We start from the raw sequence: 56,525 nt of genomic DNA, 5'->3' as shown, positions 1-56,525 counted from the left end.
ACACGCTCAGCCACTGTGCTCACTTCATGCCTGAGGCCGGCGGCGAGGGGCCGTCGACGGGCTGTCGGGGGAGCGCGGCAGTGAGGCCACAGGCCAGAACTCGCCGGATTCTCCCCAGGGCTGATTGCCGGTCTCGGCAGCGTGTGCAGCGATTCAGCCGGATCCTTGGATCGTGAAGCTCGGCAGCCGGTTAGCCTGGGAAAATGCTCACAGAAGTGATCGCGACCCGCTATGTGACGCCCCTGCGTGAGGGTGACTCGCTCCCGGGCATCGTCGAGGCCGACGATCTCGGTATATACGTCATGAAGTTGTCGACCACGTCGCGCTGAACTGGAGCGATGCACCTTCAGTCGCCTCTGACCAGTGCAGATGAAGCGGTTTCCGCAGCGCCCCACCGGATATCTGGCTCGGAGAAGATAACGGAGCCGTAGCCGATGACGCTCTTCTCGGGACCGGGCGGCGGGCTCTCTGTCGTAGCGGCGGAACCGAGCATGGCACCCTCACCGCGCTCAGGCCTCTCGGCATGTTGCACAAACTCCGACGTCGCTGCTTGCCGCGATTGCGCAGAGACGGGTCTCGAACCGTGCTTCAGGATGTGCGATCAGACAAGGCGTGAGCCGGATGAGACATCCAGTTCACCGTGACGACATCGGGAGTCCGCTGTGCTCTGGAGAAAACTGCTCGTCCCCCTGACCTCGCTCCTGCTCCTGCTGACGGCTTCTGCCGGCGCGGGAGCGGCAGCGGCGGCCACCGGTTCCCCTGCCGGTGCCAGTGCCGAGGCGGCCGCGGCCGACTACGGCGCTCCCGGCCCCTACGCCACCGCGGTGGAGGTCGGGGTGGTGACCACCCTGTACTACCCGCGTGACATCGCGACCAGCGACCGCCGCCATCCCGTGATCGTGTGGGGAAACGGCACCTTCGCCTTCCCGGTCGTCTACCGCGACCTGTTGCTCCACTGGGCCAGTCAGGGCTTCATCGTCGCTGCCGCCAACACCCCGCAGTCCAACCTCGGCATCTCCATGCGCGCCGGGATCGACCTGCTCACCCGTCGCAACGCCGACCAAGGCAGCCCCTTCCACGACCGTGTCGACCTGGAGCACATCGGCGCGTCCGGTCACTCGCAGGGCGGCGCCGCCGCCATCGTCGTCGGCGCGGACCCGCGCATCGACACCATCCTGCCCATCCAGCCCGGGCCGCTCGCCGACATCGACGACGTACACGTACCCGCGCTCCTCCTGGCCGGGCAGAAGGACAGCATCGTCTTCCCCTTCCTGGTCAAGAACTTCTACAACGACGCCGACCACATACCGGCCATCTACGGGGAACTGCGCGGCGCCGATCACTTCACGGTCGTGGGCGACCCCGGCCCGTTCGCCGCGCCCACCACCGCCTGGTTCAAGGCACACCTGATGGGGGACCAGACGGCGAGAGCACAGTTCTTCGGGGCCGACTGCGGGATCTGCACCGACAGCGACACCTGGTCCGACGTCCGCCGCAACGGCCTCGCAAACCGGTGACCCGCTCCCGGAGATCCCTTCCGCCGTGACCGGCGGCCGTCCCGATCCACGCCGCCCGCCCCTGACGCTCCCGCGACCAGGGGCGGCCGGCCCCCGTTCGGCGGAGATCCGGCGAACGTCACCGTGTGCGGGGAGTCCGCCGGCGCGATCAGCGTCGCGGCCCTCATGACCAGCCCCCACGCGGCCGGGCTGTTCCACCGGGCGATCCTGCAGAGCGGCCCGCCGCACACGATGTCGCGCCGCGAGGGCGCGAAGACCGTACGGTCCATGGCGAAGAGACTGCGGATCCCGGCCACCGCCGAGGCGTTCGCGGCGGTGGACCGAGACCTGCTGCTGGACGCGCAGGCCGCCGTCGTCGACCGGTCCGACCCCATCGGCGGCGGTCCCGGCTTCCACATCGTGGTCGACGGCGACGTGGTACCCGCCGCCCCGCCCCTTCCCGAGGTCGACCTGCTGGGCTGCAACCGGGAGGAGTACCGGCTGTGGTTCGTACCCGGCGGAACCGTGGACCGGATCACCCGGATCACCCTGCGGCTGGCACTGCTGAAGATCCGTGTCCCGCAACGCGTGGCACGCCTGTACCGAGCCACCCGGCCGCACGCCAAACCCGGTGAGATCCTGGGAGAGATGGCCACCGACCTGCTGCCGCGGGGGCCGCTCAACCGCCTCGCCGACTCCCGGCCCGCCCGCACCTTCGTCTACGAATTCTGCTGGCGCTCGCCCGTGATTGGGACTCGGCGCGTGCCATGCGCTGGAACTCGGCTTCGTCTTCGACAACCTGCGCGCGGCCGAGGACCTGACCAGGCCCGGCGCGCCCCAGCCACTGGCCGACGCCATGCACCGGGCCTGGGTCGCCTTCGCCACTACCGGACAGCCGGGCTGGTCCGGCTGGAACGCGGACCGGCCCGTCATGGTCTTCGACCACCCCGGCGCCGGCCCGGTCCTCGCACCCCGGCACGAGGAACTCGGCGCCTGGCTCTGGCAGATGACAGGCCGAGCGCTCGCCGACGCCGGCCGTGGTTCATCCGCCTTCCGCTGCTCCTGCGGACCCCTGCCATCCGGTGACCCCGCGGTGATCCGCGGGCCCGGCCAGGTCCCTGGCGATGAGCGCCGCCTGGATCAGCCGCGCCTGCGCGGGAACCGCGAGGTCGAGGCCCGTCAGCGCGCTCACTCGCTGCAACCGGTAGTCCAGGGTGTTGCGGTGGACGCACAGCTCCAACGCCGTCTGGCGGCGGTTGAGCCCCCGCTCCACGAACACGCGCAGCGTCTCAAGCAGGTACGGATGCTCCTCCAAGGGGTCGAGTTTGGCCGCCAGCCGCACCAGGCCGTCCCCGGGGCGTGCAAGCTGGTGCTCCAGCAGCACGTCGTCGAGGCGGTAGCACCCGGGCGGGCGTCCCAGGCGCCGGACGAGATCCAGCACGCAGCCGGCCTCCTGCGCCGCCGAGGAGATGGCCCCTGGTACGGAGGAGCGGGCGGCGGCGGCGCGCACGGGCTGCCCCACGTCCTTCTCCAGCCGGGCCACCAGGCCCGGCACGTCGGACCTGCCCGGCAACAAGGCGATCCGAGCGACGTGGTCCATCAGCACAGGGATCCCGGTGAAGGCGTCGAGCGAGGACTGCACCAATCTGCTCGGCGGGTCGGACTCGAACGCGAAGGCAACCACCTCGTATTCACCCACCACGGCCACCCGCGCCACGCCCGCCAGCTCCTCGTACGGCCGTCCTGCCAGCAGGGCGCCGAGCAGGGCCCGCCGTACGCGCTTGTCCTCGCTGTGGAGGTCCTCCTGGGCGTTCTGGTGGGCGAGGACGACCGCGGGCAGCGCGGCGTGCAGGCAGGCGAGCAGCTTGCCGCCCGCCCCGGCCAGCTCACCGGGCTCCGCGACCTCGGTCAGCGTCTGCCACCACACGTCGGCGCCGATCAGGTACGCGGCGATCACCGCCTCCAGGGGGACGCGCTCCTCGGCCCGGCGCGCCGACCACTCGATGAGCCGGGTCAGATCGCCCGGCCCCATCGGACCCCCGCCGCCGTCGCGCAGTGCCCTGAGCAACAGTGCGTGCACCGCCGCGATGGACCGCGCCACCTCGCCCTGGAGGGTGGCGCGGGGCAGCGCCCCGTAGAACGGCGCCTCCGCCGCGCAGCGCGCGACCACGACGGCCGTGAGGTCATCGACCCGGGCGGCCATCCGGGCGTGCAGGTCCGACATCGGCGCATCGTCACACCGCCCCGGCCGTGCCGTCAATCGGAGCCCCGGGGCCGGCGGCGCGGGCAGTGCGTCGGGCGTGTCCCCGAACCGCTCCCGGCCGCCAACTCATCCCGCACCTGGGCCAGCTCCCGCTCAGGAACATCGCCGCAACGGATCCGCGGGCGTTCATAACCAAGTTGGAGTCAACAGTCTTGTCGGTCGACTGCCAACGCGGCGTCCTTTCTGAGCTTTCGCCCATTCCGGAAGCGGCCGTCGACGACAAGCGCCTCGAGCGCAACCCTGTGCACGCGAAATCTGTGCGCTGGCCCAAATCGTCACGGGAGCCGCGCGACGCACGGCCAATGGGAACGGCGCTTCGCGTCCGCGACGCCATCAACCCGGAGGGGGAGAGGGAGAAGGTCTGCCTGCTGCTCACCACGCGCTTCGGCAACGCCATCGCGGTGAACACCTGGAACACCTACACCTGGAAGCCGGCGTTGGCTGCGGCCGACGTCATCCCGCCACGTGCCGAGGGAGCGAAACCCTGGCAGTGGGCGGCGGTCCATAAGGACGGATTCCATGTACTCCGGCACACCTATGCCTCGCTCCTGCTGGCGCCAGGAGAGTCCATGGTGACCCTGGCGTGGTGGCTCGGACACTCCTCGCCCGCGATCACCCTCGGTTACTATGCTCACCTCATGCCGGAGGCGGGCAGCAAGGGACGCGGCGCCATCGACGGGGCCCTTGGGGAGCGGGGAGGCCGGCAGGCCGATCGAAACTCCCCAGATTCTCCCCAGCATCGTTGACCACGACTTCTTGCCCTGCGCCCCCGAAGCAGTGATCCACGGATTGCAAGTCTGAAGAGATAGGTGGCCTGGGAAAGTGTTGGATGAGGTTGTAGCGACCCGCTATGTCACGCCCCTGCGTGAGGGTGGCTCGCTCCCCGGGATCGTCGAGGCCGATGATCTCGGCACCTACGTCATGAAATTCACCGGCGCCGGACAGGGCCGCAAGACACTGGTCGCGGAGGTCATCTGCGGGCAGCTCGGCCGCAGTCTCGGACTGCGGGTCCCCGACCTCGTACAGATCCAGCTCGACCCGGTCATCGGGCTCGCCGAGCCGGACCAGGAGGTGCAGGAGCTCCTCAAGGCCAGCGGCGGACTCAACCTCGGGATGGACTTCCTGCCAGGCTCGATCGGCTTCGACTCGCTCGCCTACCAGGTGGACCCGGTGGAAGCCGGACGGGTCGTCTGGTTCGATGCGCTGATCAACAACGTCGACCGGTCCTGGCGCAATCCGAACATGCTGATCTGGCACGGCGACCTGTGGCTCATCGACCACGGCGCCACCATGATCTGGCACCACAACTGGCCTGGCGCCCAGGCGTCCGCCGCCAAGCCGTACAACGCCTCCGACCACGCGCTCGCCCCGTTCGCGCCCGACATCGCGGCGGCCGCCGCCGAACTCGCCCCGCTGGTCACCGAGGAGCTGCTCACCGAGGTCGCGGCGGACGTCCCCGACGAATGGCTGGTGGACGAGCCGGGCTTCGACAGCACCGACGAGCTGCGCCGCGCCTACGTCGAGGCACTGCTGCCGCGCGCCGCGACCATCCATGAGCGGATCACGATGGAGGGCCCCACCGAGCCCAAGCCGTCCCAGGCCCCCGGCTGGCTCACCGAACACCTCACCCCCTGGCCGCACCCCACCAAGAAGCACGACAAGGACGGTCGGCCGTGAGCGAGCGCGATGTCTTCGAGTACGCGCTGCTGCGCGTGGTCCCGCGGGTGCAGCGCGGCGAGTTCTTCAACGCGGGTGTGGTGGTGTACTGCCGTGCACGCGGTTTCGTGGCCGCCCGCACTCACCTGGACGAGACCAAGCTGAAGGTTCTGGACCCGACCGCCGACGTGGTCGGTGTGCGGGCCGCGCTGCATGCCGTCGAGGGCGTGTGCCGCGGCGGTACGGACGCGGGTCAGGCGGCCGGGGACGACGCCGGCCGCCGTTTCCGCTGGCTGATCGCGCCGCGCTCCACCGTCATCCAGCCGAGCCCCGTGCACAGCGGCCTGACGGCCGACCCGGAGGCCGAGGTCGAGCGGCTGCTGGATCTGCTGGTGCGCTGATCCGCCGCCCGGCGGCTCCGCCGGCGAGCGCAGTGCGGGCGGAGCCGCCGGGTGTGACATGCGCCCCGGCGGCCGTGGGCCGTTGACACCGGGTGCCAGGGCTTCTAGCGTCTCGTCTGCTGAAGGTACTAAGCGGTTGCTCAGCTATCGGGAAGGTTTCGGGCACACCAGGTTCCGTGCCGGAGCTGCCCCGACGTCCGCTGAGCGGCGATCCAAGGGCGAGGAGAACCAAGCATGTCCACCACCGAGCAGCGCGTCGCCGTCGTGACCGGAGCGGCGCGGGGCATTGGCGCAGCCACCGCGGTACGCCTGGCGGCCGAGGGCCGCGCCGTCGCCGTACTCGACCTCGACGAGGCCGCCTGCAAGGACACCGTCGAGAAGATCACCGCTGCCGGGGGCACCGCGCTCGCGGTCGGCTGCGATGTGTCGGACAGCGCCCAGGTGGAAGCCGCGGTCGCGCGGATCGCCGCCGAGCTCGGCGCCCCGACGATCCTCGTCAACAACGCGGGCGTGCTCCGCGACAACCTGCTCTTCAAGATGAGCGAGTCCGACTGGGACACCGTGATGAACGTGCACCTCAAGGGCGCGTTCCTGATGGCCAAGGCCGTCCAGAAGCACATGGTGGACGCCGAGTTCGGCCGGATCGTCTCGCTCTCGTCCTCCTCGGCGCTCGGCAACCGCGGCCAGGCCAACTACTCCGCGGTCAAGGCCGGTCTCCAGGGCTTCACCAAGACCCTCGCCAAGGAGCTCGGCAAGTTCGGTATCACCGCCAACGCCGTCGCCCCCGGCTTCATCGTCACCGAGATGACCGCGCAGACCGCGGCCCGGGTCGGCATGGGCTTCGAGGAGTTCCAGGCCGCGGCGGCCACCCAGATCCCGGTACAGCGCGTGGGCCGCCCCGAGGACGTCGCCAACGCCATCGCCTTCTTCACGGGTGACGAGGCCGGCTTCGTCTCCGGTCAGGTCATGTACGTCGCAGGCGGACCGCTCAACTGACCGGAAGGGCCGGGGAGATCATGACTGTGCAGGACAGCGGGAAGGTCGCGCTCGTCACGGGTGCGAGCCGGGGCATCGGCTACGGAATCGCCGAGGCGCTGGTGGCCCGCGGCGACCGGGTGTGCATCACCGGGCGCGGCGAGGACGCGCTCGCCGAGGCCGTGGAGCGGCTGGGTGCCGACCGGGTGATCGGCGTGGCGGGCAGGGCCCACGACGAGGCGCACCGGGTCGTGGCCGTGGAGCGCACCATGGAGGCGTTCGGCCGGGTCGACTTCCTGGTCAACAACGCCGGTACGAATCCGGTCTTCGGGCCCATCGCGGAACTCGACCTCGGTGTCGCACGCAAGGTCTTCGAGACCAATGTGCTCTCGGCGCTGGGTTTTGCGCAGCTGACCTGGAAGGCCTGGCAGAAGGAGAACGGCGGGGCGATCGTCAACATCGCCTCGGTCGCCGCCGTCTCCGCCTCGCCCTTCATCGGTGCGTACGGCATGAGCAAGGCCGCGATGGTCAACCTGACCCTTCAGCTGGCGCACGAGTTCGCGCCGGTCGTCCGGGTCAACGCGATCGCTCCGGCGGTCGTGAAGACGAAGTTCGCCCAGGCGTTGTACGAGGGCCGTGAGGCGGAGGCCGCCGCGGCATATCCGCTCGGCAGGCTGGGAGTTCCCGAGGACATCGGCGGCGCCGCCGCGTTCCTCACTTCGAGCCAGGCGGACTGGATCACCGGGCAGACCCTGGTGGTCGACGGCGGAATCTTCCTGAACGCGGGTGTGGGCTGAGACAGCCTGTGCGGATTTGGTCCTGATTGACTCAAGTGCCCTGTCGGGCCTGCGGATTGACCCGACGGGGCCCTGCGGTATGGTCTGCCGACCCATGGCTGATCGAGGAGCGTTCACGTGTTCTACCGGGCCAGTCTGCAGGCCGCTGCAGCCCTAGCTTCCCTTTTTCTGCTGGCAGGCTGCGGACTTCTTTCCGACAGCGGATCGGAAGTCGAGCAGAAGATAGTCGTCGGTACGACCAGCGAACCCTCCACCCTCGATCCGGCGGCGGCGTGGGACAACTCCTGGGAGCTGATGCGGAACGTCTTCCAGACCCTGGTGAGCTTCCCCACCGGAAGTACGAGCCCCGAGCCCGATGCCGCGGAATGGTGCAAGTTCACCGACACCACCAGCACCTCCTACCGGTGCAAGCTCCGCGAGGGCCTGAAGTTCTCCAACGGCGACAAGCTCGACGCCGATGCGGTGAAGTACTCCATCGACCGGATCTCGGAGATCAAGTTCAAGGGCGGCCCGGTCGGCATGCTCGGTTCGCTCGACCGCGTCGAGACCAAGGGGGACGACATGGTCGTCTTCCACCTCACGAAGCCGGACGCCACGTTCCCCTTCATTCTCGCCACACCCGCGATGTCGCTGGTGGCGCCCAGCGCCTATTCCCGGCACAAGATACGCAGCGACGGGAAGATCACCGGATCCGGTCCGTATCTTCTTGACTCGTACAAGCCGGGAAACCGTGCCGAACTGGTGAAGAACCCGGACTACAAGGGATTCGCCGACCGTAAGAACGACGCCGTGACCATCCGGTACTTCAAGGAGTCCGCCCCCGTGGTGGCGGCGCTGCGGAAGAACCGGATCGACGCGATCTACCGCGGCCTCACCGCCGAGGACGTCGTCAGCCTGGAGGGGAACCAGAACAAGGACAGCAAACTCCAGATCGTCGAGACGGTCGGCGCGGACATCCGCTTCCTGGTCTTCAACCCCGAGGACCCGGCGGCGGGGAAGGTGGCCGTGCGACGGGCCATCGCCCAGCTCGTCGACCGTGACGCCCTCGTGGCCAAGGTCTACCAGGGCACGGCCGAACCGCTGTACTCCATGGTCCCCAAGGGCATCGCCGGGCACACCACCAGCTTCTTCGACGCGTACGGCGATCCGGACCAGGACAAGGCCAAGCGGATCCTGGCCAAGGCGGGCATCACCAAGCCGGTCGAGCTGACGTTCTGGTTCGCCACCGACCGGTACGGATCCTCCACCGCCCCCGAGTTCGACGAGCTGAAGCGGCAGCTGGAGAGTTCCGGGCTGTTCAGGATCACGCTGAAGAGCAAGCCCTGGAAGATCTTCCAGGAGGGCTTCACCAAGGGCCAGTTCCCCGTCTTCGGCCGCGGCTGGTTCCCGGACTTCCCGGACGCGGACAACTTCATCGCCCCGTTCGTCGGCAAGGAGAGCATCACGGGGATGCCGTACATGAAGGACGAGATCACCAGGGAGGTGCTGCCGCAGACCCGCAAGGAGAGCGACCGGGGCGCGGTCAGCAAGCAGTTCGAACGGGCCCAGAAGGTCATGGTCGACGACGTGCGGGTGCTGCCGCTGTGGCAGGGCAAGCTGTACGTGGCCTCGGGTGAGGACATCGGCGGCGGCGAGCGCGCCCTGGACCCGCAGACGGTCATGCAGCTGTGGGAGCTGTACCGCAAGGCCAGCTGGTAGGCCGGGACGGGCTGACAGGGCGCGTTGTCAGTGGCTCCCGGTAGGTTCTCGGGTGAAAAGCTGATTGCTTACCGGAGGTTGTTGAAGTGACCGACACCGACCTGCTGCCCGAGTCCTGGCGCGGCGTCCTCGGCGAAGAGCTGCAGAAGCCGTACTTCAAGGAGCTCACCGAGTTCGTCGAGGAGGAGCGGGCCAAGGGGCCGGTCTACCCCCCGCGCGACCAGGTGTTCGCAGCCCTGGACGCCACGCCCTACGACAAGGTGAAGGTCCTCGTTCTCGGCCAGGACCCGTACCACGGGGAGGGGCAGGGGCACGGGCTGTGCTTCTCCGTGCGGCCGGGCGTGAAGACGCCGCCGTCCCTGCGGAACATCTACAAGGAGATGAAGGAGGAGCTCGGCCTGCCGGTCCCGGACAACGGATATCTGATGCCGTGGGCCGAGCAGGGGGTGCTCCTGCTCAACGCCGTGCTGACGGTGCGCGCGGGCGAGGCCAATTCGCACAAGGGCAAGGGATGGGAGAAGTTCACCGACGCCGTGATCCGCGCCGTCGCCTCGCGGCCCGACCCGGCGGTCTTCGTACTCTGGGGCAACTACGCCCAGAAGAAGCTTCCGCTGATCGACGAGGCGCGCCACGTGGTGGTGAAGGGGGCACACCCGTCGCCGTTGTCGGCCAAGAAGTTCTTCGGCTCCAGTCCTTTCAGGCAGATCAACGCGGCGGTGGCCGCGCAGGGGCATGAGGCCATCGACTGGCGCATCCCCGACCTGGGCTGACCGGCGGTTTTGCCCCGGTCGGCGGCGGGTCCGACGTCCGGCCGGGGACGCCCGCCCGAGCCTCAGCGGGATTGACCGCCGCTGCCGCTAGCGTCGAACGCGAAACGGGGGACGAGCGCGCAGGGAGGTCGCAGTGACGGAGCAGCGGGAGGCGTCCGCGGACGCGGTCATGACCAGGATCGGCCAGGCGGTCATGCTGCTGCACGGCGGTGACCGGGAAGAGGCCCGCAATCGTTTCGGCGAGCTCTGGTCGGAGATCGGCGAGGACGGAGCAGCCCTGCACCGGTGCACCCTCGCCCACTACATGGCCGACACCCAGGACGACGCCGGTGATGAACTGGCCTGGGACCTGCGGGCGTTGACCGCCGCCGACGGACTGACCGACGAGCGGGCGACGCAGCATCCCGACGCGCCGGCGGTGCTGGCGTTCTACCCCTTGCTGCATCTCAATCTCGCGGCGGACTACATGAAGCTCCGGCATCCCGAGGCGGCGCGGTTCCATCTGGGCCGGGCCCGCGCCACCTCCGGCGTGCTTGCGGACGACGGGGCGGACGACGGATACGGGGGAGGGGTGCGCGCGGCGATCGCGCGGCTGGAGCTCCGGCTGCACGAGCTGTGAGAGTGGCCCGTCCGCGGTGGACGGGCCACTGCTCCTTCTGCCCGCCGCGGACTCAGTGACCGTAGGTGTCGTCGCAGATCCGGGATTGAGGGCTGCCTGCGGGCCAGTGCCCGTAGCCCCGTCCCAGCGCGCAGACGTCCGTGCCGGCGACCGGGGCCGGCGGGCCCGGGGCGGGTGCGGTCACGGCGGGCGGGGCACGGTGCGGCCGGGGCCGCGCGACACCCGGGCGCCACTGCTGCCGCGGGGCGCGCGGCGCGGCGCGGCGGGTGTCGGGCGGCGGTGCGCCGTGCGCGGGGCGGGACGCGGAGGCGGACGGCTCGGGGTCCGGCACGGCGTCCAGGGAGTCGTGGACGGGAGGCAGTACGACCTGCGGTGTCAGGTCCTGGACGGGCCCACTGGCCCGGGGCCGCGACGGAACGTCCGCTCGCGGCTCCACGGACACACAACCGGACAGCGTCGTTACGGCCATGCCGACCAGGAGGCTCACGGTGATTCTGGTTCGTTGCACCTGATCACTCTGCGGTGCGAACCGGGCTCCGGTGCGCCGGGCGGCCGTGATTGGCCCGCACGGGTGACGCCGGTCAGCGCGGCACCGCCCACTCGGGCCCCAGCATCCCGCGCAGCAGTTCGGCGAAGCCGGTGCGCAATTCCTCCTCGCTCGGGACGGAGCGGCTGTACGACCCCGCGGCGCACGAGAACATCAGCCCTTCGCACCAGGCCACCAGGGACAGGGTGTGCCGTTCCGGCTCGGTCGATCCGGCAGCCGTCATCAGCGCCGTGAGCGGCTCGCGGAACTGCCGCCCCGTCGCGTCGAAGAACTCCCGCAGCTCCGGACGCCGAGTGGCCTCCAGCGCGAGCTCGTAGCGGCAGACGAGCAGCTCGCGGTGGCGGGTGAGATAGCGATGCAGCGCCAGCGCGAGACCGGCGACCAGTGCCTTCGCCCCGTCGGCGGGACCGCTGTCCGGAGCGGCGCCCGGGGCCGGGAGTTCACCAGGGGCGAGCGCCCGGGTCTCGCGTTCGGCCAGCCTTCGTACCGCCGCTTCCAGCAGGGACTGCCGGGTGCGTGCGTAGTTGGACGTCGAGCCCTGCGGGAGTCCGGCGCGCTCGTCCACCGCGCGGTGGGTGAGCCCGCGCATCCCGCGTTCGGCGAGGAGCGCGAGGGCGGTGTCGGCGATGAGATCGGCCCGGGAGGTACCAGTGGTACGTGTTGCCATGGGGCCAACCTACCTTTGGAACTACATCCGTAGTACGGTGAATCCGTCACTACGGATGTAGTTCCGGTGGGCTCATGCGTGTCTGCGTGGATGCGTGTCTGCGCGGATGTGTGGACGTGTGCATGCGAGAAGGAGTCGAGGAGTCATGGACAAACCCCACGCCGTCGTGATCGGCAGCGGAATCGGCGGCCTCACCGCGGCGGTGGCCCTGCACGGCTGCGGCTGGCGGGTCACCGTTCTGGAGCGCGCGGCCTCACTGGAACCTGTCGGAGCCGGCATCGCCCTCGCCCCCAACTCCCAGCGCGCCCTGGATGTCATCGGCATGGGCGACGAGATCAGGGCCCTCGCCGCCTGGCAGGGCGAGGGCGGGATGCGGGCCCCCGGCGGCCGCTGGCTCTCCCGTACGGACAGCGCTGCCGCGGCCGAGCGGTTCGGTGGCCCGATGGTCCTGCTGCACCGCGCCACCTTCGTCGACCGGCTCGTGGCCCGGCTGCCCGAGGGCGCCGTCCGGACCGGCACCCCCGCGGAGCTGCTGGACCCGGGGACGGCGGGCGGTGCGCCCGCCGTGGTCGGGACGGCGGCCGGGAGCATCGAGGCCGACCTCGTCGTCGGTGCCGACGGCGTGAACTCCGCGGTACGAAGCGCACTCTTCCCGGACCACCCCGGCCCCTCGTACGCCGGATTCACCACGTGGCGCATCGTCGTCCCCGCGCCCGAGCGGCCCTTCGCCCCGCACGAGACGTGGGGGCGCGGCGCCCTCTGGGGCACCCAACCGCTCAAGGACGGCCGGAGCTACGCCTACGGGGCCGCATTCACGCCTGCTGGGACACGCGCCGCCGACAACGAGAAGGCGGAACTGATGCGCCGGTTCGGCGACTGGCACGAACCGATCCCATCGGTCATCGCCGCCGCCGATCCCGGCCAGGTGCTCCGCAACGACGTCTACCACCTGATCGATCCGCTGCCGTCCTTCCACCGGGGACGCACCGTCCTCGTCGGTGACTCCGCGCACGCGATGGCGCCGTCCCTCGGCCAGGGAGGCAATCAAGCCATCGAGGACGCGATCGTGCTCGCCCACCATCTGGCGCCCGGCGGTGACCTCGGCGCCGGGGTGGCGGCGTACACCGCCGACCGGTTGCCCCGCACATCGGCCATCGTCCGCAAGGCCGCCCGCGCTTCGCGTCTGGTGCGTCTGACCAGCGCTCCCGCCGTGGCGTTGCGCGACGCGCTGGTGTTCGCGGTCTCGCGTTTCGGGCCCGGCCTCGTCCTGCGCACCTTCGACGGGACAGCCGACTGGACGCCACCGCGACACACGTATGCTGCCCCTCGCCAGGCGAACACCGCGCCGACGGGCGCCGAGTGAGAGGGAGACCCCTGTGAAGGTCGGCTGCATCGGACTCGGCGACATCGCGCAGAAGGCGTATCTGCCGGTTCTGACCTCCCTGCCCGGGCTCGAACTGCATCTGCAGACCCGCACCCCCGCCACCCTGGCCGCGGTCGCCGCGGCCCATCGGATCCCGGCCGCGCAGTGCCACACCGACCTCGAATCGCTGATCGCCCAGGGGCTGGACGCCGCGTTCGTCCACGCCCCGACGGCGGTGCATCCGGAGATCGTGGCCCGGCTGCTGGAGGCGGGCGTCGCTACCTTCGTCGACAAGCCGCTGGCCTACGAACTCGCCGACTCCCAGCGGCTGGTGACCCTCGCCGAGGAACGCGGAACGAGCCTCGCCGTCGGCTTCAACCGCCGGGTCGCGCCCGGCTACGCCCAGTGCGCCGAGCACCCGCGCGAGCTGATCCTCATGCAGAAGAACCGGGTCGGCATGCCGGAGGATCCACGCACCCTGGTGCTCGACGACTTCATCCATGTCGTCGACACTCTCCGCTTCCTGGTGCCGGGGCCGGTCGAGCACACCGCCGTACAGGCCAGGATCCGCGACGGCCTGATGCACCACGTGGTGCTGCAGCTGTCCGGCGACGGATTCACCGCCATCGGCACGATGAACCGGCTCAGCGGCTCGACCGAGGAACGGCTGGAGGTCTCCGGCCAGGACTCCAAGCGCGAGGTCGTCAACCTCGCCGAGGTGATCGACCACAAGGGGCAGCCGACCACGCGGCGGCGCGGCGACTGGGTGCCGGTGGCCCGTCAGCGCGGCATCGAGCAGGGCGTGCTGTCGTTCCTGGACGACGTACGCGCCGGAAAACTGCTGAACGCCGAAGACGCCCTGCGGACCCACGAACTCTGCGAACGCATCCTGCGCGACCTGGACTGTGTTTAGGGCCGTGTCCCGCAGTTGATCTCTTGTGGGGCGAAACGCCGTTGGGCAGGGCCAGGCCGAGGGCTTCCTCGTCCCAGTAGGCAGGCGCCGACGTCCTGGACACGCTTCGTGGCCGCCGGACCTGCGGCCGACGAGCCTCCGGATGCGTCGGACCGGGCTCCGATGCAGGCTGAGGTGATGGACCACCGGCCCGTGGAGGTGACCTCGTGAGACCTCACGACGAGCCAAGGGGCTGGGGAGCGCTCCAGCCGCCGCCGGGCTACTACTCCGCCGACGGGCGGCCGCCCGACGAGATGCAGCGCGGCCTGATCCTCGACTGGGCGGTCAACCAGCGGATCGCGAGCGGCTGGCGTGTGGAATCGCGTTCCGAGACCCAGGTCGTCATGGTCCGGGGGAACCCGTTGAACCATGTGCTGCACGCCCTCCTGACGGTGTTCACCTGCTTCCTCTGGGGCGCCGTGTGGCTGGTGCTGGCCGTGACCAACAAGGTCGAGCGAGTCTCGCTCACCGTCGACGCACAGGGGCGCATCGTCTCGGTGAACGGCCCCCCGTAGGCCTGTCCTGCGTCATCCGGCAGGGCCGGGCACAAGGGACAGGGTGGGCCGTTCCCGGCTCATGGCGCGGAGCGGGCGGGCGGCTCGGCGACCGCGGTGGCACCGGCGGGCCCGTTCCGGCCACGCCGCCTCAGCGGCCGGACCGCTTCGAAGGCGCAGAACAGGGCCAGCACCGCCGCCGCCCCCTGGAGCGGCCAGTCGCCCAGCCGCACATAGAGCGTGGTGCCCGTCGCCAGCGGTACGTCGAACACCGCGGCCCCGCTCCTGTCCGTACCGAGTGGGGCACCGACCCGCTCGCCCCCGGGGCCGTACGCCGTGCTGACGCCGGTGAGCGTGGCATGCACCATCGGGCGACCGTTCTCGGCGGCCCGCAGCGCCCCGAGCGAGGCATGCTGCAAGGGTGCCCAGCTGTGCTGGAACGTGGAGGTGGACGACTGGGCGACCAGCAGCTGCGCACCGTCCCGGGTGAGCCGACGGCTCATGTCGGGGAACGCGGACTCGAAGCAGATCAGCGGCCCGATGCGCAATCCTTTCCCGTCCTCGGCCCCCCGCAGCGACATCGTCACCTGCCGGGTGCCCCGCAACCGGTCCTCGCCGGCCGCCCGGCCCACGGACGTGGCCCAGCCGAGCACCGACCGGGCCGGGATGTACTCGCCGAAAGGCACCAGCCGCATCTTGTCGTAGCGGTCCCCGGTCAGCCCGTCCGGACCCACCAGCACCGTCGACTTGAAGATCCCCGTCCGGCCCGACCGGCCGGTCTGCCTGGCGTCCATATTGACCAGCACATCCGCGCCCACCCGGCGAGACAGGGCGGCGATGCGTGCGGTGACGTCCGGGTGCCGCGTCAGATCCATCCCCACACTGCTCTCGCCCCACACCACCAGGTCGAGATCGCGCCCGGCCAGCGCGCCGGTCAGCTGCTCACTCCGGGCGAGTCGGCGTTCGACGCTGTGGACCCCCGTGAACACACCCGGCTGCACGACGGCGATCCTGGCCACCCCCGACTGCTCGGGCCGCGGCGCCCACTCGGCCATCGCACCCACGGCCAGAGCGCACACCACGATGCCCACCGCGGCCACCGTGCGGGTGGCCGCACTCACGAAGAGGAGAGCGACGGCGGTGTTCACCGCCACCACCACGAAGCTCACCAGCCACACCCCGCCCACGGACGCCACGCGGAGCGCGGGAGCCACCTGCCACTGGCTCGCGCCGAGCAGTCCCCAGGGACCGCCGAGCGCCTGCCAGGAACGGGCCAGTTCGATCATCAGCCAGCCGCAGGGCACCACGACGACCGCAGCGGCGACCGCCCCGGCGGACACGGACCTGCCCAGCATCCGGAACACCAGCAGCCCCCACGGAGCCCACAGCAGACCGAGCAGGGCCGCCAGGATCACGATGAAGACATGGAGGCTCGGCATCAGCCAGTTGTGCACCGCGAGCATGTATCCGGTGCCGCCGAGCCAGCCCTCCAGCGCTGCCCGGCGCCCCGTGCCGGCGGACCGGATGAGCAGCAGCCACGGAACCAGGCCGACACCGGCGAGCCACCACAGGGACGGAGCCGGAAACGCGAGTGCGGGCAGCGCCCCCGCAACCAGTGCGAGACAGCCGCGCCACCGGCCGGACCGCAGCATCCGCTCCCACCGCTCGCTCCGACCGGCCGGAATCCGCATGCCGCGCCTCCTCGTCCTGCCTGATGAGCAGTCTCTCCCCTGCTGCCACGTTCTGCAGTTCTTCCTCCGGTGCGGGGGAGCGGAAGCACCGGAGGACCGGATCCGCCCGCAGTCACTTTGCGGACCGGTCCAGGGGCGAGAGGTTTCCTGTGCTGCGCCACTTCTCGTGGACGTTCACCGTACGGATCCGCCAGCCGGTGTCCGTACGCGACAGTGTGAACACGTACCGTCCCCCGGCGATGAAGTTCGGAGCGGTGCCCCGTGCCTCCGCACCCGCCGCGGTGCTCTCCAGCCGCATCGGGTTGAGATAGTCGGCCCGCACCTCGGCGTGGTCGCCCGGGTAGCCGTCCAGCTCCTGGAAGTCGATGCGGCGGTTGACGATCAGATGCTGGCGTACGGGGAAGTGCCGCATCGTCTCCGTCAACCACTGGGCGACTTCGTGCGCCGGCCCCTCCACACCACCGGCGCCGCGGTAGTCGGCACGGCCGTCCGTGGTGAACAGGGCACGGTAGTCCGCCCATTCGCCGTCGTCCACCGCCGTCGCATAGCCGGTGATCACTGCATCGATGGACAGCCGGTCCATCACGGTCGCGAGATCCACGCGCTGCGTCATCGGGTCAGTGTCCGCCCGTCGGCGTGCAAGGCCAAGAGGCGTGCACGCACGGCGGGGCGACCCTGCAGTCAGCAGGGCACCACGGCAACCGGACCGAGCGCGTGCGTGAGTGTGGTCTGTGCGACGGGGGAGAGCCCGAGCCCGAGGGACTCGCCGCCCCGGCGACGCCCGACCACGGTCAGCGCCGCGGTCCCCGACGCCGTGACCAGGGTGCGTGAGGCGGAGCCGCTGACCGGTTCCCTGACGACCTCGATCTGCGGATACTTCTCCCGCCAACCGGCGGTGAGCTCAGCGAGGGTCCGTTCGGCCGAGTGCGCCGCGGCGTCCCGGTCGAAGACGGGGCCGCCGGAGAGGATCGAGGAGAACATCGTCCAGCCGTGCACGATCCGCAGCCGCGCACCGGGCCGGGACGCGGTGGTCTCGAAGGCGAACTCGAGAACCCCTTCACTGCTCTCGTCGGCGGCCACGCCCGCGACGATGTCGGTGTGCGTTTCCGCCGTCCCCGCCGATTCCGCTGTTTTCGGCGCCTCCGTCGCGTCCTCGCCCGACGGCTCACCGCGGACCACGACCACCGGGCAGTCGGCCATCGACGCGGTCGCCAGGCTGTTGGAGCCGAGCAGCAAGGACCGGAAACCGCCCAGACCGCGCGAACCGAGGACCACGAGGGAGGCGTCACGGCTGAGCGAGGTGAGCGCCGCGGATGGGAAGTCCAACGGCGCCAGCTTCGAGGTCTGCAACTCCGGAGCGATCTCGGACACCCTGCGGACGGACTGGTTGAGCAACTCCTCCGCCTCGCGCTGCTGCGTGTCCTGTCCGACGCGGCGGTCGGGTGTCCGGGCGTGCACGATCGCCAGCCTGAGGCCCCGTCGTACGGCTTCGTGGGCGGCCCAGTCGAGTGCCTCGCGGCTGTGTGACGAGCCGTCGACTGCGGCGATCACGGGACGGTCGGTGCTGGTCATGAATTCCCTCCAGGTTCCGGCGGTGCATGTTCCAGGCTGGTACGCGCGGTTGTCGCGCGGCAGGGACTTTCGACCCTATCTGCCCAGAAGATCCGGGACGTTCCGCCACTTGCTTCGGGGCCGCCACTCGATTCGGCCCGTGCGGCGCATCGGCCCGTGCGACGCACGGCGGCAGTGCCCGCTCCGTCCTGACCGTCGCCAGTGACATCGCCGCCCACCCCGGCAGCGCCGTGGGGGAGATCGCCGAGCGCACGGGGCTGCCGCAGAGCCAGGTTCCGATGGTCGCCGACCGGCTTTCCGGCCCTCGACCTTCCCCGGGGGGGCAGGCCCCGGCATGGGTGTCCGGATCAGAGGAGCGGATCACCGACGACGTCGAGGCCGACATCACCGCCGCGGAGGCGGTCGTCATGCGACGGCTCCTGCGCACGGACAACGCGAAGAAGGTCGCGGGCATCGAGGCGCACCTGGCGCTCCGGTGCGGCCCGTGAGGCGTACTGCCCTCTGCGATTGTCAGTGCCGGGTGCGATCCTGCCCCCATGGACGAGCTGATGCGGCAGCGGCGCGTGTACGGCGCCGACCATGACGATCCCGACCCGGGCCCCCGGCCGGGACACACCTACCGGGAGTTGGTTGGTGGCCCGCTCGACGGCCTGCTTCTCGACGTGACCGGCTGGACGGACCGCGCGCTGCGCGAGGGAGCGGCCCTGAACACCGAGATCGGGCGGTTCGGACCGGGCGGCAGAGCGGAGTACGGGCCGCGGGACGGCGACCCCGACCGCTGGGAATGGCGCGGCGACACCCCCTGATCCGCCGGACAGGCCCGATCCGGTGAACCGCTCGATACTGGATGCATGGCACGGAATACGTCCGGACCGCATGCCCCGTCGACCCTGACCGTCAAGGGCCGGAACGTACGCATCCGCACCCTCGGAGTCGTGGCGCTGGCGGGGCTCGCGATCTGGTTCATCGCCGCGAACACCGGGTCGGTCGCGATCCGGCTGTGGATCCCCACCGTCACGCTGCCGCTCTGGGCGGTGCTGGCGGTGACCCTGGTCGCCGGAATGGTCCTGGGCGGATACCTGTTCCGCCGCCGCGCCAGGCGCTGACCCGAAGCCCGCGCCTGCCGAACCGGGCGGCGAAGCCAGGGGCCCGTCCGGCGGATGGGCGCCTTTCGGCCGGCCTGGGCGTTGTACGGACACGCTTCCCAGACCGGCCGGACTGTTTCTGCCCTTCCCGCCCAGCTCAGACGCTCTCTCGCCTGGGACCAGGGCTCTGAGATGCACCTCGACAAGGACTTCAGCATCGCCACGGATGGGGCGCGGACGGCTTTGGGACTCCCGTGAGTCGCTGCCGTCGTACCGGGCGGTGCGGTGTGGTCACCACCAGTCGTGGTCGTGTTTGTGGTGGTGGTTGTGGTGGTGGCTGGGAGCCGGGGGGTCGATGACGGTCGGGTCGGTGGCGGTGTGGGTGGTGGTGTCGCCGCCCCCGGTGACGGTGGCGGTGTTGGTGACCGTGCCGGTGGCGTTGCGGGCGACGCGGACCCTCAGGGTGATGGGCGGATAGCTGCTCCCGGCGGCCAGCACGGTGCTACGGGTGCAGGTGAGGGTGGACTGGGTGCAGCGCCATCCGGAGCCGTTGAGGCCGACCGCAGTGAGTTCCGGGGGGAGGGTGTCGTGCACGGTGACCGTGGTGCCGTCGGTCGGAGCGGTCCCGTTGTTGCCGACGGTGATGGTGTAGGTGCTCACCCCCCTGCCTGGGGTGAAGCTGCCGGTGTGGCTCTTGGCGATGGTCAAGGAAGGCTTGGGAGTCGCGGTGGCCGGGACGGATGCGACACCGAGCGGGTTGGTGCCGACGGTGACGGTGTCGGTGACGGTGTTGGTGGCGGTCTCGATCACCGACACGCTGTTCGAGAAGAAGTTGCTGACGTAGGCGTGCGTGCCGTCCGGGGTGATCGCCACACCGGCCGGGTTGGTGCCGACGCTGACGGTGTCGGTGACCGTGTTGGTGGCGGTCTCGATCACCGACACAGTGCCCGCGCTCGTGTTGTTGGCGACGTAGGCGTGCGTGCCGTCCGGGGTGATCGCTACAGCGTACGGGTTGGTGCCGACGTTGACGTTGGCGATGACTGTATTGGTGGCGGCGTCGATCACCGACACGTTGTTCGAGCCATCGTTGGCGACGTAGACGTGCGTGCTGTCCGGGGTGACCGCCACACCGATCGGGTTGAAGCCGACGTTGATGGTGTCGGTGACGGTGTTGGTGGCGGTCTCGATCACCGACACAGTGTTCGAGAGATCGTTGGTGACGTAGACGTGCAGGCCGTCCGGGGCCATCGCGATAGCGGACGGGTCGGCTTGGACGTTGATGGTGTCGGTGACCGTGTTGGTGGCGGTCTCGATCACCGATACAGTGCCCGCGCCCGCGTTGGTGACGTAGACGTGCAGGCCGTCCGGAGTGATCGCCACACCCCTCGGAGTGGTGCCGACGTCGATGGTGTCGGTGACCGTGTTGGTGGCGGTATCGATCACCGACACGTTGTGCGAGTTTTCATTGGCGACGTAGACGCGCGTGCCGTCCGGAGTGACCGCGGCCCCCCACGGGGCGGCGCCGACGTTGACGGTGGCGGTGACCGTGTTGGTGGTGGCGTCGATCACCGACACAGTGTTCGAACTGAGGTTGGCGACGTAGATGTTCGGGGGTGGGGCGGCCCAGGCCGGGGACGAGGTGACGGCCGGCGAGGCCAGTCCCGCCACCAGGAGCAGCGCCGCCAAGCAGGCCCGCGCCCACGCCCATGGTCGTGATCGATGTCCGCTCTCCTCGGGCCCCGAACTGCGATACGGCCCACTCTGTCTTCTCTCGCGCCTGATCACCGGCACCTCCGACTCGCGCATAGGCGGCCTTCGCCGGCCACACCGGTGGCGCCGACAACAAGCCGCGGATCACCCACTGTGACCCCGCGTCACTTTAGGTAATGATGGGTCATTTCAAGCGATATGACACGATTCATCCATGGCTTGCGCTGAGTCCCGCCCACGGCTCAGGGGTGTGATTCACGGGCATGTGGTCCTGCAGGGTCGGCGGAGCGACTTTGGCCAGGAGGTGCTTTGGGGCAAGTGATCATGGCTCCGTAGCAACACTCCTGACCGTTTGTTCGGCGAGTTCGCGGACCCGGACGCCGAGTGGTCCCCTGTGTGGCACTCGGCATCGGAATCGCGGACGCCGGATGGGGGAGGACGAAGCGGCCCGGGGCGCTTGAAGAGTCTGTGCGGGCGGCGGTGAGCCGGTCACCGGGCACGTGCGCGCGGATCGTCGCCATGGACCTGGTTGCCGCAGGCTGGGAGGCGGGCTCCGCGACCTCCTCGGCGACCGTTGCTGATGTTCTGGGTGTCGCACCCGGGAGGCCCGCACAGTTTCGGCCGTGCGGGTCCTCCTTATTGCTCCATGACTTTGCGACAGCGCACGGCCGAGCTGCCTGTCTCTCCGCCTCCCGGGTGGGAGAAAAGTGGGAGAAGACTGGGAGGCGGGTGGGAGACGATCACCGTGCGCGGATGCGTGGGGGTGTTGGAAAGCGCTGGATCGGAATGGAAGTGGAGAGTGGATCACCCGGCGGATTCGCCGGCATGGGGACTCAGGACTCCCATGCCGACCAGGGCAAAGAGCAAAATGCCCAGAATGATCCGGTAGATGACGAACGGCATGAAGCTCTTGGTCGTGATGAACTTCATGAACCAGGCGATGACCGCGTACCCCACGCCGAACGCGATGACGGTCGCGAAGATCGTCGGCCCCCACGACACATGGCCCTCACCGGCGTCCTTCAGCTCGAAGACACCCGAGGCGAGCACCGCCGGGATCGCGAGCAGGAAGGAGTACCGGGCCGCAGCCTCGCGGGTGTATCCCATCAGCAGACCGCCGCTGATCGTGGCTCCGGAGCGGGAGACCCCCGGGATCAGGGCCATCGCCTGGCAGAAACCGAAGATCAGGCCGTCCTTCACCCCGAGTTCCCTGAGCGTCTTGCGCTGCTTTCCGGCCCGGTGCTTCCCGCCCGCCTCGTCGCGGGCGGCGAGCCGGTCGGCGATCCCGAGGACGACACCCATCACGATCAGCGTGGTGGCGATCAGCCGCAGATCGCGGAACGGGCCCTCGATCTGGTCCTTGAGCGTTACGCCGAGCACGCCGATGGGGATGGAGCCCACGATGACCAGCCAGCCCATCTGGGCGTCGTGGTCGCCGCGCATCGACCGGTCGGTCAGCGAACGGAACCAGGCCGAGACGATCCGGACGATGTCCTTGCGGAAATAGATGAGGACTGCCGCCTCCGTGCCGATCTGGGTGATGGCGGTGAACGCCGCACCCGGGTCGTGCCAGCCGGCGAACGCGGCGGTGAGCCGCAGATGCGCGCTGGAAGAAATCGGCAGGAACTCGGTCAGACCCTGAACGAGGCCCAGGACGAACGATTCGAACCAGCTCATGGGGCTTTGGCCATCCCGGAGGTGATCGTGCATCGGCCGACGGCAGCGAGAACCGTCGGCAGCGTGCGCATTTCGGTCAATTGAGGACAGGCCCGTCACGGGCCCGGAGATCTTCGGTCGGTCGCGGGCAGGGTACCGCCCTCAGATGAACAGCGTTACGCGCGCCCCCGGGCCGCCCCCCGCTCCGGTGCCGGGCGCCGTGGGCACCGGCTCACCCGGCGGTCAGACGGTGACGCTTGCGCCAGGCGACGACGGCCGCGCCGAGCCCCGTCAGCACGATGAAGCCCATCGCTACGAGGAACGCCGGAGACGTCGGTGCCGAGGCCTTGCTGCCCGCGACGACATAGGCGGCGGTGTTCGGGATCGAGCCGATCCCGGTGGCCGCAAGGAACGGCGGATACCCCATCCGCGACACCGCCGCGCAGTAGTTGGCCGCCGCGAACGGCACACCCGGGAACAGCCGCAGCGCCAGCATCGAGCGGAACCCGTGCCTGCTCAACTGGCCGTCCGCGGCCTTCAGCCACCGCCCGCGCAGCAGCGTACGGAGCGCGTCCTGCCCCAGCACCCGGCCCAGCCCGAACGAGATGCCCGCGCCGAGCACCGTCCCGGCCAGTGCGGCGGTCAGTCCCGCCTGCGTACCGAAGAGCGCGCCGGCCGCGAGGTTGAGCAGCGGCCGCGGGACGAACGCCACCGTGCACACGCCGTACGCGACACCGAACAGGATCACCGCGAGGGCGCCTCCGCTGAGCCGGGCGGGCCAGCCGGTGGCGAGCAGCTGCTGGGGATCGAGGAGGAGCATCGTGGCCGCGGCGCCCAGCAGCACGGCAACGAGCAGCGAGAACCGGGACCAGGGCGAGAGCAGCGCCCTCGTGCAGCGCACGGCGAGGCCGGTGGCGGGCCGGGCGGCGGGGGCGGGGTCGAGCATGCGGGGAGAGTAACCGACGACGGTGGGGGATCGCTGTAACGTGCGCGTCGGCCGCCGGGCGGCCGATGCCGCACCCCGTGCCCGCTTCGTCGGCCGGGCGCGGGCCGAACTCCCTTGCCGGGACCGGGGCGTCCGCCCGAAAACCATTCGACGCGGCCAGGCCCGTCCGACATGATCGGACCCATGTTCCGGTACGCCTTCCCCGCAGCGCCGTCCGCAGTCGCGGACGCGCCGAAGGCTGCCGTGAGCCCCGTCACCGCAGCACTCCTCGCGGCAGCGTCCACCGCTGCCGCCGCGCCCACCGGCGGCGCCCGAAGCTGACCCTCCCCCGACAGTCCGGCGGACCCCGCAAGGGGAGGGTCGGCGGGGCCCTGGGGTCTTCTCTCTCAGCTTCGAGCACCAAGGAATGAACCATGCCCAAGACGGCATACGTGCGCACCAAGCCGCACCTCAACATCGGCACCATGGGCCACGTCGACCACGGGAAGACCACCCTGACCGCCGCCATCACCAAGGTCCTCAGCGACCGCGGGACCGGCACGTTCGTCCCGTTCGACCGGATCGACCGGGCGCCGGAGGAGACGCAGCGCGGCATCACCATCAACATCGCGCACGTCGAGTACGAGACCGACACCCGCCACTACGCGCACGTCGACATGCCCGGGCACGCCGACTACATCAAGAACATGGTCACCGGCGCCGCCCAGCTCGACGGGGCGATCCTGGTCGTCTCCGCGCTCGACGGGATCATGCCGCAGACCGCCGAGCACGTGCTGCTCGCCCGTCAGGTGGGCGTCGACCACATCGTCGTCGCTCTCAACAAGGCGGACGCGGGAGACCCCGAGCTCACCGACCTGGTCGAGCTGGAGGTCCGCGAGCTCCTCTCCGCGCACGGCTACGGCGGTGACTCCGTTCCCGTCGTGCGGGTGTCGGGCCTGAAGGCGCTGGAGGGTGACCCGCGCTGGACCGCGGCCGTCGAGGCCCTGCTGGACGCCGTCGACACGTACGTACCGATGCCGGTCCGCTACACCGACGCGCCATTCCTGCTGTCGGTGGAGAACGTCCTGACCATCACCGGCCGGGGCACCGTCGTCACCGGAGCCGTCGAGCGCGGCACCGTCCGCACCGGCGACCGGGTGTCGGTGCTCGGACCGGACCCGGACATCGAGACGGTCGTCACCGGGCTGGAGACCTTCGGGAAGCCGATGGAGTCCGCGGAGGCCGGTGACAACGTGGCCCTGCTGCTGCGCGGGGTGGAGCGCGACCGGGTCCGCCGCGGTCATGTGGTCGCGGCGCCGGGCAGTGTGACGCCGAGCCGACGTTTCACCGCCCAGGTGTACGTCCTGTCGGCGAAGGAGGGCGGCCGGACCACCCCGGTCGCCACCGGCTACCGGCCACAGTTCTACATCCGCACCGCGGACGTCGTCGGCGACGTCGACCTCGGTGACGTGGCGGTGGCACGTCCGGGTGACACGGTCGACCTGACCGTCGAACTGGGACGCGACGTCCCGCTGGAGACCGGACTCGGCTTCGCGATCCGCGAGGGCGGCCGCACGGTCGGCGCCGGCACCGTCACCGGCGTGCTCTGAACCGCGAGGCACCAAGGGCCCGCCTTCCGTACCCCACGGGAGGCGGGCCCGGGGCCGTGCGGGAGACTGACGGCATGACAGACACAGCACTGGTACTGGGTTCCGGCGGTGTCACCGGCGGTGCCTGGGAGACCGGCATCCTGCACGGGCTCGCGAAGTCGGGCGTGGACCTCTCCGCGGCGGATCTGATCATCGGCAGCTCGGCGGGAGCGACGGTCGGCGCACAGCTGGCCTCCGGACTGACCGGTCTTCCCGAACTCTACGAACTTCAGCTCGCCGATCCGCAGGACATCACCGGCGGCAAGCTCGGCCTGCTCACCCTGCTGCGCTACGCCGGGGCCGTACTGTCCGCCCGGACCCCGGACGCGTACGGCCGGAAGCTGGGCAGGATCGCGCAGGGCGCCAGGCTGGGCGTCACCGAGGAGGAACGGCGCGCGGCGATCGCGGGCCGTCTGCTTTCGCCCGAGTGGCCGGAGCGCCCCCTGATCGTCACCGCCGTCGACGCCACGACCGGCGAACTCCACACGTTCGACAAGGACAGCGGGGTGTCCCTCGCCGACGCCGTCACCGCGAGCTCCGCGGTCCCCGGCGTCTGGCCCGTCGCCCGCTTCCAGGGGCGGACCTGGATCGACGGCGGGGTGCACTCCACGGCCAACGCCCAGCTCGCCGCCGGATACGGACGCGTCGTCGTCATCGCCCCGTCGGCCGGCGGCAACAAGGCCATCGCCTCGCCGAGTTCGCAGGCGGCCGCGCTCGCCGCGAACGGAGCCCGGGTCGAGGTCATCACCCCGGACGCGGCGGCGAAGAAGGCTTTCGGCCGCAATCCCCTCGACCCGAGCTGCCGCGCGGCGGCCGCCCGCGCCGGGCTGGCCCAGTCGACGGCACACACCGAAGCCGTGGCCGCGGTCCTGAGCAGCTGATCCGGCACCGCACAATGGAGGAGTGAACGACTCGATACCGGTCATCCGGGACGTGGACCAGGGCACTGCCAGGCTTCTCCCCGACGTGGACCGGGAGAGGGCCTGGCTGCTCACCGTCGACGGCGCGCCCCAGTCCTACGTCGACCTCGACGCGCCGGACCATCTCGAATTCGAGTACGCGCGACGGCTCGCCCACGTCATCGACTGCGCGGCGTCACCGGGCGCACCGCTGGACGTACTCCACCTCGGTGGCGGTGCGCTCACCCTGCCCCGCTATGTCGCCGCGGTCAGACCCGGCTCCCGCCAGGACGTCGTCGAGGCCGACCTCGGGCTCCTCGAACTCGTCGCCGAGCAGCTGCCGGTCCCCGACGGCAGCGGGATCACCGTGCACGGCGCGGACGCCCGCAGCAGGCTGGAACAGACCGCGCCCGGCTCCCTCGACATCCTGATCGCGGACGTCTTCAGCGGCTCGCGCGTGCCCGCCCACCTCACCACCGTCGAATACGCGAAGGCTGCCCGCCGGTCGCTGCGGGACGAGGGAATCTACGCCGCCAACCTCGCGGACGGCGCTCCCTTCGGCTTCCTCCGCTCCCAACTGGCCACTTTCGCAGCCGTCTTCGAGGAACTTGCGCTCATCGCCGAACCCGCGGTGCTGCGCGGCCGGCGCTTCGGCAACCTCGTCCTGGTCGCCTCCCCGAGCCCCATCGACACCGCCACGCTGACCCGCCGCTGCGCCGCCGACGCCTTTCCCGCCAGGGTCGAGCACGGCGCCGCGCTGGACCGGCTCACCGGTGCCGCCGGGCCGGTCAGGGACGGTGCGGCGGTCGCCTCACCCGAGCCGCCCGACGGAGCCTTCAGCATCGGCTGAGGCCGGTCCCCGGTCCTTCGCCACCTCGGCGGTGACGGGGGCCCGGGTCAGACCGCGTACCTCCGGCACGAACAGCACGGCCCCGGTGACCAGCACGATCAGCGCTGCGCAGCCCCACAGGGCCTCGCTCCGCCCGACCAGCGACTCCACCGGACCGGCGAGCGCGGTGGCCACCGGCATCATCGCCACCGAGCCGAACCAGTCGTACGCCGAGACCCGCGAGAGCTTCTCCTCCGGGATCTCCTGATGCATGGCCGTCATCCACGAGACCCCGAACACCTCGATGGCCACCCCGCTGACGAACATCACCAGGCAGAGCGCGCCCACCGGCAACGGCACCGCGAGGCCCGCCGCCGGCAGCGCCAGCGGGAAGACACAGAGTGTTCCGGCCAGCAACAGCCGCCGGGGCTTCCAGCGCGTCATCAGCAGCGCCCCGCCCAAGGTGCCCGCCCCGAACGCGGCGAGCGCGAAACCCCAGGGGCGGGCACCACCGAGCTCGTCCCGTGCGACCAGCGGACCGTACACCGACTCGGCCGCACCCACCGCGGCGACCACCACCGAGAACTGCGCCACGATGCTCCACAGCCAGGGGCGGCCGATGAACTCCTGCCAGCCGTCCCGCATATCGGCGAGCAGGCCGCCGCCCGGCGCGCGCGGGGCAATGTGGCTGACGTCCAGGAACGCGCGCAGCGCACCCGCCACCGCGAAGGCCGCGGCGTCGACGGCCAGCACCCAGCCCGGGTCCATCGCCGCGATCATGGCGCCGCCGAGCGCCGCACCGCCGATCGAGGCGCCCTGCATGGCCATCCGGAACAGTGCGAAGGCCCTGCTCGCCTGCTCACGGCTGACGCTTGACATCAGCATGCCCTCGGCCGCCGGGTTGAAGAACGCCTGCCCCGTGCCGCACAACGCGGTGAGCAGCATCATCTGCCACAGCTTCGGATCACCGGCCAGGACCAGCCAGGCGAACGCCGCCTGCGAGAGGCAGTTGAGGGCGTTCGCCGCGACCATCACCCGGTGGCGCGGCAGCCGGTCCGCGATCGCGCCGCCGACCAGCAAGAAGAGCACCAGAGGTGCGGTCCTGGCGGCGGCCACCAGACCGACGTCGCCGCCGTCACCGCCCGCCTTCAGAACGGCGAACGCCGCCGCGATCAGCGCGCCATGGGTACCCAGGCCAGTGATGATCGCGGCAGCGGTCAGCAGACGGTAGTTGCGGCCGGGACGCAGTGGTCGGGAGGCGGGGGCGGGGGCGACAGTCACCAAGGGACTATCGCCGCCGCATCCCCCGCCGTGCCAACTGTTTTCCGGGGGAGGGGAAAGGGATCAGTCGGTCTTGACGACGTCCACCAGCCGCACGGTGCTGAGGATCTTCTGGACCGTCGTGTCCGGGAGTTCGTCCTTGACGGAGTCGGCCCCGTACAGGACCCACGACGCGAACTCACCCTTCTTGTTCTTGAAGGTGAAGGCGATGGCCTTGCCGTCGCTGTCGCACTTCTTCCGCTTCGTGACGTTCGGGGCGGTTGCGGTGACGACCTGGCCGGTGAGGCCCGACTTGGTCGTGTACTGCTTGGCCTCGGTGAACTTGATGGTGCTCTGCGGCATGTGCTGCGCGTAGGCGGCCCACGCCCAGGTGCCGGCCTCGCTGTGGGCGTTCTTGGCGGCGTCGGTGGCGCCCTGGGCGCCCCTGGTGCCGGCGCTGGCGAGGCTCATGTCCTCGTCGGTACCGTCCTTGTCGGAGTCGTCCACGCACCACTTCTTCTGGAAGTACGACGGCGCGGAGAAGCCGATGAGGGGCGAGCCGTCACCCTTCTTGTCGTCCTCGAAGTACGAGAACGTGCCGGGCGTCCCGACCTCCCAGTCGCCGGGCACTTCGAACTGCGTGCCCCACTTGGGGTTGGTGACGACCTTCCACCCGGGGATCAGGGGCTTGGGATCCCCGTCGTCGCTGCGCGGGTTCGCTTCGCCGGAGGCGGACTCGGACGGCTTGGCGGGCGCGGACGACTGCTTGTCGTCGGCGACGTCCTTGCTCTTGTCGTCCTTGTTCATCACGACGACACCGGTCACCACGGCGGCCACGACGACAGCGGTGGCCGCGACGATCGCGACGGCGGTGGTCTTCTTCTTGTTGTTGTTGTCGCCGGGCTGCGGAGCACCGGGCGGGCCGGGCACCGCGTACTGCGGCACCGTCTGCTGGTACGGGTTCGGCTGCGCATAGCCGGGCTGCTGACCCTGCTGCTGATACCCCGGCTGCTGTCCGGGCTGGCCCTGCTGCTGATACCCCGGCTGCTGTCCGGGCTGGCCCTGCTGCTGATATCCCGGCTGCTGATAGGGATTCGGCTGCTGGTACCCCGGCTGCTGGTACGGGTTCTGATTCTGGTCCTGCGGGTTTTGCTCGCCCCCGGGCGGCTGCTGTCCTGGCCACATGGCGAGTAACGATAGAGGGGTGGAGGCCGGTCTGCTACGCCCGCCCCCGTGTGCGGACGGTGACGGACGTGATCAAGGAGGGGCGCCGGGGGACGCCGGGGATGGCCAAGGGGTTTTACTCGTGAGTAACATCTGGCCATGAGTGCTGAACAGATGACCGTCGGCGAGATGCTCGTGGCGACGGTTCCGATGGCCCGTACCCTCAATCTCGAATTCCTGGAGACCACCGCCGAGCGCGCGGTGGTCCGCCTGCCGGACCAGGCCGCGTACCACAACCACATCGGCGGGCCGCACGCCGGAGCGATGTTCACGCTGGCGGAGTCGGCGAGCGGGGCGATCGTCATCGCCGCCTTCGGCGACCAGATGTCGCGGGCCGTGCCGCTGGCGGTGAAGGCGGAGATCGGCTACAAGAAGCTGGCCAAGGGCGTCGTCACCGCGACGGCGACCCTCGGCCGCCCGGCGGCCGAGGTCATCGCCGAACTCGACGCGGGGCGACGGCCGGAGTTCCCCGTGGCCATCGAGATCCAGCGCGCCGACGGCGCGGTGACCGGTGAGATGACGGTCGTCTGGACGCTGCGTCCCCACGCCTGATCCCGACCGGTTCGGCGAAGAGCCGCCACGCACCCAACACCTGGGCGTGTGGCGGCTCTTCGCGCTGTTCGGCCGCACGGCGGGCGGGTAGGCTTCCCGCCGTGCGCCGAGGAGTTGCCCGGCGGGCAACGGATATTCGGTTACGGGAGGATCGGCGTTGCACATCCAGGAATGGCTGGAGACCATCCCCGCGGTCAGCGTCTATGCCCTGGTGGGTGTGGTCATCGGGCTGGAGAGCCTCGGCATTCCGCTGCCGGGCGAGATCGTTCTGGTCAGCGCGGCACTCCTGGCCGCCGGGCACGACGGAATCGACCCGTGGATCCTCGGCGCCTGCGCCTCGGCCGGCGCCGTCATCGGCGACTCGATCGGGTACGCCATCGGCCGCAAGGGCGGCCGGCCGATGCTGGGCTGGCTGGGCGGGAAGTTCCCCAAGCACTTCGGGGAGAGCCAGATCGCGATGGCGGAGCGCTCGTTCCAGAAGTGGGGCATGTGGGCGGTGTTCTTCGGCCGCTTCGTGGCGCTGCTGAGGATCTTCGCCGGCCCGCTGGCGGGCGTACTGCACATGCCGTACTGGAAATTCCTGATCGCCAATGTGCTCGGCGGCATCGTCTGGGCGGGCGGCACCACGGCCGTCATCTACTCGGTGGGAGTCGTCGCAGAGGCCTGGCTCAAGCGGTTCTCGTATCTCGGCCTCGTGGCCGCGGTGCTCATCGGCATCACCTCGATGCTGATCGTGAAGAACCGGGCCAAGAAGGCGGCGGAGCGGATGTCGGCCGCCCCGGCGGCGGTGCCGGTCGCGGACTGACCGTCCACGGCGGCACGGAGCGGGGGCGGCGGGCCCACGGAACCGCCGGGCGCCCGCCTCCGGCCCTCTTCCCTCAGTCCTCGTGGGCCTGGCGGTGCGCCTTGGCCAGTTCCACGTAGCCCACCGCGTTGAACTTGATGCCTTCGAGCTCCTCCTCGGTCAGCTGCCGCTTGACCTTGGCGGGGACACCGGCGACCAGTGAACCAGGGGGCACCTGCATCCCCTGCGGGACCAGCGCCTGCGCCGCGATCAGTGAACCGGCGCCGATGCGGGCGCCGTTGAGGACGGTCGATCCCATGCCGACGAGGACGTCGTCCTCGATGGTGCAGCCGTGGAGCACGGCGTTGTGCCCGACCGAGACGCGCTCGCCGACCGTGACGGGAAAGCCCGGGTCGACATGGACGCTGCAGTTGTCCTGGATGTTGCTGTCGGGCCCGATGACGATCGGACCGCAGTCGGCGCGCAGTACGGCGTGGTACCAGACGCTGGAGCCCGCGGCCATCGTGATCTCGCCGATGACGACCGAGGTCGGTGCCGTGAAGGCCTCCGCGTCGATGTCCGGCTCCTTGCCGCCCATTCCCGTGACCAACGCCTGCTCTGCCATCGCCCGTTCCTCCCTGCCCAGGTGTCGTGCGGCCGCGGCTGTCCGGACCCCGGAGCCGGCCGCGGCTGTCCGATCACGTCGATCGCGTAGGGGGAACGGTATGCGACGGCCGCCGGGCCGCGGCCGAGTGGGGTGAACATCACAGGTCGCCGCGGTCATCGGTTCGGGCGCCGCCCACTACCGTGAGCGAGTGCCGACGAACAGGAACACGTTCTCTTCCCTTGCCGCCTGGCGGCGGCGCGCCCTGTCCCGGGCCGTCCACCGCGGCTGGCGCTGGGTGCAGGAGACGGGCGCGGTCACCGCGGACCGACCGGGTGCGCTGCGCTTCCGACGGATCGGCGCGGGCACCCGGCTCGCCTTTCCGCAGGGCACGGTCTTCGGCGAGCCGTGGATCGAGCTCGGCTCGCACTGTGTGATCGGCGAGCAGGTCACGCTGACGGCCGGACTCATGCCCGACCTCGATCTGGGGCCCGATCCGATCCTGACCCTGGGTGACGGGGTGGTACTCGGCCGCGGCAGCCATGTGGTCGCCGACACCACGGTGACCATCGGGTCGGACACGTACTGCGGGCCGTACGTCTACATCACGTCGACGAACCACAGTTACGACGATCCGCACGAGCCGGTCGGCCGGCAGTGGCCCCGCATGGAGCCGGTCGCCATCGGGCCGGGCTGCTGGATCGGCACCGGAGCGGTGATCCTTCCGGGGGCCACGCTCGGCCGCAACGTGGTGGTCGCCGCGGGGGCGGTGGTACGGGGCGAGGTACCCGATCACGCGGTGGTGGCCGGTGCCCCCGCCCGCGTCGTACGCAGCTGGGACGCCGACAAGGGCTGGCAGCCGCCGCTGCGCACCCCCGCGCCGGTGCCGATTCCGGCGGGCGTCACCCCGGAGCAGCTGCTGGCCCTGGCGGAGCCGGGCGAGACGGCGGGACCTTCCGCCGACTGACCCCGGCCGGTTCCGGCACTCATCCGGTCGCGAGCAGGGCGTTGCACACAGGAGTGCAGTATTTTTGACTGTCATCCAAAATATTGGACGGGACGGAATGTGTCTGACCTCGATCGGCTCACCCAGTCGCTGGCACGCAATCTCAAGCGTTGGCGAGGGGAACGCGGCTTCACCCTGGATGTGCTCGCAGCCCGTGCCGGGGTCAGCCGCGGCATGATCATCCAGATCGAACAGGCCCGCACCAACCCGAGCGTCGGCACCACGGTCAAGCTCGCCGACGCGCTCGGCATCAGCATCACCACCCTGCTCGACTACGAACAGGGCTCACCGGTCCGGCTGGTGCCCGAGAGCCAGGCAGTGCGCATGTGGTCCACCGAAGCGGGCAGTTCCACCACCCTGCACGTCGGTACGGAGGCGAGGGGGCCGCTCGAACTCTGGACCTGGCGCCTGATGCCCGGCGACGGCAGCGCCTCGGATCCGCATCCCGAGGGCACCGTCGAACTGCTCCATGTCACCGCGGGCGAGCTCACCCTGGTGGTCGACAACACCTCGTACGCCGTACCGGCCGGCGGCTCGGCCTCGTTCGAGGCGCATCACCCGCACGCCTACCGCAACGACGGCTCCGAACCGGCCGAAGTCACCATGGCGGTCTCCATCCCGCCCGTACGGTGAGACGACCGGCCGAGGGCCCCGAGGGCGCTGTTAGCGTGGTGAGCATGCGCGCTCCCCTCGGCTCCTTCGACAACGCCGGTCCCGCGGCCGACCGCCTCGACCTGCTCACCGCGCCCGTCGTCGCGGCCGTGTCCGCGGGCTGGGGCGGCTTCCTCGCCGAGCAGATCATTCACGTGGACACCGAACCGGACATCGCCGACACCGCGGTCTTCGTCGAGCACCACGGCGCGGAACTCCTCGACCGGTCGGCCAACTGCGTCGTGGTGGCGGGCAAGCGCGGCGGCGAGGTGACGCCGGCGGCCTGCCTCGTCCTGTCCCACTCCCGCGTCGACGTGAATGGTGCGGTCCGCAGGCAACTGGGCGCCCGCAAGGTCTCCTTCGCCCCGATGGAAACGGCGGTCGGTGAGACCGGCATGGAGTACGGCGGCATCACCCCCGTCGGCCTGCCCGCCGCATGGCCGCTGCTGATCGATCCCGCGGTCGTCGACGAGGAATGGGTACTGATCGGCAGCGGCAGCCGTCGGGGCAAGCTGATCGTCCCGGGCAAGGCGCTGGCGGCGCTGCCGGGCGCGGTGATCGTCGAGGGGCTGGGCATCAGGAGCTGAGACGCAGAGCGTCGTCCGTCGGGGCCGGAGCTCTCAGCCCGGCGAGTGGCAGAGGGCCCGCACCCGCGGCACGGCCCGGTGGGAAGTCAGCCAGCGCGTGGCGAAGTCGACGGCGTCGGTGATGCGGAAGAGACGGCTCGTCGACGAGCCGACCGGGCCGCTACGCACGGCCGCGGTGTCGTGCGCGCGGGCGAAGTCCGCGCCCAGGGCCGCGAAGTCGCTGTCGTCCAGGGCGACGTCCTCGTACTCCCACCACTGGCGGCGGCCGTCGGCCGTCACCACGCAGCGGTAGCTCCTCAGGGGCGGGGCGGGTACCCGGTACTCGCCGAGGTGGAACGCGGTGCAGGTGTCGAATCCGGTGCCGAGCAGGAGCACCTGGGCCCGCAGGTCGTAGAGACGGGCCAAGGGCGAGTCCTCGCCGAGGTGACAGTCAAGGCGGTGACCCGACAGCAGGTTCCGGGACAGCGGGCCGAGGGCGGCGAAGGACGTCTGCGGATGGTCGCTGCGCGCCGCTCCTTCGCCGAGCCGTACCACCTCCGCGAGGCTCCCCATCGACGGTGCGGCCGAGGTCGCCGGATCGAAGGGCGGCATGCTCGCCCGCACCGCCTCGCGAGCCCGGTCGTCGAGGCCGCGCACCCGGTCGTGGTAGTGCGGAGACGTATCGGAGTTCTCCGGGGTGAAGGCGGGGACGACGAGCGTGCCGTGTGCTCCCAGCGTGTCCCGCAACGCACCGGCCACGGCAAGGACCCCGCCGCTCACCGGGCCGACCGCGCGCATCGAGGCGTGCACCAGGAGGACACCGCCGGGTTCCACGCCGAGCTCGGACAGCTGCCCGGCCAGCCCGCTCCGGCTGTGGGTGACGGACGGCGCAGTCGTAGTAGTCACAGCCCGCCATTCTCCCAGCCGGACGCCGGGCGCGACACCACGCACATTCGGACGAGGGACGCGAGTGCGCCTCCGGGCTTCCCTAACGCTTCAGTGCGGGGATCTCGATCGCGGGGCACCGGTCCATGACCATGTCCAGCCCCGCCGCACGTGTGCGGCTGTAGGCCTCCGTGTCGACCACCCCGAGCTGGAACCAGACAGCCCTGGCACCCGCCGCGACCGCCTCGTCGGCCACCGCTCCCGCCAGCTCACTGTTGACGAAGACGTCCACCACATCGACCGGGAACGGTATGTCGGCCAGCGAGGCGTAGCCGTCCTCGCCGTGCACCCGTTCCGCCTTCGGATGCACCGGGACCACCCGCTTGCCGAAGCGCTGAAGCACCTCGGCGACGCCGTAGGCCGCCCGCGACCGGTTGTCGGACAGGCCCACCACGGCCCAGGTGTCACCGCTGTCCCGGAGAATCCGGTGGATCGTCTCTTCGTCTGCGTACATGATCCGGACAACGGACGGCGGCCCCGGACCATTCCCCTGCGGGGCATAGGCTGGCCGGATGCAGGAGCAGTACCGGACAGTCGCCCGAGCAGGCGTGCACGAGAGCGAGATCAATCGATCGCGCTTCATCTGCGCGCTCGCCCCCGCCGCCACCGAGCAGGAGGCGCAGGACTTCGTCGCACGTGTCCGCAGGGAACACCCGACCGCCACCCACAACTGCTTCGCCTACGTGATCGGCGCCGACGCCTCCGTGCAGAAGGCGAGCGACGACGGGGAACCCGGGGGCACCGCGGGTGTCCCCATGCTGCAGATGCTGACGCGCCGTGAGATGCGCTACGTCGTCGCCGTCGTCACCCGCTACTACGGCGGCGTCAAGCTCGGTGCCGGCGGACTGATCAGGGCCTACGGGGGAGTGGTCGGCGAGGCCCTCGACGAGCTCGGTACCATCACCCGTCAGCGCTTCCGCCTCGCCACGATCACCGTCGGCCACCAGCGCGCGGGCAAGCTGGAGAACGACCTCCGGGCCACCGGCCGCACCGTGCGCGAGGTCCGCTACGCGGAGGCCGTCGTCATCGAGATCGGGCTGCCGGACGCCGACGTCGAGTCCTTCCGCGGCTGGCTGGCCGATGCGACGGCGGGCGAGGCCGGGCTGGAGCTGGGCGGCGAGGCGTACGGGGACGCCTGATCGGACCTTCGGGCCGCGGCGGGCCGGCCCGCCACCGCCTCCGACGAAATGCAGGAGCCGGACGTGGCCGGCGGTGATGCGAGACTGTGCGGGGTGAGGAAAGAGGGGCTCACCCCCTCGGGGGCGGAGGAAGAGAATCATGCGGGGCGGAGCCGGGTCTTGAGAATTCTGCACACATCGGACTGGCACCTGGGGCGCTCGTTCCACCGGGTCTCCCTGCTCGAAGCCCAGGCCGCCTACCTGGACCACCTGGTGGCCACGGTGCGCGAGCACGAGGTGGAAGTGGTCCTCGTCGCGGGTGATGTGTACGACCGGGCCGTTCCGCCGCTGTCCGCCGTCGAGCTCTTCGACGACGCGCTGCACCGGCTCGCCGCCGTCGGTGTGCCCACCGTGATGATCTCCGGGAACCACGACTCGGCACGCAGGCTGGGCGTCGGTGCGGGACTGATCGGGCGGGCCGGAATCCATCTGCGCACCGACCCCGCCGACTGCGCCACCCCCGTCGTCCTGCGGGACGCACACGGCGACGTGGCGTTCTACGGGCTGCCCTACCTGGAACCGGCCCTGGTGAAGAATGTCCTCGAGGCGGAGCGCGCCGGCCACGAAGCGGTGCTGAGCGCAGCCATGGAGCGGGTACGCGCGGACCTCGCGGGCCGCCCGGACAGCACCCGGTCCGTGGTGCTCGCCCACGCCTTCGTCGCGGGCGGCGAGCCCAGCGACAGCGAGCGCGACATCACCGTCGGCGGGGTGGCCGCCGTGCCCGCCGGGGTCTTCGCCGGCGTGGACTACGTGGCGCTCGGCCATCTGCACGGCTGTCAGGCCGTCACCGAGCGCGTCCGCTATTCCGGCTCGCCGCTCGCGTACTCCTTCTCCGAGGCCGGCCACCGCAAGACGATGTGGCTGATCGACCTCGACGCCTCGGGCACGGTCACCGCCGAACGTCTGGACTGCCCGGTGCCCCGCCCCCTCGCCAGGCTCCGCGGCCACCTCGACGAGCTCGTCGAGGACCCCGCGCTGGAGCGGCACCGGGAGTCCTGGATCGAGGCCACCCTCACCGACCAGGTGCGCCCGGCCGAGCCGATGGCCCGGCTCCTGGAGCGGTTCCCGCACACGCTCAGCCTCGCATTCGAACCGGACCGGGCCCCCGACGACCCGCTCGCCTCGTACGCACAGCGCCTCGAGGGGCGCGACGACCAGCAGATCGCCGAGGACTTCGTGGCACATGTACGCGGCGGCTCCGCGGCCGACGAACAGGAACGCACGGTGCTGCGCGGCGCCTTCGAGCACGTCCGGGTGGACGACGGCGTGCGCGAGGTGAACCGTTGAGACTCCACCGCCTCACCGTCACCGCCTTCGGGCCCTTCGGCACCACCCAGGAGATCGACTTCGACGCCCTCTCGTCGGCCGGGCTCTTCCTGCTGCACGGACCGACCGGCGCCGGGAAGACGTCGGTACTCGACGCGGTCTGTTACGGCCTCTACGGCGCGGTGCCCGGCGCGCGCCAGAGCCCCGGCACCTCGCTGCGCAGCGACCACGCCCCGGCGGACCTCCCCACCGAGGTCGGGCTGGAACTGACCGTCGGCGGCCGCCGCCTCGAAATCACCCGGAGCCCCGCACAGCCCCGCCCCAAGAAGAAGGGCAGCGGCTTCACGACGGAGAAGGCCCAGAGCCGGCTGCGCGAGTACGACCCCATCGACGGCTGGCGGCCGCTCAGCCGCTCGCACCAGGAGATCGGCGAGGAGATCACCCAGCTCATCGGGATGAGCCGGGAACAGTTCTGTCAGGTGGTGCTCCTGCCGCAGGGCGACTTCGCCCGCTTCCTGCGCGCCGATGCCGAGGCCCGCGGCAGACTCCTCGGCAGGCTCTTCGACACCCACCGCTTCGCCGCCGTCGAGGACCGCCTGGCCGAATTGCGCCGTTCCGCCGAAACCCGGGTCAGGGCCGGGGACGAACGCGTCCTCGCGGCCGCTCAGCGGATCGCCCAGGCCGCCGGACCCGCCGCACGTGAATCGCCGCTGCCCGACCTCCAGCCCGGCGAACCGGGGCTCGCCGAGAGCGTGTTGGGGTGGGCCGCGACGGCCCGCAGCGGTGCCCGCGAACGGCTCGACATCGCCGCCTGTCTTCTCGCCATGGCCGAGGGCCGGCAGTCGGCCGCCCGTCAGGCCCTCGACAGCGAACGCGAACTCGCCGCACTCCAGCAGCGGTACGAGGAGACACGGCGCCGCGCCGCCGCACTCGAAGCCGGCCGCCCCGACCGCGACCGGCACCACGAACGCCTCGCACGGGCCCGCAAGGCGGACCTCGTCGCGCCCGCGCTCGACCTGCGCGAGGCGGCCGAGCGCGCGTACCGCACGGCCTGCCGGGCCCGTGACCGCGCCCGTGCCGTGCTCCCCGGCACCCTGACCGACGCCGGTGCCGAACAGCTCGCGGAGCTGGAGCGACGGCTCCGCCAGGAGCTCGGCGGGCTCGACGCCGCGCAGCGTGCCGAGCGGCGCAGCGCCCGGATCGACACCGAGCGGGCCGGACTGGAGCGCCAGGCCAGGGCCGACGACGAACTGATCCGCGAAGCGGATGCCTGGCTGGCCGACTGGGAGTCCACCCGCGACGGCCTGCGGGCAGGCATCGAGGCGGCCCAGGAGGCCGCCACTCGCGCCGAACAGCTCGCCGGCCGGCTGGAGCCCGCCCGCGCGCGGCTGGACGCGGCCCGCCGCCGCGACTCGCTCGCCGCCCAGGTGTCGGCCGCCGCGGAGCGGCTGGCCACGGCCCGGGAGCACGCCGCCGCGGCCCATGAGTCGTGGCTGGAGCTCCGCGAACGACGGCTGCGTGACATCGCGGCGGAACTGGCGGCGGAGCTGGTGGACGGCGAGGACTGCAAGGTCTGCGGCTCGCCCGACCACCCCAGGCCGGCCCGCGCGGCCGACGGACATGTCGACAAGGCCGCCGAGGACCGGGCCCTCGACACCCACCGTCGCGCCGAGGAGGCGCGTACCCGGGCGGACCGGGAGCTCGGAGTCGTACGCGAGCAGCACACGGCGGCCCGAGCAGCCGCACGGTCGGCGGTCCCGCAGCCGAGGGACGGGGCAGGAGCCGACCCCACGGGCACCGGGCCCGAAGCCGATCCCACCGTCGCCGAACTCGGTGCACTCGTCGACCGGTTGACGAGCATGCATGCCGAGGCCCATCGCACGGCGACGGGCATGCACGCCGCGCGCGAGGCCCTGGCAGCCGCCGAGCGGGAACAGGCCGAACGCCTCGACGGCCGGCAGACCGCCGAACGCCGGGCCGCCGCCCGCACCTCCCTGCGTGAGGGACTGGACCGTGAACAGGCCGCGCTGGAGGCCGAGTTGAAGAACGCACGCGGCGACTTCGGCAGTGTGGCCGAACACGCCGCGCTACTGGAACGCCGCGTCGCTCTGCTCGCCGAGGCCGCCGAGGCGGTACGGGCGGAGGAGACGGCCGCTCAGCGCCGCAAGGAAGCCGACGACCGGCTCGCCGACGCCGCGTTCCGGGCCGGGTTCGACACCCCGCAGGCCGCCGCGGAGGCGCTCCTCGACGACGCCGCACAGCGCGAACTCCAGCGGCTCAGCGACGCCTGGCAGTCCGAGGCCGCGGCGGTGGCCGACCGGCTGGCGGAGACGGAGACCCGGGCCGCCGCCGTCCGCCCGCAGGCCGCGGTGGAGGCCGCGCAGACCGCGTACGACACGGCTGAGCGCTCGCTGCGGGACGCCTCCGTCGCGCTCAGTGCCGCGCGCGAACGCTGCGCCGAACTCGGCCGGCTCTCGCGCGGCGCCGCGGACGAGGCACGCCGACTCGGCCCGCTGCGCGAGGAGTACGACCGGGTGGCGCGGCTGGCCGGACTCACCGCGGGCACCTCCGCGGACAACGAACGCAAGATGCGGCTGGAGTCCTACGTGCTCGCCGCCCGGCTCGAACAGGTCGCCGCCGCAGCCACCGCACGGCTCCAGCGCATGTCGTCCGGCCGCTACACACTGGTCCACTCCGACGCCCGCAGCGGCGGCCGCAGGGCAGGCCTGGGACTGCATGTCGTCGATGCCTGGACCGGCCGCGAGCGCGACACGGCGACGCTCTCGGGCGGCGAGACCTTCTTCGCCTCGCTCGCCCTCGCGCTCGGCCTCGCCGATGTCGTCACCGACGAAGCGGGCGGTGTCCGGCTGGACACCCTCTTCATCGACGAGGGCTTCGGCAGTCTGGACGACCAGACCCTCGACGAAGTGCTCGACGTGCTGGACTCGCTGCGCGAGCGGGATCGCAGCGTCGGCATCGTCAGCCACGTCGGCGACCTGCGCCGCCGTATCCCCGCACAGCTCGAAGTGGTGAAGGAGCGCCAGGGTTCGGCAGTGCGGCATCGTACTGAGGGCGAGGTCAGTGGCTGACGGCGCGGCGGGGGAGCGGTGCGGAGCGGACGACGCTCGTGGTCAGCGAGCCGAGGGCGCCGGTCCTGCCCGATATGTGCTCCAGGCGTCTCGTCGAGCGGGCGGTGAGCTTCAGTACGAAGCAGTCGTCACCGGGTGAGGATCTGCGAGGGGCACGGGCGGCGCGGCGCCGACCCGCTCACCGCACCGGTCGATGCCGAGGACTGCGGACGCTGACCGATCCGATGCCGCTCGGGCCGCGAAGCGCTCGGCGGCTGGGCTCGTGGCGTGAACCGAGCCCGGCCGCCGCGGGATTAAGTCAGAGCCTGGACAGCTCGTCGACGAGATCGTCGAGTCCGAGCGGACCCTGCGACAGGGCGGCCATGTGCCAGGCCTTGGCGTCGAACGCGTCACCGTGTGCCCTGCGGGCGTTCTCCCGGCCCAGCAGCCAGGCGCGCTCGCCCAGCTTGTAGCCGATGGCCTGCCCCGGCATCGAGAGGTAGCGCGTCAGCTCGCTCTCCACGAAGTCGGCGGGACGGCCGCTGTGGTTGCCGAAGAACTCCTGAGCCAGGTCGGGCGTCCACCGCTCGCCGGGGTGGAACGGGGAGTCCGCAGGGATCTCCATCTCCGCGTGCATGCCGATGTCCACGATCACCCGGCAGGCCCGCATCATCTGCGCGTCCAGGTAGCCGAGGCGGCGTTCCGGGTCCGGCAGGAAGCCCAGCTCGTCCATGAGCCGCTCCGCGTACAGCGCCCAGCCCTCGCAGTTGGCGCTGACGCAGCCGATCGACGCCTGGTACCGGGACAGGCTCTCGGTCACGTGCGTCCACTGGGCGAACTGCAGATGGTGGCCCGGCACACCCTCGTGGTACCAGGTGGACACCAGGTCGTACACCGGGAAGCGGGTCTCGCCCATCGTGGGCAGCCAGGTCCGGCCGGGGCGGGAGAAGTCCTCGGAGGGGCCCGTGTAGTACGGGGCCGCGGCGCCGCCGGGCGGGGCGATGCGGGACTCCACCTTCCGTACGCGTTCGGCGAGTTCGAAGTGCGTGCCGTCGAGCGCCTCGATCGCCTCGTCCATCAGGTTCTGCAGCCAGGTCCGGACTTCGTCGACCCCCTCGATGTGCCGGCCGTGCACATCGAGATGGGCCAGCGCCTCCCAGGGGCCGGCACCGGGCAGCACCTTCTCGGCCTCGGTCTTCATCTCGTCGAGCAGCCGGTGGTACTCGGACCAGCCGTACGCGTACGCCTCGTCGAGGTCCAGATCGGTGCCGTTGAAGAAGCGCACCCAGCGGGCGTACCGCTCGCGGCCCACCGTGTCCGGGGAACCATCGATCGCCGGGGCGTACACATCGCGCATCCAGTCGCGAAGCGCCGCGACCGCCTCCGTGGCCAGCCGGGCGCCCTCGTCCAGTTCGGCACGCAGCTTCGCGGGTCCGGCTGCCGCGAACTCCTCGAAGAAGCCCGGTCCGCCGTCGCCCGCCCACTCGTCGAGCTGGCCGACGACGGTGGCGGTGGCGCGCGGACCGGCGTACAGCTTGCGCTCCAGACCGAGCGCGAGCGACTCGCGGTAGCTCTCCAGCGAGGCGGGAACCGCCCGCAGCCGGTCCGCGACCGCGGACCAGTCCTCGTCGGTCTCGGCCGGTGTCACCGTGAACACGCCGCGGACGCTGTGCGGCGGGGAGAAGAGATTGGAGACCCTGCACAGCCCCTCGTCCGCCTTGTGAACGGCGAGTTCCGCCGTGAGACGCTCGCGCAGAAGCCGGGCGCAGCGGCGCTCGGTATCGCTGTCCGCACCGGGGAGCTGTTCGGCGGCATCGAGCTCCGCCAGAGTGGTGCGGGCCAGCTCGGCAAGGGCTTCCTGGCCGACGGGGGAGAAGTCGGGAAGGCGGCGCGAGCTCTCCGCGACACCGAGGTAGGTGCCGGTGATCGGGTCGAGTTCGATGAGCGCGTCGACATAGGCGTCGGCGACCTGGCGGGGCAGCGCGCTGCTGGAAGTGTGTGACATGCGGACATCCTTGTACGGCGGAGGCATCCGCGTCATCACCATTCGGTCTCAGTGGCCTGACTCCGCCGATTCCGCGGCCGGCGGCAGCAGTGGACCGCACTCCCACTGCTGGAATATCAGCCTGGTCTCGACCCGGGCCACCTCGCGGCGCGAGGTGAATTCGTCCAGTACCAGACGTTGCAGATCGGCCGTGTCCGTGACCGCGACATGCACCAGATAGTCGTCCGGGCCGGTCAGATGGAACAGCGCGCGGGACTCCGGCAGTGTCCTGATGCGTTCGACGAACGGGCCGATGAGCTCCCTGCGGTGCGGTCGGACCTGTACCGAGAGCAGCGCCTCCAGGCCCCGGCCGAGCCGGGCCGGGTCCAGCCGCAGCTGTTGGCCGAGAATGACGCCCGACCGGCGCAGCCTGGTCACCCGGTCCAGACAGGTCGACGGCGCGACGCCGACCTCGGCTGCCAGCTCGCGGTAGGTGGTCCGGGCATCGTTCTGCAACAACCGCAGAATGTGCAGATCCACCGGATCGAGAGCGACAGAATCGGCCACCTGCCGAACGTAGCACGGGAGATGACCGCATGGATCCGGTACTTGTTCAGAGTGGTGGCATGGACACCGAATCCTCGATGGCGCCCTCGACGACAACCCGGTCCAGGGCGCTGGCCACCGAAGCCGTGCACGCGGGCCGCGACGATCTCGCGGCCCTCGGACTGCACGCCCCGCCGATCGACCTGTCCACCACCTATCCCTCGTACGACTCCAGGGGCGAGGCGGAGCGGATCGACACCTTCGCCGCCACCGGCGCCAGGCTCGAAGGGCCGCCGGTCTACGCACGGCTGGACAACCCGACGACGGCCCGGTTCGAGACCGCCCTCGCCCTGCTCGAAGGGACCGAGAGCGCCGTATCGTTCGCCAGCGGAATGGCGGCGCTCACCGCCGTGCTGCTGGTCCGCGCGAGCATGGGCCTGCGCCATGTGGTCGCCGTCCGGCCGCTCTACGGCTGCAGCGACCATCTGCTCGGCGCCGGGCTGCTGGGCACCGAGGTGACCTGGACCGATCCCGTGGGCATCGCGGAGGCGATCCGTCCGGACACCGGTCTGGTGATGGTGGAGACGCCCGCCAATCCGACGCTCGCCGAGGTCGACGTCCGCGCCGTCGCACACTCCTGCGGCTCAGTGCCCCTGCTCGTCGACAACACCTTCGCCACCCCGGTGCTCCAGCGGCCCGTCGAGCACGGCGCCCGGATCGTGCTGCACAGTGCCACCAAGTACCTCGGCGGGCACGGTGACGTGATGGGTGGAGTCGTCGCCTGCGACGAGGAGTTCGCCGCCCGCCTGCGACAGGTGCGTTTCGCCACCGGCGGGGTGCTGCACCCGATGGCCGGATATCTGCTGCTGCGCGGCCTGGCCACGCTCCCGGTACGGGTACGGGCGGCATCCGCGAGCGCCGCCGAACTGTCCCGCAGGCTGACCGCTGATCCGCGCATCGCCAGGGTCCACTACCCGAAGCTGGGCGGAGCGATGGTCTCGTTCGAGGTGTATGGGGATCCGCACCGGGTGATCTCGGCCGTGCGGCTCATCACGCCCGCGGTGAGCCTCGGCAGCGTGGACACCCTGATCCAGCATCCGGCCTCCATCAGCCACCGCATCGTGGATGAGGGAGACCGGCGGTCCTCCGGTGTCGGGGACCGGCTGCTGCGCATGTCGGTCGGCCTGGAGGACGTCGAGGACCTGTGGGCCGATCTGTGCCAGGCACTGAGCTCGCAGGAGATCGGACGCGAGCCCTCCGCTTCCGGGGAGGTGGCGGCCGGGGAGTCAGCGGCCGACCTGCTCGTACGGGGGCAGTGAGCGGACCGGCGTCGCGTCCAGCCGGGCGGTGATGACCAGGGTGCCCTCCTCGATCTGGTAGTCCAGCGGCAGGGACAGCGCGCGCATGGCCGCCACCATGCCGGTGTTGGACGATTGGGTGACGGCGTAGACGCTCTCGCAGCCCCCCTCGATGGCGAGTGCCACCAGGCGGCCGAGGAGCTTCGAGCCGATGCCGCGACGCTGCCAGTCGTCCTCGACGAGGAGGGCGACCTCGGTCTCGTCGCCGTCCCAGAGGAGGTGGCCGAGCGCGACCAGCCGGCCCGAGGCCGTCTGCACGGCGAGCGTGCGGCCGAAGCGGGGGCTCAGCAGGTGGTCCAGGTAACGGTCGGCGTCGTGGACCGGCCCGTGGTACCGCAGCCGCAGGGTCTGCTCGGAGCAGCGGTCGTGCATCTCACGTGCTGCACGGAGGTCGCCCGTGTCCGCACGACGCACCGTGATCTCGTTGCCCTCGGACAGCGTGAGCACGTGTCCGCCGCGCGGGACGCGAGGTCCGAGCCGGGCGTCGAGCTCGACCAGGGCGCGGGCGCGGGCGAACTCGGTCGGTGTGAACGGAAGGCAGGGCCGTTCGATCGTGATGGAACCCCCGGACGGGTCACGCAGCCGCATCACCGTCTCCTCCAGCACGCCTTCGACGGGGGCGGTCTCACTGGTCTCGCGGCCGGTGACCGAGGCGGTGGGAAGCGAGTGGATGGTGCAGCGGCCGAGCAACTGACGCAGGGCAAGGGGTAGTTCGGCCGCGTCCAGGGCGGTGCGGGTGGCGAGGCCCAGGACGCGCGTCGGGGCGTCGACCAGATCGTGCGTGTCGGCCCGTTCGATCCAGGTCGAACCGCCCCCGGCGGCCGAGACGGCCCGGCTCAGCTGCTGGGCCGGGAGCGAGGCGGGTGCGCGAAGCAGGAACTCGTCGACCGTGCCCTGGGTCAGCGGGTGCGTCTGCAGGGTGAGGATGTCGACCCGGAGCCGGGCGAGGGCGTCGCAGAGCGCTGCCAGGCTGCCGGGGGCGTCCCGCACCGTGGTCCGCATCCGCCACAGCAACGTGCCCTCGGCGGCCGGAGCCGCGGACGGGGCCGGATCCGGGGGCGTGGATGCGGACAGGGCTTGGGGCAGGGCCGAGTCCGCGTGGTTGGCGTCGCCATCGCCCCTGGCGCGGCCGTCGGTGCCGGTGGGTGGCGGCGGGGTGTGGCTGTGCCGCCGTGCCCACCAGGTGTGGAACCCGGCCGTCATCGCCAGAGCGACGGCCGAGGCGATCAGCAGGTACGGTCCGTCCGGCTGGTGTCCGATCAGGTTCGCGATGGCGTCGGCGACCGCGACCGCGGTGAACAGTGCGGCCAGCTCGGTCACGTCCCGCCGCCAGTGGTGGGAGCGGCGGGACCTCTTCGCGGATGTCGCATCAGTCATGGATCCACTCTGACCGAGCGTTGTTGCCTGATCACGAACGCCCTGTGACTGATGGGTTAAGTATGGATCTAGTCCCTTATCACTCACTTTCAGTTGATTTGATGCGTCTGCTGCGCTGGGTCCTCACGTCCGTCCCGAGCCCTGCTCCCAGGCGGCCTTCAGGCGGGCCGCCTGGCGTACCAACTGCGACGATCCGCCGCGCGCGGCCGTTTCGGTGAGCCCGGGTATCGGCTCGCCACCCCCCACCGCCCCGCCGTGCTCCGTGCACTCGGCGGCCACGGAGAGCAGATCGCCCAGCCCCCGGGGCGTCGCCTTCTTGTCGGCCAAGAGCCCTGGCAGAGCGGGGACCAGCACGGAGAGCACCGTCCGGTACGCGCCCGTGGCGGCCGCGGTGCGTGCGGAGTCGGCGAGGCGATTGGGCTTCACCAGCCTGTAGTCGAGGAGGAGCGCCAGCTGCTCGCCGAGCAACGTCGCGTCCAGCCGTTGCTGGGCCGCGAGCATCAGCAGGGCATCCACCCCCGACAGCCGGTCCTCCGGATACCGGGCACCCAGCGCGTACGCCACAGCCAGTTGGATGGCCTCGGTGGCCGGGCCGCCCGGTTCCACAAGGCCGAGAAGCGGCTGTGCCGCATGCTTCAGTTCATCGGTGACACACGTCGCGATGGTTGGCAGCAGCCACGCGGCCAGTGTCTCGCTGTCCTCGGGCAGGGTGGCGACCCAGGGCTCGGACTGGTCGTTCCAGTGGTCGCAGGTGCGATGACGTGGCGTGTGCGCGCTGCCCAGCCAGTGGAAGGAGCGTGGGAACTCCTGCTGAATGAACGGGTTTTCCCCGCTCGCCATCAGGGCGCGCCGGGTCCAGTCGGCCGGCTGCCGCTCCACCCAGCCGCGGGCAGTGGACTCCTGTCTGTCCAGGTCGTACCGGTGGACGGTTGCGAGCGGCCGGTCCATGCGCAGCCAGGCGGCCAGTCGGTCGCCCTCCGGGGTGCCGAGCCCGGCGGCTGCCTCGGCCGCGGCTTCCTGCGCAACGCCGCGCCGCACACGCAGCAGGGCCTGCGCGAAGTCGGCCTCCCCGGGCCGGGCTCCGAGCTGCTGGTAGGTGCGCAGCCGCTCGACCAGCACGGCAGGGTCGATCGAGCCGGTGTGCCAGGTCGGGAGGGCCAGCAGGAACGGTGCACTGCCGGTCAGGACCGCGTCGGCGGCTTCCCACAGCCGGGCCTTCAGTACTCCCTTGAGCGCTGCATGGACACAGACACTGCTGCCGGTCCAGGCCGAACGGCCCGCCTGCACCGCCTCCATCGGCACCCGGCCGAGCAGCACGGCCAGGACCAGGGTGATCCCTGCCTCCGAGCGAAGCCGATGCTCGACTCTCGACTGCGGTTCGTCGACGAGCCACCAACTGCCGGCGAGGGCATCCCGCAACGCCGCGGTCAGTGCGGGCCGGTCGGTGCGGGCATGGCGAACCAGCCCGTCCAGCGCCCGCTCGAAAGCGGGGGAGTCCCGTGACGCGGTCCTCGCCAGGACCACCAGCTCCTCGACGAGCTCGGGCAGCGTCGCGGGCGCCGGTTCGATACGTCGCGGGACGGGGACGGAGGGCAGAAGCTCCACGTACGGCTCCGCCGCCGACGGGGTGTCCATCAGGTCGCCGAACACCTCGGCCGCCGCAGTTCGGAGCGCCGGACTCAACAGCGGGGCGGACAGGGCGGTTTCTTCGCGCACCGCCGTGTCGGCAGCCGGAAGGTACCGTGCGATGAGCTTGAGGGCCCGCTCCTGGATGTCGATGTCGGCGTGCCCGAAGGCCTCGGCGACGACGGGCAGGAGTTCCCCGGCTGCCGATGGATCGCGGCGCAGTTTCTTGCCGATCAGCACCAGTTGGGCACGAACGAGCTTCTTCTCCGGACGGAACAGCAGGGAACCCGAGACTTCCACCAGGGACCGCACGGGCAGTTCACCGTGCTCGTCCAGCCGGGCGAGCACCTCCTGGGCGTGGCCGGCCGCGGTGGAGATCCCGTCCGCCGCCAGGGCGGTCCAGTCAGCAATCCGCTCCGCCTCCTCCTCGCGGGTGAGCGCGAGCCGACGCAACAGGGCGAGGAAGAAACGCAGTTCACCGGGCTTTCCACCGCGGACCAGCCGGGCCACACAGGCGTCGACCAGTGAAACCCGCTCCAGCAGACCTTCGTCCGCGAGGAGGGCGAGCGCCACATGCCAACGGCTCGGGTCGTCCGGCTCGTCGAACCAGAGCGTCGACGAGGGGAGTTCCGCCACCTCGAAGAGCCGCGGCACGAGAGCGGTGAGATACGGGTCCGTCCGGAGGACGTCGGCCAGTGGTCGTCTGTTCTGCTGCCACTGTGAGCTCGAGAGCGCGTCGGCCCAGCCGCGCACGAAACCCTCCGAGGTGGGCACGGCGCACTGCGAGGCCTTCACCAGCCCGCTGATCAGCTCGTAGAAGAGCTCCGCAGTCCCGGGACGGTCCGCCAGCCGGTGCGCGACATCACCGAGCCACTCGGGGGCGCGGTCCGAGAGGACATCGACAAGCATCGAATAGGGAGGCCGTGACCAGATCTGCAGATCCCGGCCGCCGATCCAGGCGGCGCAGCCCGCGGCTCCTGTGTGGCAGCCGGCGCCCGCGACCAGCAGAGCCTTGCGGATCCTGTCCTGCTTCTCCCAGGGCCAACTCCGCGCCTCCTTGCGCAGTGCCTTCAGCTCGGCCAGCGCCGACCTGCGTCCGGCCCGGTCCAGCTCGGACAGCAGGGCGGGCACGTCCCTGGTGCGTGCTTCCCGGACGGCGGTGATCAGCTCCGTCATCGCGCACCCCCGGCAACCGGCGCACCGCGACGGACCATGCGGACGGCCAGGGCGTGCTTGCACGGGCCCCGTCGCCCGCGGTAGTCCGCCCACCACTGGCAGGTACAGCTCAGCATTCCGTCCTTCTCCCTCACTTGATAGCGGCGTTCCCCCGAGGTCACGGCAGCCGTACCGCCGTCGAGCACGACCGCACCCGAGCCGGCCAGTTTCCGGGCCGCCACCAGGCGCGGGTTGTGCCGCTCGGCCCGGTCGGCGTCGTACGGCAGCTCGCGGTGGAAATACGACGCCTCGGCGAGGTCGTAACCGACCCGGCCCGCCGTCCCCAGCCGGGTGAGCGCCGCCCGTACCCGCTCCACCGTGAGACCCGACTGCTCCGCCAGGTCGGCCAGGTCGATTCGCGGCTCCCAGGCCAGCAGCACGGACACCAACTCGGCGTCGGCCGCGGCATCATCGGTGGCCAGCGCGTCGAGCACACCGCCCTCGCCGGAGAAGCCGCGCGAGGCATCGGGCGAGAGCGTCAGGGTGAGTCGCATCCCCGGCAGCACCACCTCCCATGCGCTCGCGGTGGCCGCGCCGTCGGCCACCGGCCCGTACACCCGCAGCGAGGTGGCATGGCGCAGCACCCGCTGCAGCGTCACCAGCCGTTCGGGACCCGGCAGACACACCGCACCCGCCACCGGGCGCGTCGTCGGCCGGAGAGTCTTCCCCGCGGGGATCACCCACTGGGCGCCCCGCGAGGCATTTCCGGACGAACGCGGCAGCGAACGCAGGAACCGGACGGCCTCGGCCGCCGACAGCTCGGCCCGCAGATCGAAGCCCGCGGACACCACCTGCGCCTCCGCGAAGCCACGCAGCCAACGGTCGGGCAGGGGCACCTTCTTCTCCACGACCGGACCGTCCAGCGTGGTGACCGTCAGCTCCTCCGGACCGACCCGCAGGTGCAGCGGATCGTCGCCCGCTATCCGTGAAAGCGCCTCCCGCAGCGGATTGTTGACGTCGACATTCGTGGTGCCATGGTCCGTACGCGCACCGTCCAGACCCTCCTGGAGCACATCGAGGCGTGCGTACACACCGCAGCAGCCGGAGAACGCCTCGAAGCGCAAACGGTCGCCGTTGCCCGTCACCACCGGGTCGAGGGACGAAGGCAGAGCCGTACGGTAATAGCGTGCGGACGCCACGTCCGCCACGGCCAGCAGCCCTCGGGCGGCGATCCTCGGCGAGGTGAGAAAGCCGGAGAAGAACCGGGGATGCGACTCGACACCCCGCGGTGTGAGACCGCCGGAGGTCTCCAGACCGAGAAGCTGCCCCGCCTGCGAGGAATCCAGCGCGGACGGGCGTGAGTAGGCCAGTGCCTGAACGGATCGGGTCATGGGAAAACCGTAGATCCCACCACTGACAATCGGCCCCCGGTCATCGCCCGGGGGCCGATCGCCGGGCGTCTTCACTGCCCGACGTGCCCCGGCTGCAGCACCTTGCTGAACAGTACGGACCCGCCCTGCGCCCGCAGCCGCACGGTCAACTCGCCGCTGTCGCCGTCGATGTCGACCTCCCCGAAGTACTGCGGCGACTCCATCGGCGACACGTTCGCCCGGTCGGGCGCCCGCACGAAGACCCGGTCGGGACCGAACGTCGCGTCCAGCGCGTTGGCCTGGAACTGACCTGCGGCCAGCGGGCCCGACACGAACTCCCAGAACGGGGCGAAGTCCTTGAACACCGCACGCCCGGGCTCGTAGTGCTGCGCCGACGTGTAGTGCACATCCGCCGTGAGCCAGACCGTGCCGGTGATCCGGCGGTGCTTGATGAACCGCAGGAGTTCCGCGATCTGCAGCTCACGGCCGAGCGGGGCCCCGGGATCGCCCTGCGCGACCGCCTCGAAGTCCGTCGCACCATCGGTCACCACCAGCCCCAACGGCATGTCCGCGGCGATCACCTTCCACACCGCGCGGGACCGGGACAGCTCGTGCTTGAGCCACCTGAGCTGCTCCGCACCGAGGATTCCCGTTGTGTCGTCGGCCTGCCGGCCGGGGGAGTTGGCATTGCGGAAGGACCGCATGTCGAGAACGAACACATCGAGCAGCGGACCGTGCCGTACCACCCGGTGCATCCGGCCCTCCCCGGACCGGCCGTGCAGTGTGGACACCGGGAAGTACTCGCGGAACGCCCGCATCGAACGGGCCGCAAGCACATCCACGTTCTTCTCGGTGTAGCGGGAGTCGTCCAGGATCTGCCCGGGATACCAGTTGTTGCGCACCTCGTGGTCGTCCCACTGAACGATCGAAGGCACCTGGGCATTGAACTCACGGAGGTTGTGATCGAGCAGGTTGTAGCGGAAGTTCCCGCGGTACTCGGCGAGGGTTTCGGCGACCTTCGACTTCTCCTCGGTGGTGACATTGCGCCAGATCCGGCCGTCGGGCAGGGGCACGCTCGGCTCGATCACCCCGTCCGCGTAGATGTTGTCACCGCTGCACAGGAAGAAGTCCGGATCGAGGCGGCGCATCTCGTCGTACACCGCATAGCCGCCGATGTCCGGGTTGATGCCCCAGCCCTGCCCGGCGATGTCACCGGACCACAGGAAGCGCGCCCCGTCGCGGCGCCGGGCCGGCGCGGTCCGGAACGTCCCGTACACCGGCTCCCCGGTGCGGCGGGGGTCCTGGGGATCGGCGAGTGTCACCCGGTAGTGCACCTGCTCGCCCGGCGGCAGCCCGTACAACGGCGTCGTCCCCGTGAAGTCGGTGCCGGAACCGACGAGCGGACCGTGCCAGGCGCGGGCCCGCCGGAAGGACTCGGTCGCCGATGTCTCCACGATCATCCGGGCCGGCCGGTCCGACCGCACCCAGACCAGCGCGGAGGACGAGGTGACATCGCCCACCTGCACGCCCCACGCCGCACGCGGCCGGCCGGACAACGCGAAGGCGGGAGCCGCCGCGCCCACCGCCGGGAGCGTGAGCGCGGCCGACACGGCGAGTGAGCCGCGCAGCACGCTGCGGCGGGCGGGGGAGGGATTTCGCGGACTGTTCGACATCGAGGCGCCTCCGGGCGGGGTCAGCGGGACGAGCGGGTGGCTGGTCGAGCGACCCCACCCTTGTTCCCGTCGGCGGCGCGCACACCAACCTGAGATGAACACCCGACGCCGTCCCCGCCGGTACCCGGTCCGTCCGTGCCCCTTGGAGCCACCGCCGGCAGCCGTACGACCTGTCCGCTGCCCCGGAGCGGAGTTGCCCGGCGTACGGATCCGGCGCCTGGTGCGTCGTCAGCGGCTGGTGTCGAGAATGACGCGTGCCACGAGCGCCGGATCGTCGTTCATCGGCACATGACCGCAGCCCGGCAGCCGGACCAACCGGGCTTCGGGGATGGTGTGCTTGGCCCTGATCCCCTGTCGGCGCAGCAGGATCCGGTCCCGGCTGCCCCAGGCGACGGTCACGGGCAGCCCCGGCACATCGTCGGTGAACGCGACGCTTCCCCCGGAGGCGAGCGTCTGGTGGAAACCGGTCGCCTCACGCAGGGCGAGGGTCTCCGCGACCACGGCAGCGGGTGAACGGCGGCCGGGCCGGGCGTAGATGGTGCTGGTCAATGCCGTGCGCCCGGCCGCGCTGTGCGAGAGCCGCTCGATCAGCGGGACCGGCATCGACAACGCGGCCCGCCGCATGGCCCGCAGCGTCCCGAACGCATAACGTCGTTCGCCCGCGGTCCAGAATCCGGCGGGCGACAGAGCCGTCACCGACCGCACGAGCTTCTCCCGGCCGAGCTCCAACGCCAGCAGGCCGCCGAGCGAATTGCCCGCCACATGCGGCCGGTCCAGGCCGACCTCCTCGCAGAAGGCGCCGAGTACCTTGCCCACGGTCGGCAGGTCGTACGGCAGCCCTTCGGGCAGCTCCGGCGAGACGCCGAAGCCGGGGAGATCGATGGCTGTCACATCCCGCTCCACGGCGAGTACGGACAACACCGGATCCCAGGCCTGACGGTGGTGGCCGATGCCGTGGAGCAGGAGCAGAGGCTCGCCGGCGCCGGTCCGTTCATACGCCACGGACACCCTCCGGGGCCCTTGTGGTGACTCGACGCTGAACGAGACCGTGCTGGCCATGCTGGTGCTCCCCGGTGATCCGGCATGAAGGGCCATGCCTGAAGGCGGCTTAGACGTCTTGTCAATAACAATTACCGCTCAGTAGCCCGTAGTTCAAGTGGCGCGGGCAATTCGTGCTGGACAGGGTGCGACAGGTCGGTTGGGATGGGGGAGTGAAAGCCGACACCGCGACCGATGTCTTCGAGAGCCACCGCCCCGTGCTCACCGGCGTTGCCTACCGCATGCTGGGCCGGATCGCCGATGCCGAGGACGTGGTGCAGGAGGCCTGGCTCCGCTGGTCCTCGGCGTCACGTGAGGACGTACGGGAGCCGCGCGCGTTTCTCGTGAGGATCATCACCCGCCTCGCCGTCGACCGGCTGCGGCAGGTGCAGACGCGCCGCGAGGCGTACGTCGGGCCGTGGCTGCCGGAGCCGGTGGTCACCGATTTCGGGCCCGCCGTTCCCGACACCGCGGAACGGGCTGTCCTGGCCGACTCCGTATCGGTCGCCGTGCTCGTAGTCCTGGAGTCCCTGTCGCCGCTGGAACGGGCCGTCTTCGTGCTGCGCGAGGCGTTCGGCTTTCCGTACGCGGAGATCGCGGCCGCTCTGGACCGGACCGAGGCCGCGGTCCGTCAGCTGGCGGGACGTGCGCGGCGCCATGTGGAGGAGCGCAAACCGCGCTACGACGTCGACCCGGCCCACCGGCGTGATCTCACCGAGCGGTTCCTCGCCGCGGCGGCGGGTGGCGACATCGAGGAACTGCTGGTCCTGCTCGCGCCCGACGCGCGGCTCGTCGGGGACAGCGGCGGAAAGTCCAGGGCGCCGCTGCGGATCATCGAGAGCGCCGACAAGGTCGGCCGGTTCCTCTTCGCCGTCGCCCACGATCAGGTCGAGGACCTCGACTTCCGGTTGCTGGAACTCAACGGCGGGCCAGGTCTGCTGCTGTTCCTGGGCGGAAAGGTCGACTCGGTCGTTCAGTTGGACATCAGGGACGGGCTCATCCAGTGCGTATATATCGTGCGGAACCCTGACAAACTCACTCGCTTCACCGACCTCCGCGAGGAGTAGCGGGCCCCTGGTCGCAGTCCGCGCTCGCCGCCGGCGCCGGTGACTCCGGTTGCCCGGGAGCCCGACGCCCGGCAGCTGTCCGAAGCCCCACGTCCTGCCTGGTCGTGGGGTCTCGTGCTGCGCTCGCCCCACAGCCGCACGAACGTCCTGTGAACGCTCTGCGGCAGATGCCCGTTTCGCTGCGTGACCGATGATGATTGGTCTTGACCAAGGGTGTGTACCGTCCTATGGTCTCAACGTTAAGACAGGAACCTTTAATAAATAACGTCGCGGAATAGCCGCTGGGTGATTGCGGAGGACAGGGTGGGGACCACGCAGCTGGAATCGGTGCAGGAGCCGAAGTACTGGCACCTCAAGACCGTGCTCAGTGAGGCACTCGACTCGGACTTTGCGGTGGGGGAGATCCTGCCCAACGAGCGCGAGCTCGCCGCCCGCTTCGGAGTCGCCCGAGCCACGCTCCGGCAGGCCCTGGAGCAGCTCGAACTGGAAGGAAGGCTGCAGCGTCGCCGCGGCGTCGGGACCACTGTCGCACCGCCGCGAGTCGGCGTCGCCGTCTCGACGGCACAGCGGGACTGGTCCGGCGGCGGTGCGGTGGAGGCCTGGCAGCCGGTGGACTGCACGACGGCGGTCGCGCCCTCGTCGGTCGTGGCCGTGCTCGACGTGGAGGCCGACGAGCCGGTGCACATCGTGCGCCGGATCCGGGTGACCCACGGACAGACGGTCGCTGCGGAACTCCTGTACGTCCCGTCGTCGTCCGTGCCCGAACTCTCCGCGATCGACGCTCCCTCCGGACCCACCCGGGCCCGCGGGGTCCTGCGCGAACTGCACCGCCTCGGCCTCGACGGTCAGGACCGGTCGGTGGAGCTCGGCTCGGCACGGGTGGACGACGCCAAAGAGCTCGACCGGCTGCCCGGTGCTCCTGTCCTCGTCGTCACGACCCGCTATCTCGTGGAGGGCGGCACGGCGGCGCTCTCCGTCGCCACGTACCGGGCCGACACCTGCCGGCTCACCTTCGGTGACTCGGGCGACCTGGAGATCAGCCACCACGAGCAGGAGCGCCAGGCCTCCTGAGTACGGCCGGTTCCGCCGGTCTTCGCCTGTCCGTACGGCCCGTCGCATTCAGCGGCGGGCCGTCACCGTTCCCTCCACCGCGAAGAGCTGCTCCTCCACATGGTCGAGAGCCAGGCGCAGGGCTCCGGTGGCCACCGCCGCCTCGCCGAGCAAGGACAGCGTGACCCGCGGCGGCCGAAGGCAGTAGCGGGCCAGCTCGCTGCGGAGCGGATCCAGGACATCGTCCAGCCCGGTGGCCCAGCCACCCACCACCACGAGCTCGGGGTCCAGCGCCAGCACCAGCGCCGCGACATCGTGCACCAGGCGCTGAATGAACCGTTCCACCGCAGCCTGCGCACGGGCATCGCCCTGCCTGGCCTTCGCGAACACATCGGCGACGGCAGGTTCGTCCAACGGATCCAGTGGAGTGCCCGTCGTGGACAGAAGCCGCTCCGGAGTCACTTCGCGGCCGAGCAGATGCAGCGCGCCGATCTCGCCCGCGGCACCGCCGAAGCCCCGGTGAAGCCGCCCGCCGATCAGCGAACCAGCGCCCGGGCTCAGCCCCGCCAGAACGAACACGATGTCGTCGGACTCGGTGGCCGCACCCTTCCAGTGCTCCGCGACCGCCGCGGCATTGGCATCGTTCTCCACCAGGACGGGGCAGCGGAAGGAGCGCCGCAGCCGATCACCCAGCGCCAGACCCGTCCAGCCCGGCAGCGCGGTGCCCAGCCGTACCGTCCCGTCCGCCTCCACGATCCCGGGGCTGCCGGCTCCCACCGCACGCAGACTGCTCCTGGCCACACCCGTCCGCCGCAGGAGGTCGGCCACCACGGCCCTGACCTTGTCGAGCCGGTCGTCGGCGCCGGCGGTCTCCGACACCTCGCGGGCGCCCGCACCGATGATCCGCCCGTCCAGCCCGGACAGCAGCGCGGAGACGCGGTGCGGGCCGATCTCGATACCGAGCAGGTGCCCGGCCTCGGCACGGAACCGGAACCGACGGGCCGGCCGTCCCTGGCGTCGGGCCTCACCCCCGTCGGGCATGGACTCGACGACCAGTCCGGCCTCGAAGAGCCCCTCCATGACGCCCTCGACCGTCGGACGGGACAGCCCGGTGACCCGGGTCAGGTCCGTCAGCGTAGGGGCGTCGGCGCCACGCAGCGCGTGCAGCACCACCGCGGAATTGATGCGTCGCAACAGCGACGGATCCCCACCGGTCAGCCGGCCCACGGTGTGTCCTCCCAGCTCTAGCGCATGTCAGGCGGATGGTACTCGCTGGCCAGGTGCGGGGCGACCGTGGGCCGGGGAAGGGTCTCTCCGGGCGCAGGATTCAGCCCGGAGCGACGAACCCCGACTCATATGCCGCGATCACGGCCTGGGTACGGTCCCTCGCGCCCAACTTGGCCAGTACGGCACTGACATGGGTCTTCACCGTCTCGATGCCGACCACGAGCTTGGCCGCGATCTCGGCGTTCGACAGGCCCCGGGCCATCAGCCGGAGGACCGCGGACTCACGCTCGGTCAGCGCTGCCCGGTCCAGGACCGCGCGGGCCTTGCTCGTCCCGTACTCGGCGGCGAGCTGCCGGACCGCCGCGGGGAAGAGCAGCGACTCACCCTCGGCGACCAGACGCACCGCATGCACGATCTCGGCGGGCCGGGCACGTTTGAGGAGAAAGCCGTCCGCACCGGCACGCAGCGCCTCGTAGACGTACTCGTCGTTCTCGAAGGTGGTCACCACCAGGATCTTCGGTGGATCGGGCACCGTGCGCAGCACCACTCGCGTGGCCTCGATACCGTCCATCAACGGCATCCTGACATCCATGGCCACCACATCGGGGCGCAGCTGATGCAGCAGCGGGATCACGGCGGCACCGTCGCCTGCCTCGCCCACCACCTCGATATCGGGCTGAGCCTCAAGGACCGCACGCAACCCCGCACGGACCAGGGGTTCGTCGTCGACCAGAAGTACGCTAACCGGCATTGGGCCACCCTAAGGGCTGCCCTGCAACCCCTGGTCAGCACAGGACGACAGCTGCGGCATCGCGCCGCGTTGCCGGCACACCCGCCTGCGTCCGGTGTGCCGATCTCCCTCGGCTCGCGCCCCTCCGTGTCCGACGCACGCTGATCCACCAGGCAGTTACGGGGACTCTTGCTGAAAGCCCCGGTGTTCATGCCGGGGATGAATGCATCTCAAGACTGCTCTGGTTCGCAGGCTGGAGCGGGCGTTTTTGTTGGTCGATGTACTGGCGGACGATCGCCAGTGGTGATCGAAGAACCGGGCCAAGGCCCGTATCAAGGTCGCACGCCGGCATGCCAAGGTCGCCGACCGGCGCCGGGACTGGCACCACAAGGTATCCACACAGATCATTCGCGAAACCAAGCGGTGTACGTGGAAGACCTCGCGGTGTCCGGTCTCGGCCGTACCCGGCTCGCCAAGTCCGTGCGTGACGCGGGGTGGTCCGCGTT

At 70.8% G+C, this 56,525-nt stretch carries 54 protein-coding genes and 3 pseudogenes; 33 read left to right on the top strand and 24 right to left on the bottom strand.

Annotated features, from left to right (window positions below):
- Positions 1-203 precede the first annotated feature (203 nt).
- The 3 genes and pseudogenes from IE107_RS35815 to IE107_RS29205 all read left to right on the top strand — a co-directional run.
- Positions 204-314: pseudogene (locus IE107_RS35815) on the top strand (HipA family kinase); the annotation flags it as partial.
- Positions 315-662: 348 nt separating this feature from the next.
- On the top strand, positions 663-1,517 hold the full coding sequence (locus tag IE107_RS29210) for an alpha/beta hydrolase family protein (RefSeq protein ID WP_229867319.1): 855 nt from the start codon (positions 663-665) through the stop codon (positions 1,515-1,517).
- 123 nt (positions 1,518-1,640) lie between these two features.
- Positions 1,641-2,582, top strand: a complete 942-nt coding sequence (locus tag IE107_RS29205) for a carboxylesterase family protein (protein ID WP_373302520.1) — start codon at positions 1,641-1,643, stop codon at positions 2,580-2,582.
- On the opposite strand, the gene IE107_RS29200 is transcribed toward IE107_RS29205, so the two are convergent.
- On the bottom strand, positions 2,539-3,720 hold the full coding sequence (locus tag IE107_RS29200) for a PucR family transcriptional regulator (protein WP_189547356.1): 1,182 nt from the start codon (positions 3,718-3,720) through the stop codon (positions 2,539-2,541). The two genes, IE107_RS29205 and IE107_RS29200, sit on opposite strands and share 44 nt — an antisense overlap.
- 191 nt (positions 3,721-3,911) lie before the next feature.
- Between IE107_RS29200 and IE107_RS29195 the strand changes: the two genes are divergently transcribed.
- The 8 genes from IE107_RS29195 to IE107_RS29160 all read left to right on the top strand — a co-directional run bounded on the left by IE107_RS29195 (position 3,912) and on the right by IE107_RS29160 (position 10,675).
- A complete protein-coding gene (locus IE107_RS29195) occupies positions 3,912-4,505 on the top strand; it encodes a site-specific integrase (protein ID WP_229867318.1) in 594 nt (197 codons plus the stop codon).
- A gap of 76 nt (positions 4,506-4,581) precedes the next feature.
- Positions 4,582-5,436 carry a HipA family kinase gene (locus IE107_RS29190; RefSeq protein ID WP_189547355.1) on the top strand — a complete coding sequence of 285 codons (855 nt, stop codon included), beginning with the start codon at positions 4,582-4,584 and terminating at the stop codon, positions 5,434-5,436.
- Positions 5,433-5,816 (top strand): DUF3037 domain-containing protein, encoded by a 384-nt coding sequence (locus IE107_RS29185; RefSeq protein ID WP_189547354.1) that lies wholly within the window; start codon positions 5,433-5,435, stop codon positions 5,814-5,816. Before IE107_RS29190 ends, IE107_RS29185 begins: the two co-directional genes overlap by 4 nt.
- A 234-nt stretch (positions 5,817-6,050) precedes the next feature.
- Positions 6,051-6,812 carry a 3-oxoacyl-ACP reductase FabG gene (gene fabG, locus IE107_RS29180; protein ID WP_189547353.1) on the top strand — a complete coding sequence of 254 codons (762 nt, stop codon included), beginning with the start codon at positions 6,051-6,053 and terminating at the stop codon, positions 6,810-6,812.
- Positions 6,813-6,832: 20 nt separating this feature from the next.
- Positions 6,833-7,588 (top strand): SDR family oxidoreductase, encoded by a 756-nt coding sequence (locus tag IE107_RS29175; protein ID WP_189547352.1) that lies wholly within the window; start codon positions 6,833-6,835, stop codon positions 7,586-7,588.
- A gap of 117 nt (positions 7,589-7,705) precedes the next feature.
- Complete coding sequence (locus IE107_RS29170; RefSeq protein WP_189547351.1) at positions 7,706-9,286, top strand: ABC transporter substrate-binding protein; 1,581 nt, start codon at positions 7,706-7,708, stop codon at positions 9,284-9,286.
- A gap of 86 nt (positions 9,287-9,372) precedes the next feature.
- Complete coding sequence (locus IE107_RS29165) at positions 9,373-10,056, top strand: uracil-DNA glycosylase (protein ID WP_189547350.1); 684 nt, start codon at positions 9,373-9,375, stop codon at positions 10,054-10,056.
- 133 nt (positions 10,057-10,189) lie between these two features.
- Positions 10,190-10,675 (top strand): hypothetical protein, encoded by a 486-nt coding sequence (locus IE107_RS29160; protein ID WP_189547349.1) that lies wholly within the window; start codon positions 10,190-10,192, stop codon positions 10,673-10,675.
- Positions 10,676-10,727: 52 nt separating this feature from the next.
- Here IE107_RS29160 and IE107_RS29155 read toward each other — a convergent pair whose 3' ends face one another.
- A complete protein-coding gene (locus tag IE107_RS29155) occupies positions 10,728-11,183 on the bottom strand; it encodes a hypothetical protein (RefSeq protein WP_189547348.1) in 456 nt (151 codons plus the stop codon).
- Between the two features lie 73 nt (positions 11,184-11,256).
- The gene (locus IE107_RS29150) at positions 11,257-11,889 is read right to left on the bottom strand and encodes a TetR/AcrR family transcriptional regulator (RefSeq protein WP_189547347.1); all 633 of its coding nucleotides are present in this window, start codon (positions 11,887-11,889) and stop codon (positions 11,257-11,259) included.
- A 145-nt stretch (positions 11,890-12,034) separates the two neighbouring features.
- On the opposite strand from IE107_RS29150, the gene IE107_RS29145 reads away from it, so the two are divergent.
- The 3 genes from IE107_RS29145 (at position 12,035) to IE107_RS29135 (ending at position 14,719) form a co-directional block, all read left to right on the top strand.
- Positions 12,035-13,252 carry an FAD-dependent monooxygenase gene (locus tag IE107_RS29145; RefSeq protein ID WP_189547346.1) on the top strand — a complete coding sequence of 406 codons (1,218 nt, stop codon included), beginning with the start codon at positions 12,035-12,037 and terminating at the stop codon, positions 13,250-13,252.
- Between the two features lie 13 nt (positions 13,253-13,265).
- Entirely contained in the window at positions 13,266-14,165 is a 900-nt protein-coding gene (locus IE107_RS29140; RefSeq protein WP_189547345.1) for a Gfo/Idh/MocA family protein, read from the top strand.
- A 206-nt stretch (positions 14,166-14,371) separates the two neighbouring features.
- Positions 14,372-14,719, top strand: a complete 348-nt coding sequence (locus tag IE107_RS29135; RefSeq protein ID WP_189547344.1) for a DUF8108 domain-containing protein — start codon at positions 14,372-14,374, stop codon at positions 14,717-14,719.
- Positions 14,720-14,778: 59 nt separating this feature from the next.
- On the opposite strand, the gene lnt is transcribed toward IE107_RS29135, so the two are convergent.
- The 3 genes from lnt to IE107_RS29120 form a co-directional block, all read right to left on the bottom strand.
- Positions 14,779-16,389, bottom strand: a complete 1,611-nt coding sequence (gene lnt, locus IE107_RS29130) for an apolipoprotein N-acyltransferase (RefSeq protein WP_189547343.1) — start codon at positions 16,387-16,389, stop codon at positions 14,779-14,781.
- 112 nt (positions 16,390-16,501) lie between these two features.
- Complete coding sequence (locus tag IE107_RS29125; RefSeq protein WP_189547342.1) at positions 16,502-17,002, bottom strand: nuclear transport factor 2 family protein; 501 nt, start codon at positions 17,000-17,002, stop codon at positions 16,502-16,504.
- Between the two features lie 68 nt (positions 17,003-17,070).
- Positions 17,071-17,961, bottom strand: coding sequence for a universal stress protein (locus tag IE107_RS29120; protein ID WP_189547341.1), 891 nt, complete (start codon positions 17,959-17,961; stop codon positions 17,071-17,073).
- A 338-nt stretch (positions 17,962-18,299) separates the two neighbouring features.
- Here IE107_RS29120 and IE107_RS29115 point away from each other — a divergent pair, with 338 nt between their 5' ends.
- From IE107_RS29115 to IE107_RS29105, 3 genes are read left to right on the top strand one after another with little or no spacing between them, the layout of a single operon-like run.
- On the top strand, positions 18,300-18,449 hold the full coding sequence (locus tag IE107_RS29115) for a hypothetical protein (RefSeq protein ID WP_189547340.1): 150 nt from the start codon (positions 18,300-18,302) through the stop codon (positions 18,447-18,449).
- 48 nt (positions 18,450-18,497) lie between these two features.
- Positions 18,498-18,767 (top strand): hypothetical protein, encoded by a 270-nt coding sequence (locus tag IE107_RS29110; RefSeq protein WP_189547339.1) that lies wholly within the window; start codon positions 18,498-18,500, stop codon positions 18,765-18,767.
- A gap of 45 nt (positions 18,768-18,812) precedes the next feature.
- Positions 18,813-19,067 (top strand): LapA family protein, encoded by a 255-nt coding sequence (locus tag IE107_RS29105; RefSeq protein ID WP_189547338.1) that lies wholly within the window; start codon positions 18,813-18,815, stop codon positions 19,065-19,067.
- A gap of 270 nt (positions 19,068-19,337) precedes the next feature.
- Here the strand turns inward: IE107_RS29105 and IE107_RS29100 are convergent, their stop codons facing one another.
- The 3 genes from IE107_RS29100 to IE107_RS29090 form a co-directional block, all read right to left on the bottom strand.
- The gene (locus tag IE107_RS29100) at positions 19,338-20,732 is read right to left on the bottom strand and encodes a YVTN family beta-propeller repeat protein (RefSeq protein WP_189547337.1); all 1,395 of its coding nucleotides are present in this window, start codon (positions 20,730-20,732) and stop codon (positions 19,338-19,340) included.
- Between the two features lie 828 nt (positions 20,733-21,560).
- Positions 21,561-22,433, bottom strand: coding sequence for an undecaprenyl-diphosphate phosphatase (locus tag IE107_RS29095; RefSeq protein ID WP_189547336.1), 873 nt, complete (start codon positions 22,431-22,433; stop codon positions 21,561-21,563).
- Between the two features lie 211 nt (positions 22,434-22,644).
- Complete coding sequence (locus IE107_RS29090) at positions 22,645-23,358, bottom strand: TVP38/TMEM64 family protein (protein ID WP_189547335.1); 714 nt, start codon at positions 23,356-23,358, stop codon at positions 22,645-22,647.
- A gap of 183 nt (positions 23,359-23,541) precedes the next feature.
- On the opposite strand from IE107_RS29090, the gene IE107_RS29085 reads away from it, so the two are divergent.
- From IE107_RS29085 to IE107_RS29070, 4 genes are all read left to right on the top strand, one after another.
- Positions 23,542-23,679 carry a hypothetical protein gene (locus tag IE107_RS29085; protein WP_189547334.1) on the top strand — a complete coding sequence of 46 codons (138 nt, stop codon included), beginning with the start codon at positions 23,542-23,544 and terminating at the stop codon, positions 23,677-23,679.
- 92 nt (positions 23,680-23,771) lie between these two features.
- The gene (gene tuf, locus IE107_RS29080) at positions 23,772-24,947 is read left to right on the top strand and encodes an elongation factor Tu (protein ID WP_189547333.1); all 1,176 of its coding nucleotides are present in this window, start codon (positions 23,772-23,774) and stop codon (positions 24,945-24,947) included.
- 74 nt (positions 24,948-25,021) lie between these two features.
- Positions 25,022-25,867: a patatin-like phospholipase family protein gene (locus tag IE107_RS29075; protein ID WP_189547332.1), complete on the top strand. Its 846-nt coding sequence runs from the start codon at positions 25,022-25,024 to the stop codon at positions 25,865-25,867.
- Between the two features lie 22 nt (positions 25,868-25,889).
- The gene (locus tag IE107_RS29070; protein WP_189547331.1) at positions 25,890-26,735 is read left to right on the top strand and encodes a spermidine synthase; all 846 of its coding nucleotides are present in this window, start codon (positions 25,890-25,892) and stop codon (positions 26,733-26,735) included.
- Here IE107_RS29070 and IE107_RS29065 read toward each other — a convergent pair.
- Positions 26,697-27,995, bottom strand: a complete 1,299-nt coding sequence (locus IE107_RS29065; protein ID WP_189547330.1) for an MFS transporter — start codon at positions 27,993-27,995, stop codon at positions 26,697-26,699. The genes IE107_RS29070 and IE107_RS29065 overlap by 39 nt on opposite strands.
- A 63-nt stretch (positions 27,996-28,058) precedes the next feature.
- Complete coding sequence (locus IE107_RS29060; RefSeq protein WP_189547329.1) at positions 28,059-29,159, bottom strand: DUF8017 domain-containing protein; 1,101 nt, start codon at positions 29,157-29,159, stop codon at positions 28,059-28,061.
- Positions 29,160-29,312: 153 nt separating this feature from the next.
- On the opposite strand from IE107_RS29060, the gene IE107_RS29055 reads away from it, so the two are divergent.
- Complete coding sequence (locus IE107_RS29055; RefSeq protein WP_189547383.1) at positions 29,313-29,750, top strand: DUF4442 domain-containing protein; 438 nt, start codon at positions 29,313-29,315, stop codon at positions 29,748-29,750.
- A 157-nt stretch (positions 29,751-29,907) separates the two neighbouring features.
- Entirely contained in the window at positions 29,908-30,555 is a 648-nt protein-coding gene (locus IE107_RS29050; protein ID WP_189547328.1) for a DedA family protein, read from the top strand.
- Between the two features lie 73 nt (positions 30,556-30,628).
- On the opposite strand, the gene IE107_RS29045 is transcribed toward IE107_RS29050, so the two are convergent.
- The gene (locus IE107_RS29045) at positions 30,629-31,159 is read right to left on the bottom strand and encodes a gamma carbonic anhydrase family protein (RefSeq protein WP_189547327.1); all 531 of its coding nucleotides are present in this window, start codon (positions 31,157-31,159) and stop codon (positions 30,629-30,631) included.
- A gap of 190 nt (positions 31,160-31,349) precedes the next feature.
- On the opposite strand from IE107_RS29045, the gene IE107_RS29040 reads away from it, so the two are divergent.
- The 3 genes from IE107_RS29040 to IE107_RS29030 all read left to right on the top strand — a co-directional run bounded on the left by IE107_RS29040 (position 31,350) and on the right by IE107_RS29030 (position 33,382).
- Positions 31,350-32,105: an acyltransferase gene (locus IE107_RS29040; RefSeq protein WP_189547326.1), complete on the top strand. Its 756-nt coding sequence runs from the start codon at positions 31,350-31,352 to the stop codon at positions 32,103-32,105.
- Positions 32,106-32,204: 99 nt separating this feature from the next.
- Entirely contained in the window at positions 32,205-32,777 is a 573-nt protein-coding gene (locus tag IE107_RS29035; RefSeq protein WP_189547325.1) for a helix-turn-helix domain-containing protein, read from the top strand.
- A 44-nt stretch (positions 32,778-32,821) separates the two neighbouring features.
- Positions 32,822-33,382, top strand: coding sequence for a YbaK/EbsC family protein (locus IE107_RS29030; protein WP_189547324.1), 561 nt, complete (start codon positions 32,822-32,824; stop codon positions 33,380-33,382).
- A 33-nt stretch (positions 33,383-33,415) separates the two neighbouring features.
- Here IE107_RS29030 and IE107_RS29025 read toward each other — a convergent pair whose 3' ends face one another.
- Positions 33,416-34,267: an AAC(3) family N-acetyltransferase gene (locus tag IE107_RS29025; protein WP_229867317.1), complete on the bottom strand. Its 852-nt coding sequence runs from the start codon at positions 34,265-34,267 to the stop codon at positions 33,416-33,418.
- Positions 34,268-34,349: 82 nt separating this feature from the next.
- Positions 34,350-34,760 (bottom strand): CoA-binding protein, encoded by a 411-nt coding sequence (locus IE107_RS29020; protein ID WP_189547323.1) that lies wholly within the window; start codon positions 34,758-34,760, stop codon positions 34,350-34,352.
- Positions 34,761-34,818: 58 nt separating this feature from the next.
- Between IE107_RS29020 and IE107_RS29015 the strand changes: the two genes are divergently transcribed.
- The 3 genes from IE107_RS29015 (at position 34,819) to IE107_RS29005 (ending at position 39,839) form a co-directional block, all read left to right on the top strand.
- Positions 34,819-35,445 (top strand): YigZ family protein, encoded by a 627-nt coding sequence (locus IE107_RS29015; RefSeq protein ID WP_189547322.1) that lies wholly within the window; start codon positions 34,819-34,821, stop codon positions 35,443-35,445.
- Between the two features lie 159 nt (positions 35,446-35,604).
- The gene (locus IE107_RS29010) at positions 35,605-36,771 is read left to right on the top strand and encodes an exonuclease SbcCD subunit D (protein ID WP_189547321.1); all 1,167 of its coding nucleotides are present in this window, start codon (positions 35,605-35,607) and stop codon (positions 36,769-36,771) included.
- Positions 36,768-39,839, top strand: coding sequence for an AAA family ATPase (locus IE107_RS29005; protein ID WP_189547320.1), 3,072 nt, complete (start codon positions 36,768-36,770; stop codon positions 39,837-39,839). Before IE107_RS29010 ends, IE107_RS29005 begins: the two co-directional genes overlap by 4 nt.
- Here the strand turns inward: IE107_RS29005 and IE107_RS35380 are convergent.
- The 3 genes and pseudogenes from IE107_RS35380 to IE107_RS28995 all read right to left on the bottom strand — a co-directional run.
- Positions 39,829-39,972, bottom strand: a pseudogene (locus IE107_RS35380) (Lrp/AsnC family transcriptional regulator); the annotation flags it as partial. The gene IE107_RS29005 and the pseudogene IE107_RS35380 sit on opposite strands and share 11 nt — an antisense overlap.
- A 165-nt stretch (positions 39,973-40,137) precedes the next feature.
- The gene (locus IE107_RS29000) at positions 40,138-41,823 is read right to left on the bottom strand and encodes a DUF885 domain-containing protein (RefSeq protein WP_189547319.1); all 1,686 of its coding nucleotides are present in this window, start codon (positions 41,821-41,823) and stop codon (positions 40,138-40,140) included.
- Between the two features lie 48 nt (positions 41,824-41,871).
- On the bottom strand, positions 41,872-42,369 hold the full coding sequence (locus tag IE107_RS28995) for an Lrp/AsnC family transcriptional regulator (RefSeq protein ID WP_189547318.1): 498 nt from the start codon (positions 42,367-42,369) through the stop codon (positions 41,872-41,874).
- Positions 42,370-42,428: 59 nt separating this feature from the next.
- Between IE107_RS28995 and IE107_RS28990 the strand changes: the two genes are divergently transcribed.
- Positions 42,429-43,667, top strand: coding sequence for a trans-sulfuration enzyme family protein (locus IE107_RS28990; protein WP_229867316.1), 1,239 nt, complete (start codon positions 42,429-42,431; stop codon positions 43,665-43,667).
- On the opposite strand, the gene IE107_RS28985 is transcribed toward IE107_RS28990, so the two are convergent.
- From IE107_RS28985 to IE107_RS28965, 5 genes are all read right to left on the bottom strand, one after another.
- Positions 43,635-45,083 (bottom strand): GNAT family N-acetyltransferase, encoded by a 1,449-nt coding sequence (locus IE107_RS28985; protein ID WP_189547317.1) that lies wholly within the window; start codon positions 45,081-45,083, stop codon positions 43,635-43,637. The two genes, IE107_RS28990 and IE107_RS28985, sit on opposite strands and share 33 nt — an antisense overlap.
- Before the next feature lie 123 nt (positions 45,084-45,206).
- The gene (locus IE107_RS28980) at positions 45,207-47,885 is read right to left on the bottom strand and encodes a DUF7824 domain-containing protein (RefSeq protein ID WP_189547316.1); all 2,679 of its coding nucleotides are present in this window, start codon (positions 47,883-47,885) and stop codon (positions 45,207-45,209) included.
- A complete protein-coding gene (locus tag IE107_RS28975; RefSeq protein ID WP_189547315.1) occupies positions 47,882-49,255 on the bottom strand; it encodes an SWIM zinc finger family protein in 1,374 nt (457 codons plus the stop codon). The genes IE107_RS28980 and IE107_RS28975 overlap by 4 nt, the downstream gene beginning before the upstream one ends.
- Before the next feature lie 71 nt (positions 49,256-49,326).
- A complete protein-coding gene (locus IE107_RS28970; RefSeq protein WP_189547314.1) occupies positions 49,327-50,907 on the bottom strand; it encodes an alkaline phosphatase D family protein in 1,581 nt (526 codons plus the stop codon).
- Positions 50,908-51,135: 228 nt separating this feature from the next.
- Positions 51,136-51,966, bottom strand: a complete 831-nt coding sequence (locus IE107_RS28965; RefSeq protein ID WP_189547313.1) for an alpha/beta fold hydrolase — start codon at positions 51,964-51,966, stop codon at positions 51,136-51,138.
- A 152-nt stretch (positions 51,967-52,118) separates the two neighbouring features.
- Between IE107_RS28965 and sigJ the strand changes: the two genes are divergently transcribed.
- Positions 52,119-53,012, top strand: a complete 894-nt coding sequence (sigJ, locus tag IE107_RS28960; RefSeq protein WP_189547312.1) for an RNA polymerase sigma factor SigJ — start codon at positions 52,119-52,121, stop codon at positions 53,010-53,012.
- A 303-nt stretch (positions 53,013-53,315) separates the two neighbouring features.
- Positions 53,316-54,083 carry a GntR family transcriptional regulator gene (locus tag IE107_RS28955; RefSeq protein WP_189547311.1) on the top strand — a complete coding sequence of 256 codons (768 nt, stop codon included), beginning with the start codon at positions 53,316-53,318 and terminating at the stop codon, positions 54,081-54,083.
- A gap of 48 nt (positions 54,084-54,131) precedes the next feature.
- Here the strand turns inward: IE107_RS28955 and IE107_RS28950 are convergent, their stop codons facing one another.
- Together IE107_RS28950 and IE107_RS28945 are read right to left on the bottom strand one after the other, a co-directional pair.
- Positions 54,132-55,289, bottom strand: a complete 1,158-nt coding sequence (locus tag IE107_RS28950) for an ROK family protein (protein WP_189547310.1) — start codon at positions 55,287-55,289, stop codon at positions 54,132-54,134.
- A 100-nt stretch (positions 55,290-55,389) separates the two neighbouring features.
- Complete coding sequence (locus IE107_RS28945) at positions 55,390-56,040, bottom strand: response regulator (RefSeq protein ID WP_189547309.1); 651 nt, start codon at positions 56,038-56,040, stop codon at positions 55,390-55,392.
- A 286-nt stretch (positions 56,041-56,326) separates the two neighbouring features.
- Between IE107_RS28945 and IE107_RS35375 the strand changes: the two are divergent.
- Positions 56,327-56,525: pseudogene (locus tag IE107_RS35375) on the top strand (transposase); the annotation flags it as partial.

Source organism: Streptomyces gelaticus, from assembly GCF_014649535.1.
Taxonomy (GTDB): domain Bacteria; phylum Actinomycetota; class Actinomycetes; order Streptomycetales; family Streptomycetaceae; genus Streptomyces; species Streptomyces gelaticus.
This window is presented reverse-complemented; position numbering and strand designations above follow the sequence as displayed.

What these genes read in the sequence shown, in the direction of transcription:
- IE107_RS29150 (WP_189547347.1), bottom strand. Translation starts at nt 11,889, where the DNA reads ATGGCAACACGTACCACTGGTACCTCCCGGGCCGATCTCATCGCCGAC.
- IE107_RS29060 (WP_189547329.1), bottom strand. Translation starts at nt 29,159, where the DNA reads ATGTGGCCAGGACAGCAGCCGCCCGGGGGCGAGCAAAACCCGCAGGAC.
- IE107_RS29125 (WP_189547342.1), bottom strand. Translation starts at nt 17,002, where the DNA reads ATGACGCAGCGCGTGGATCTCGCGACCGTGATGGACCGGCTGTCCATC.
- IE107_RS28980 (WP_189547316.1), bottom strand. Translation starts at nt 47,885, where the DNA reads ATGACGGAGCTGATCACCGCCGTCCGGGAAGCACGCACCAGGGACGTG.
- IE107_RS28945 (WP_189547309.1), bottom strand. Translation starts at nt 56,040, where the DNA reads ATGCCGGTTAGCGTACTTCTGGTCGACGACGAACCCCTGGTCCGTGCG.
- IE107_RS29000 (WP_189547319.1), bottom strand. Translation starts at nt 41,823, where the DNA reads ATGTCACACACTTCCAGCAGCGCGCTGCCCCGCCAGGTCGCCGACGCC.
- tuf (WP_189547333.1), top strand. Translation starts at nt 23,772, where the DNA reads ATGCCCAAGACGGCATACGTGCGCACCAAGCCGCACCTCAACATCGGC.
- IE107_RS29075 (WP_189547332.1), top strand. Translation starts at nt 25,022, where the DNA reads ATGACAGACACAGCACTGGTACTGGGTTCCGGCGGTGTCACCGGCGGT.
- IE107_RS29145 (WP_189547346.1), top strand. Translation starts at nt 12,035, where the DNA reads ATGGACAAACCCCACGCCGTCGTGATCGGCAGCGGAATCGGCGGCCTC.
- IE107_RS29110 (WP_189547339.1), top strand. Translation starts at nt 18,498, where the DNA reads ATGGACGAGCTGATGCGGCAGCGGCGCGTGTACGGCGCCGACCATGAC.
- fabG (WP_189547353.1), top strand. Translation starts at nt 6,051, where the DNA reads ATGTCCACCACCGAGCAGCGCGTCGCCGTCGTGACCGGAGCGGCGCGG.
- IE107_RS29200 (WP_189547356.1), bottom strand. Translation starts at nt 3,720, where the DNA reads ATGTCGGACCTGCACGCCCGGATGGCCGCCCGGGTCGATGACCTCACG.
- lnt (WP_189547343.1), bottom strand. Translation starts at nt 16,389, where the DNA reads ATGCGGATTCCGGCCGGTCGGAGCGAGCGGTGGGAGCGGATGCTGCGG.
- IE107_RS28975 (WP_189547315.1), bottom strand. Translation starts at nt 49,255, where the DNA reads ATGACCCGATCCGTTCAGGCACTGGCCTACTCACGCCCGTCCGCGCTG.
- IE107_RS29015 (WP_189547322.1), top strand. Translation starts at nt 34,819, where the DNA reads ATGCAGGAGCAGTACCGGACAGTCGCCCGAGCAGGCGTGCACGAGAGC.
- IE107_RS29175 (WP_189547352.1), top strand. Translation starts at nt 6,833, where the DNA reads ATGACTGTGCAGGACAGCGGGAAGGTCGCGCTCGTCACGGGTGCGAGC.
- IE107_RS29030 (WP_189547324.1), top strand. Translation starts at nt 32,822, where the DNA reads ATGCGCGCTCCCCTCGGCTCCTTCGACAACGCCGGTCCCGCGGCCGAC.
- IE107_RS29020 (WP_189547323.1), bottom strand. Translation starts at nt 34,760, where the DNA reads ATGTACGCAGACGAAGAGACGATCCACCGGATTCTCCGGGACAGCGGT.
- IE107_RS28965 (WP_189547313.1), bottom strand. Translation starts at nt 51,966, where the DNA reads ATGGCCAGCACGGTCTCGTTCAGCGTCGAGTCACCACAAGGGCCCCGG.
- IE107_RS29085 (WP_189547334.1), top strand. Translation starts at nt 23,542, where the DNA reads ATGTTCCGGTACGCCTTCCCCGCAGCGCCGTCCGCAGTCGCGGACGCG.
- IE107_RS28970 (WP_189547314.1), bottom strand. Translation starts at nt 50,907, where the DNA reads ATGTCGAACAGTCCGCGAAATCCCTCCCCCGCCCGCCGCAGCGTGCTG.
- IE107_RS29120 (WP_189547341.1), bottom strand. Translation starts at nt 17,961, where the DNA reads ATGACCAGCACCGACCGTCCCGTGATCGCCGCAGTCGACGGCTCGTCA.
- IE107_RS29045 (WP_189547327.1), bottom strand. Translation starts at nt 31,159, where the DNA reads ATGGCAGAGCAGGCGTTGGTCACGGGAATGGGCGGCAAGGAGCCGGAC.
- IE107_RS29090 (WP_189547335.1), bottom strand. Translation starts at nt 23,358, where the DNA reads ATGCTCGACCCCGCCCCCGCCGCCCGGCCCGCCACCGGCCTCGCCGTG.
- IE107_RS28990 (WP_229867316.1), top strand. Translation starts at nt 42,429, where the DNA reads ATGGACACCGAATCCTCGATGGCGCCCTCGACGACAACCCGGTCCAGG.
- IE107_RS29095 (WP_189547336.1), bottom strand. Translation starts at nt 22,433, where the DNA reads ATGAGCTGGTTCGAATCGTTCGTCCTGGGCCTCGTTCAGGGTCTGACC.
- IE107_RS29055 (WP_189547383.1), top strand. Translation starts at nt 29,313, where the DNA reads ATGACCGTCGGCGAGATGCTCGTGGCGACGGTTCCGATGGCCCGTACC.
- IE107_RS28985 (WP_189547317.1), bottom strand. Translation starts at nt 45,083, where the DNA reads ATGACTGATGCGACATCCGCGAAGAGGTCCCGCCGCTCCCACCACTGG.
- IE107_RS29105 (WP_189547338.1), top strand. Translation starts at nt 18,813, where the DNA reads ATGGCACGGAATACGTCCGGACCGCATGCCCCGTCGACCCTGACCGTC.